We start from the raw sequence: 57,671 nt of genomic DNA, 5'->3' as shown, positions 1-57,671 counted from the left end.
ACCGATTACCGATTACCGATTACCGATTACCAATTACCAATTACCAATTACCAATTACCAATTACCAATTACCAATTACCAATTCCCAATTCCCGATTACCAATTACCAATTCCCAATTCCCCATCGCCTAATTGCTAGATTTGATAGAAAAATTACAAATTACCGATTACCAAGAATAATGGGTTTAAAGCCTCCTCGTTCGAGGAGGAAATAAAACAAAATTATTCACTGTTTCAATCCTGTTCCTTCTAGGTAGAGGTCGATCTCAAACTGTCAACTGTCAACTGTCAACTGTCAACTGTTGACCAATTCCCGATCGCCTAATTGCTAGATTTGAAGGCAAAAAGCAGATCGAGCTGAGCAGTTGTCGGTTCTGTGGAAGTTGTGGCTACGCTGACTCCTCGGAGAGAATTGAGCACTTCAGCAACGGGCGGCGAAACTAAATTGGGCTGTACAGCGAGCAAATAACGGTTCGCCCATGACATGGTTTTTTCCATATCTATATAAAAGTAACCTTGGTTCGCCTGCGGTACAGCAGTGGCGATCGCCTGAAAACTCGGACTGCTGCTTAATGGTTGCGGTGGCGCTGTGGTGATGACATCAACTAAAGGGCCGCCGAAGGCAACAAATACAGAATTTTCATTCAGCCAACCGTGCCCGAATAAGGTTCCTTGTTGCGGTATTTGCCACTCTGTAACCTCTTTTCCCTGGACTTGTCTGGGGGCGACGCTGACTGTAGGATTGCTTTTGGCGATCGCATCGAGTTTTTTGAGGGTTGCTTCGGCTGCGGGGCGATCGCTCGTTTCAAAAATCATCGCCGCCCCCATCCCCAACTGAGACAAAATACCTTGCTCCGAACCGATCGCCCCGATCGCAAATTCCCCATTCATCCAGCCAAAAACATCACGATCGGCATCCAAATCCAAGCGTTTAAAACTACTTCTCACCTGCTGAATGCCCCTGTCAACTTCCGGGCTATCTTTTGCCTCTGCCGTCGCCTGCAACCAAATGCGATCGAGTCCCTTACCCCCTACTAAAGCAATGGTTTCGCCGGGAAATCTGGGCAACAATTTCGATCCGACTGGCGGCTTTTGCTGTCCGAATTTAGGATCTAACCGAGCGATAGTTTTCACCCTCAATCCCGAACTGTCGGCCCCTATTCCCGCTACCAAAGACTTGACTTGTTTAAACTGTGAAAGCACTGTCGAAGGCAATTGAAAATCATCGGGCAAATTAGTTTTTAATTGCTCGATTGCAGCAGGATAATCAGCAATGTAAATAGTTGCGATCGGATTCGGTACGCCAGCACTCTCTGCAAAAAACTTAGTTGTACTCTTCTGGGTAGCGAGGGAGGGCTGTCCTTTAAAAGTATCGATCGCCATTTCCACAGGCTTTCTCAAAGGAGCCATCACTAATTGATCGTCCAACAAAGCCACACTGTAGCGCTTGCCCGTTGGCTCTGCAATCTCAGAAATTTTAACTCCTTTATACTCAGTTTCTTGAGTTGTGGCACCTTCCTGAGATTTTAATTTATTAGCAAAATTCCAAGCACTAATTTTATTTTTGACACTGACTACAACGAGCAGTTTAGGAGGCTCTGTTTTAGCGGTAGCATCTGGGGGTAACAAAGCCACCATCACGCCCCCCAGCCAGGGCTTTAAGTCTCTCTCAAAGTCGATTTGAGTGCCTGCCAAGCTTTGTTCTTGAAAGGCCTTCAAACCCGCACCGACCAACTTTTGAGCGCCCGGGGTGCCGAATTGCTGCAACTGTGACAGTGCTTGGGGATTGGGGGAGATGAAGGCGGCCATCATTGCTTCGTCGGGTACAACTTTGGCGCTGTCTTGGGGGTTGGAGACTTGTTGGCTCAAACCGTGGAAGTAAAGGTACACCGCGGCGCTACCTGCTGCAATGATGGCGGCAGCAATTAGAAGCTTTGGTTTTTTTGCAGGCATTGTTTTCGATCCTAGCGTCCTTTATCAGTTTAATGAAAATCCACTGGGCTTGTGGGGAGCCGATCGAACTAGCTATTTATTTTTATAGAATTTAAAACGGGTTTGGGCGATCGTGTAAACTGCTGTTGAGATGAAGTGCGGGAAGAAATATGAAAGTAGCGATCGCGGGAGCAACGGGATTTGTAGGTAGCCGGCTGGTGGAGAAGCTGCAAGCAGCCGGACATCAAGTGGTGGTTTTGAGTAGAGATGCGGCGAAAGCTGGGCGAGTTTTCCCGGCTTCGGCTTATCCAAATTTGGATGTTGTCGCCTACACTCCGGCGGAGTCTGGTGATTGGCAAAATTCGATCGCGGGCTGCGACGCTGTGGTTAATTTAGCTGGGGTGCCGATTGCGGAGGAAAGGTGGACGGAGGCGCGCCAGCAAGCGATTCTCGACAGTCGCAGATTGACGACGGCAAAATTGGTAGAGGCGATCGTCAATGCTAATCCTAAACCATCGGTGTTTGTGAGCGCATCGGCGATCGGCTATTACGGAACCAGCGAAACCGCTGAGTTTGACGAAAGCAGCCCTGCGGGAAACGATTTTTTAGCAGCAGTTTGCAAAGACTGGGAAGCTGCGGCCCAACCTGCCAAAAATGCAGGCACAAGGCTAGCAATTTTGCGGCTGGGAATAGTTTTGGGAATGGGAGGCGCGCTAGCAAAAATGCTGCCACCTTTTAAACTATTTGCAGGCGGCCCAATTGGCACAGGAAAACAGTGGTTTTCTTGGATTCACCGCGAGGATGTGGTTGATTTAATTTTGTATTCTTTGCAAAATTCGCAAGTTCAAGGCGTTTTGAATGCGACAGCACCGAATCCAGTGCGGATGAATGAATTGTGCCAAACTTTAGGGGAAGTTTTAAGTCGGCCTTCTTGGTTGCCGGTGCCAGGTTTTGCTTTAGAAATGCTGTTGGGAGACGGCGCTAAAGTTGTTTTGGAAGGGCAGAAAGTTTTGCCGAAACAAACTTTGGCTAGCGGTTTTCAATATCAGTATCCGATGCTGAAGTTGGCTCTAGAAGAGATTTTGGCTGGTAATTAAATCCTGCATTTTTAGATATCCCTCGTTCCCCGGCTCTTCTGCCTGGGAACGCATATCCAAAGGCTATGCCTCGTTCCTTCAAATAAATCATCCCACTCAACAATCAATCACATCAACTACCAACAATCGATTAATTCCAGTCGGTTTTAACCGACTTAAGCTATGAGGCAGGGGTTTAAACCCCTGCCGGACTGCGGAACTGACGGACAGGCCGACTGAAATTTTACCAAAATAGAATCGGAATTTACTATGCCAGAACCACAAGCAAACCAACCAATTATTTGCACTAGCTTTGGCGAATGGTGCTTTCACAAAAATAGTCTTTCAAAAGAAGCGAAACATACAGTTGAAGTGCTGTTAAAAAGAGCAGGAACTTCTTACTGTTATAAAGCTGAGCGAATCCTGTCAAATAGAACTTCTCTGAGTTTTGTAAGCGATCGGATATCAGACCTCACAGCCCTGCTATTTCTGACCGATTTGATCGATCTGAATCTGGAAAACAATCAAATATCAGACTTAACCCTGCAATCTTTAACCAATTTGACAACGCTGTGTCTCAACACAAATCAAATATCAGACTTAACACCCCTGCAATCTTTAACCAATTTGACAACGCTGTATCTCAACACAAATCAAATATCAGACTTAACACCCCTGCAATCTCTGAGGAATTTGACTCATCTGGGCCTGAGCAACAATCAAATATCAGACTTAACACCCCTTCAATCTCTGAGGAATTTGACTTATCTGGGGCTGGGCAACAATCAAATATCAGACTTAACACCCCTGCAATCTCTGACCAATTTGACTTATCTGAATCTGGACAACAATCAAATATCAGACTTAATACCACTGCAATATCTGACAAAATTAAATTATTTGAAGCTGGAAAAAAATCAGCTTCCAGACTCAACACCCCTGCAATCTCTGTGGAAAGTTACCGTCAATTCTACAGAGCGAGTCGATCGCACTCGTGCCGCAGCAGCGATCGAATTTGCTTACGCCACTCTCGGCAAGACTTGCCCAAAAATTATTTTTTGTGCGAGTCCTCACTCCGCCATAGCACAATTGAAAAGTTTGGAATTTCTAACTAATAAAACTGATTTATTTGTGTGTTTTTATCAACAGATAAAATCAGCCTGTCGGCTTTTTTACTGCATGAAAAGTCTTGTGAGTATTTCAGGAATTAGATGGGAGGGGCAGCTCGAACAAGAATTGCGACGAGATATTTCGGACTATTTGAACTATTCAACGTCGATATTTACTTGGAATTCTGTTATGAATTCTCTGTTGAAGACCATCTACATAGCTGACTTTTGTGTGTCTGTAATTAAAATTTTTATCAACCCCGATGCACAAAAAGCTTTTGAATGCTTGAAGCAGCTTTTAGTTGAATGCGGGTGGATTTTTGCATTTGAGGATGTCTGCTGCGTGTGCGATCGCCCCTCAAAACTATCCCTCGACAGTGAAGATCGACTGCACGCAGAAGGAGAAAGTGCGATCGAATTTACCGACGGTTACAAACTCTACTCGTATCACGGAGTAAATTTGCCGGAAAAATACGGACAAATACACCCGAATCAGTGGGAAGCACGATGGATTTTAGAGGAAGAAAATGCCGAACTTCGGCGAGCGTTAATTCAGGGAATTGGTTACGCTAGAATTTGCTCAGAGTTGCAAGCCACAGAATTAGATAGTTGGCAAGAATACACTCTGTTAAAAATAGATTTTGAGGACGATTTCGACGAATCTGGGCAGCCGTTACCAGTTTTTTTGTTAAAAATGACCTGTCCGAGCACCGGACACATTCATTCGTTGCGAGTGCCTCCTGATGTAGTATCAGCAAAAGAGGCAATTCGCTGGGTAAATTGGGACATTGACTCAGAAGAGTTTTCCGTGCAAACTTGAATGCAAGCAGCAGAAATACAAGAACCTTAGATTATTTGTTCATTAGGATGATTTCAGGAAATACGATATATGGTAGTTGCAGCAAAATCAACGATTTCTCTTGCAGAGTTTTTGCAGTTGCCCGAAACTAAACCAGCAAGCGAGTACATCGACGGTCAAATTTATCAAAAACCTATGCCGCAAGGAAAACATAGCCGATTGCAAAAACGATTGCTGGAGGCAATTTCTGAGGTTGGGGAACCTCAAAAGTTAGCCTGTGCATTTCCCGAATTGCGCTGTACGTTTGGGGGGCGATCGATCGTTCCCGATATTGCTGTTTTTGAGTGGTCTCGCATTCCCGTTGATGAAGATGGAGAAATTGCCAACCGCTTTGAAATTCCACCGGATTGGATAATTGAAATTTTGTCACCTGACCAATCTCCAAATCAGGTGATAAAAAAAATAATTTTTTCGATCAATCACGGTACTAAATTGGGTTGGTTTGCCGATCCGAGCGATAAATCAGTAATAGTTTTTCAACCGAATCAATTGCCTGAGGTTAAATCAGATACGGATATTTTACCTGTTCTTAGCGTGTTGGGCGATTGGCAGTTATCCGCAGCCGAGTTGTTTAATTGGTTGAAAATTAATTGATTTAATACGAATTTAAAAAAGTCTTGCTAGAATCATCAATCTTAGACCAATTCTTAACAGTGGCAGATCCCCGCGCAGGACACGGCAGTGCCGTTTCCCTACAGAAAACTGATATCTTTGCCAAAAACTTAATCCATAAAACACTAATCAACATTGGCCCTGTGCCACTTAAAATGGTGGAATGCACAAACCATCAATTTAGGAAAAACTGTTAATAAGATAAGAAAGAAGCCCGCCTTCAGTCAAAGGTGGGCTAAATTCATGCCAGCTTACAGACAGCTAGGCAATCGGGTCTCTTAGCCGATTGACGTAAAAGTTGAGAAAAAGATCCAAATCTTCCGGAAAAACTTATCCTCAACAATTAAGCTCCAGTTTACCCAAGCAGATCGGGAAAATTTCGCACACAGCGATGTTTCCCTGCAAGTGGGGAAATGCTGGAGCTTTATTTTGCCAGCAATCCCCAATCTCCAAGGGTTTAAGCGTCGTGATCGTGAGCGAAGCGGCGGAAGAGGAAGTCTAGGGCGTAGTTCCGCAGGTTGTAGTATTCGGGATCTTCCATCATTTGTACCCGATCGCGCGGACGTGGGAAAGGAATCTCCAAAACCTCGCCAATCGTTGCTGATGGGCCGTTAGTCATCATCACGAGTCGATCGGCCAAAAACAGCGCTTCGTCAATATCGTGAGTAATCATCAACACGGTACAGCGGTGATCGTTCCAGATTTTCAGCAACTCTTCCTGCAATTCTTCCTTAGTAATTGCGTCGAGAGCACCAAAGGGTTCGTCTAAAATCAGCACCTTGGGACGAATTGCTAAGGCGCGGGCGATGGAAACCCGCTGTTTCATACCACCGGAAATTTGCGGAGGTCTTTTCTCAGCAGCTTCTGTCAGTCCCACCATTGCCAAATGATCTTTGACGATCGCATTTTTTTCGGCTTTCGACTTCTCTGGAAATACAGCATTAACGGCAATGTAAACATTTTCAAACACTGTCCGCCAAGGCAGCAAAGCGTAACCTTGAAACACTACCATGCGATCGGGGCCTGGCTTTTCGATCCGCTGCCCGTTAATCGACACGGTGCCTTCGCTGGGATGGCTAAAACCGGACACCATATTTAACAGTGTTGATTTGCCGCAGCCGGAGTGTCCGATCAGAGTAATAAACTCTCCCTCAGCTACGGTCAAGTTAACGTTTTCTAATGCTCTGTAACCGTTTGGATATACTTTATAAACATTGTCCATCACCAAAAAAGGCTGGCGGCGATCGTTTGGTTGCTGGCTCTGGGTTTTGGTGTTTGTCTGGTTGACAGCAGTATTAATCATGGGTTTGAGAAGCCGTTAGTAGGTGATTAGCGATAGCAAATAATGGAGTTTTGAATGGTGAGCTGCGAGTCGAGACTGTAGATTTGCGAGTTCCCTGTATATTTTCAGTATTGAGTTTAAATTGCAAGACTTTTGCATCAATTATATAATTGTGCCGCTTCGCTCTCAACAATGCAATCAATCGCTGTGATTTCTGATTCCTCTTGTCTGACTTGTGAGTTGATAAGTCTTTGACAGGGGCGATCGAGAACCAAGCAATTTTTTCACCTTTTGATATCTCAAAACTCACAGAGCACCATTAGACATTGAGCCGGTGGAAAGAAGTCCACCGGCTGGACAAAAACAGATCCTAAGCAGCTCTGCGGCCCGAATCCAGAATCACTTCAGCCATCGTGTAATCGCGTTTAATCGCTAGATTGTTGAGATAGCCGATCGGATCTTCAGCATTAAACACCGAGCCATCAAACAAGCGGAGAGAACCCCGAGTGTAAGTAATATCAGACATTCCCAGCTCGCGCGCTGCTGTACTGAAGGGGCCGACTCGCACCACCCGTTCCAGAATTTCTACCCAGTTGCGGGGGAAGACTGTATCGCCCCAACGCGCCATCTGTACCATGTGCCACAACTGTTCGGTACGGCTTGGGCGGTTCACCCCGTCGCCGGCGAACAAGTGGTGAGCGTATTCCCGCATCGGAGTATCAAGATCGCAAGCAGTAGATTTGGAATCGCCAATTTGGATGTAACTCTTGTCAGTAGCGACGTACTCCCGTCCCGCCACAATTTCGGAAACTTCTTGAGCGTGGGCCGGATCGCTGCAATAGTGACAAGCTTCTAGCAAAGCTTTCACTAGAGCAATGTGAGTGTTGGGGTAAGCATTCGCCCAGTCTTCCCGAACTCCCAGAATTTTTGCCGGGTGTCCAGGCCACAGTTCCAAATCCGTAGCCACGGTAAAGCCGACTCCTTCCATCGCCGCGCGCAAGTTCCAAGGTTCGCCGACGCAGAAACCGTCAATCGTCCCACCTTGCAAGTCCACAATCATCTGGGCTGGAGGGATGTTTTTCAGTGAAACATCATGATCTGGGTCAATTCCGCCGGAAGCCAGCCAGTAGCGCAGCAGCAGGTTGTGCATCGATGAAGGGTGAACGATGCCCATGCGGTGAGTTTGGGCGGGGGTTCTGTGCAGCATTTCTTTGAAATCTGCCAGAGTGTAGATTCCTTGGTCGTAGAAGCGACGGGCCAGGGTAATTCCGTTGCCGTTGCGGCTCATGGTGAGGGCTGTAACGGTTGCTATGGGCTTCTCTTGGTGGCCTCCTAAGCTCAACCACGCTGCCATCCCAGAGGGCATTTGGGCTGCGTCTAGGTATCCGGCGGCGATGCCGTCTACGATGCCGCGCCAGCTTGTTTCGCGCACGAGATGCACTTCATCGAGGCCGTGTTTGGCAAATAAGCCTTTTTCTTTGGCGATCGCGAGGGGAGCGCAGGCTGCCAGGGGGATAAAGCCGAGTTCGAGGTTGACTTTTTCTAGGCCGTGGCGGGCGATCGCCGGTACTTTCCGCGCGCGCAGTTTTTTCACCCGTTTCTGCTGGTTGAGGAAGTAAATCATTTCGCTCCGCAGCGCGTAGTAGCTGGGGTGCGAGACTACTTCCATACGTACCCGGGGGCGGGGGATGTCTACTTCGAGGATGCCGCCAATTTTCGATTCTGGGCCGTTGGTGAGCATGACGATGCGATCGCTCAGCAGCACCGCTTCATCTACGTCGTGCGTTACCATCAAGGCGCTAATTTCGTACTCTTGGCAGATTTCCATCAACTTTTCTTGCAAGTTGCCGCGAGTCAAAGCGTCTAGGGCGCCGAATGGTTCGTCTAAGAGTAACAGTTTGGGACGCAGGGCTAGGGCACGGGCGATCGCCACGCGCTGTTTTTGTCCGCCTGATAGTAGTGCCGGTTGCTTCTCGGCGTGGGGGCCCAAGCCCACCATGTCAATGTGTTTTTGGATGATGTCGAGGCGCTCGGCTTTAGCTAAGCCGCTCATTACTGAGTCTACGGCCAGGGTGATGTTTTCTCTGACTGTCCGCCAAGGTAGCAGCGAATAGTTTTGGAACACCACCATGCGATCGGGGCCCGGCTGAGTGATTCTTTGTCCGTCGATCGTCACCAATCCTTCTGTGGGCAGATCCAAACCTGCCACCATATTTAGCAGAGTGGATTTGCCACAACCCGAGTGTCCGACTAAGGAGATAAATTCTCCTTTTTTAATTTCTAAGTCGATCCCTTTGAGGGCTACGTATGTACCGCCGTCTGTTAAATTAAATGTTTTTCCGACTTGTTCTACCGCAATCAAAACTGACATGGTTTTCTTGCCTTTTTTGTAGGTTTGTCCTTGATTTTTCGATTATTTTTGACTGTTGACCGTTAGCTTTTATATTATGCCGATCGCCCAACTGCAATAATAATATTGGTTCGTAGTGAGGACTTCAGTTCTATTCTTTTAAAAAGCTGAGGACTGAAGTTCTGCTACTCCTTTAACTCGTTATCAGGCACAGCCTGGTAACACATAATCAGGAGGCTCTGCCTCGATTTTCCAGCCGAGGCAGATCCTCTTGGATATGGGTTCCCAGTTATTTTACCGGACTTGATATTAGCTTTTAGCTAACAACTGTCAACTGTCAACTGTCAACCGTCAACTGTCAACTGTCAACTGTCAACTATCAACTGTTTTTATTTGCCTTGAGAGGGAGCAATTTTTTGCTGCAACCATGCCATCAGGCGATCGAGCATCAAACCAACAGCCCCAATGTAGAACACCGCCAAGAGAATTTCACTGATGTAGTTTTGCTGGTAAGCATTCCAAATAAAGAAGCCAATACCTGTAATCCCGGACATCACGATTTCCGCTGCAATAATCGCCAGCCAAGCCAAACCGATCGCAATTCTCAATCCGGTGAAGATATAAGGAAGCGCCGACGGAAACAAGATATTGATGTAATATTCCTTCTGAGTAAGTTGCAGCACTTTCGCCACGTTGTTGTAATCGTCAGGAATTTGACGAACACCTTCAGCCGTGTTGATTAAAATCGGCCAAACAGAGGTAATGAAAATCACGAACAAAGCAGCCGGTTCGTTTTGTTGAAGTGCAGCCAGGGCGATCGGTACCCAAGCCAAAGGTGCTACCATCCGCAAAAACTGGAAAATCGGGTCTAAAGCCTTGTTCAGGAAGGGATTCGTACCTACCACAACTCCCATGCTAATGCCCACAGCGGCCGCGAGAGTGTAGCCTTTTGCTACCCGTTCCAAACTAGCCATAGTCTGCCAAAATAAGCCGACTCCGTAGGTTTTGGAGTTCATGAAAGGATACATCAACAAAATCCGCGTCCGTTCGTCAGTCCAAACGCTAGTTGGGGGTGGCAACTTGATGATTCCTGTACCCGACAGGAATTGCCAAATTAGCAGGAACCCTAAAAGTCCTAAAATTGGCGGCAATATATTTGACGAATTCTTTTTCCAAAACTCGCCAAGAACTCCTTGGACATCGACTCCGCCTCTCCGATTTGTGCTGACAGCCATCTTGCTAATCTCCTGTGTTTCTGCTGTTTTTTTTCGAGACTTAAGTTATGCGAAGCTTTTACCAACTAACAATGGTCTCGCATCCCCACGGAAGCGGATTGTTTTTAGAACGAGGTTTAAATCGCACGCTTCTAAAAACTGTGTTGTCAACTGTCAACTGTCAACTGTCAACTGTCAACTGTTTAACCCATCACGCTTTTTTAATTGCCAGACTCTTGATGTAATCTTCGGGCTTGTCCGGGTTAAATTCTTTGCCGTCGAAGAACTTCTCAACACCACGAGTCGATTTTGCCGGAATGTCAGCTTCAGCAACTCCGGCTAATTTAGCCGCAGCTTTCCACAAATCTCCTCGGTTGACTTTATCGATGATTGTCTTAGAATCTGCCAAGGTTTTTGTTGGCAAGAAACCCCAGCGGACGCTTTCGGTTAAGAACCACAAATCGTGGCTCTTGTAGGGATAGGAAACGTTGCCGACTCCATCATTCCAGTACAGCGTACTCATTTTGAAGTCGTTGATTTCGGGCTTGCCGTCGCCCATGATATACTTGCCTTCATAAGGAGGAAGCAACACTCCAGGAGCTACGTCAAAGAAGTTTTTGCCAGAAACAATCGACACCAATTCCGCACGATTTTCTGGTTTGTCGCACCACTGCTGCGCTTCAATTATTCCTGCTAACAGCGCTTCGGTAGCTTTGGGGTGTTTGTCTACCCAGTCGCCGCGAATTGCGAGGTATTCTTCTGGATGTCCTTTCCAGATTTCCGCAGTTAAAGCGGACAAGAAGCCAATTTTTTCTTTGACAATCCGTAGGGGCCAGGGGTCACCTGTACTGAAACCGTCCATGCTGCCGGTTTTCATGTTGGCCACGGTTTGGGCCGCCGGTACTGTTAGCAACTCGACATCTACGTCGGGATTGATGCCGTTAGCGGCTAGCCAGTAGCGAATCCATAAATCTTGGTTGGCTTTGGGAAAAGTGTAGGCTGCTTTGAAGGGCGTACCTGCTTTCTTGAGTCCGAGGATGTAGTCTTGGGCGGATTTTTCTAGTTTGAGTCCGAGGCCTTTACCTTCGTGTTTGGCAGCGATCGCAATTCCATTTCCCTGAGTGTTTAGCTGTAACAGCACGTACATTGGGATGCCGGCTTTATTCTTGGTGATCAGGCCTTTGCTAATCAAGTATGGCATCGGCATTTGCCACTGCCCGCCATCTATACCACCGCCTGCTGAGCCGATTTCTACGTTGTCTCGGGCCGAACCCCAGTTGGCTTGTTTGGCGACTTTGACATCTACCATGCCGTATTTGGCAAAGAAGCCTTTTTCTTGGGCAATAATTAAAGGCGCTGATTCGACGATCGGGATATATCCCAATGTAATCTTCGTGCTTTCGATGCCTTCTACTCTTTTCTCGTTGGCCACAGCAACTGCTGATGTGGCAGCAGGGGCTCCTCCAGCCCCACCAGCACCACCATCAGCAGTTCCACCGGGTTCGGGGGGATTTCCCAAACAGCCTTTGAGCAGTATGGAACTGACGGCAGATGCACCTGCTGTAACTATAAATTTGCGCCGAGAAAAATTTTCTGAAAATTTGGTCATAGCCTAGCCTCGCTCCAATACATAATCTTCTGTAACGACATCACTGAAGTTTATCAAAGCACTTTATTGCTGTTCGCTAAATTAGGCTTAGAGAACTGTTTTAAGCGCAGGTTGGCAGTAAGGATGAAAAAACTTATGGTAACAATAAGTTTTTATGATATCCCTGCTGATTTGACTCTTTTGATTAACTCAATATTGCGATCGGCCAAGTTGTGTTAACTCGCCAAAAGCGAGTTCTACATTTAATTGGCTTGTTTATTCAGTTTACCGTACTCTTGCTGTGATTATAAAACAAATATTAAATTTAAATTATAAGTAAATGTTTTAGGCAGTTGTTCTCAATAAGTAGCCGTTTTTTTTGCAGGTCGGGTTTTAATTCGCGCAATATTTGCATAAAATTCCTTTGCTTATAAGAGTTTTAGCGTAATACCCTCTGAGGGGGTTCCCACCTCATTGTCAATAAGCCGGAAATTAGGCTGCCACCACTCATTAATATTACTTAATAATTCTCTAATTTTTGGCAAAACCAGAAAAAAGTATTCTGCGATACAGAATTATGGTACAATAATGTTATGCAGAAAATTTATCATCAAAAACAGTCGATCGCCCTTAGGGATTGAAATGGCGATCGGGAATTCAAATCGTGCGATCGTAAAAACCTGTACAAAGCCACCCAACAGCAGTATTGGTCGAGTCTGGTTTGTCGCCACCAAGAACCCAGGCAGGCCCTCTTGGCGCAGCCCCTTGAATCTACATTACTGACAGCGTTGCAGATACATCCTCGCAACCATATCCCCAGGATTAGCTTGCAAACATTTATCAAACAGTTGAAAGGCAGTCTCTTTATCCGAGGAATGATAGAAAACGATCGCCTGTTCAAAAGTGCTTTTCATGGCTAACTTCCCCTCTCGCAATTCGGGTAAATCTGCATCGAAAACCTCATACACAGCTACCTGTTCGGACTTCCCCTTGACTCGAACGCGATCGATCAAACGAATGTGATATTTTCCCGGATTTTTCAATACCATAAATGTGCGATTGCTAATCAACAAAGGCACACCGTACTGTTTGGTTAATCCCTCCAAACGAGATGCTAAATTCACCGCATCCCCGATCGCAGTACCATCCATCCGAGATGCACCACCCACCGTTCCTAGAATTAATGTCCCAGTATTAATACCAATCCCAATTTTAATTGGCGGACGTTCCGGTATCGTGCGCGTGGTATTATAGTCAGCTAGTCTTTGTAGCATCGAAATTCCACCCCTAACTGCCCCATCTGCATCTCCACTAAATAAAGCCATAATTGCATCACCAATATATTTATCAATAAACCCATGATTTTCAATAATTGCTGGTTCCATCCGAGAGAGATAACCATTAATAAACTTAAAATTATCATCCGGCGTCATCATTTCTGATAGACTTGTAAAATCTCGAATATCAGAAAACAACACCGAAATTTCTTGCTGAATATGTTCGCCTAATTGAATATCAAGAAAACTCGTTTTTTCCAATAACTGAAGGAACTGACGGGGAACAAACCGTAAAAAAGATTCATTGAGTGCTTGCAAATAACTTTCTTTTTCTTGAAGTTCCGCAATTAGTTTAGCTTGCTGGCGAGTCAGCGCTTCTAACTCTTGATTCATTTCTAGAAGTGTAGCATTTTTTTCTGCCAGTTTCTTATCTTGAATGTAACTGTGAACTGCTTCTGCTACCGTTAGTCTTAAATCTTCATTATGCCAAGGTTTACCGATGTATCGATAGAGTTTAGCGTATTTGACCGCATTAGTAACCGCTTCAATAGTAGCTTGACCCGTCAGCATTACTTTCAGCGTTTTTGGGGAAAGTTCGTGAACGCGGCGCAAAAGTTCGTCTCCCTTCATATCCGGCATAATGTAATCGGAAATAATTAAGGGAATTTCATCTCCATCTTCAAGTAATTCTCCAAGCAATTCTAACGCATCCTCTCCCCCTTCAGCGATCTCGACTCGATACTCTTCTCCAAATGATTTTCTCAATTCCGCTTTCAAACTCGTCAAAATGGTAATTTCATCATCTACACAAACAATGACAGGTTTTTTTGCAACTTTTGTCATAGTTTTTATAATCCATACTTGACGATATCGATCGACTGATTGGGCGACCAGGGTTTAAAGAAACATTTATCTACCTTAGCTGCTGCATAAGCCCGCTCGATAGCTTTTTTATCTGCTTGTCCTGTCAATAAAATTTTGACAATTTTAGTAATTTTCTCATTAACTGAAATTAGAAATTTGTCGCCTTTCATTCCGGGCATTAGCCAATTAGAGACAACCAATAAAATGCTAATATGATGTTTATTTAATTCATCAATATTTAGCGCTTCTTCAGCATCTTGGGCAAATTCATAAGCATAGGAACTGCCTAGTGCTTTTCTCAATTTGGCTTTCAAACTTTCCAAAATTACAGTTTTATCATCAACACACAAAATAACGGGTTTAGACATGGTAGTTAATCAGTTGACGGTTGACGGTTGACGGTTGACGGTTGACGGTTGACGGTTGACGGTTGATAGCACTTGACAAAGGAAGGAAGAGAATTGGAGGAATGAATAGTCTGATTTTAATTTCTCTCGATCGGGCTTGGGGCTTTAAACCAATTCTTTGCGGTAACTGTTGGCGGAGCAACCCGCGACGCAAATCAATTGCTGAACCATTGTTTAAATTGATGTTAATCGGTTTAAATATATGCTTGATTTGTTGAATTTTAAATTGTAGACTAATATAGTTCGGGGCTTTTTTGTGGTTAGAGGCGGGTTTGTTTAACCTGTTTGCGCGCTTTGGGATATTGATTAATCTGCCCCTACAGATTGTTGAAAATGATGCACGATTTCAACCAGCACGAATCGACTGGACATGATATTAGTTGCTAACTTTGTCAGACCTGATGGATCTGAATGTAGAGATACCTAATGGAGTAGAGACAAGAAAATGATTCCTGAAGCAGAAACTTCATTATCTTTACAACTGCTTTGCAGTATATCAGAATTTTTTTAATTTGGTTGATATTTATAATTTATTTTGAGTATTAATTCTTGATTCTGAGCTTGACTTTGGCTTCGGTGTATGTATATAACAATAATTGTTTTTTTATCGGAATAATTTACCGCAGAGGATGCAGAGGGAGTGAAGAGAGAGATGAATAATAGCGATGCTAACGGAATTGATATTACGCGATCGCACTTTTGATAATAAACCATCATTGGTTTGTAGTGAGGAATGCGAGTCAAGCGTCATGGATGCGGACTCGCATTCCTCACTACGAACCTTTAGCGAAGGCTGAATCCTATTAGTTTGGCGGATCGAAGCGGTTGACAGATAGCGCAACACCGATCATTGGTAGGGCGACGCCGAAGCAAATCAGCCACTGATCTAGGTTCATTGGAGCTGTCTCGAAGATGCGATTGATAAACGGAGAATTAGCAAAGATAATCTGCAAAATTACAGCTACGACAATGCCGACACCGAGGGCGGGAGCTCCGCTAACTTTTTCCTGAGAACCGCTAAATTTAGCCATCAAAGAAGGTAACAATTGGCTGAGACTCAGTAGGTAAAAAATTCTGCCCATTACTAAAGCTTGAATCGCCATTGTTCGGGCTAGTGGCAAAGTTCCCCAATCGGCTTGACGCACCCATTCAAACATTCCGAAAATTATTGTCCAATTGTACAGAGAAATAGCTAAGATGCGTTTGATCCGATTTTCAGTCAGGAAAGGTTCGTTGACTGGGCGCGGCTGCTGTTTCATCACTCCGGGAGACTTGGGCTCGAAAGCAAGGGGCACAGTCATGGTGATCGAGTTGAGCATATTCAGCCAGAGGATTTGTAGCGACAAAATCGGCAATTCTCGGCCGAGTAGAGTGCTGAGCAAAATTGTCATTGATTCTCCGCCGTTGACTGGGAGAATGAAGCTGATGGATTTAAGTAGGTTTTTGTAGACCGATCGCCCTTCTTCTACCGCAGATTCGATCGACGCAAAGTTATCATCGGTCAAAATCATGTCGGCGGCTTCCTTAGAAACCTCCGTACCGCTACCCATTGCGATGCCGATATCGGCTTGTTTGAGGGCGGGGGCGTCGTTAACGCCGTCTCCTGTCATCGCCACAATTTCGCCTTTTTGCTGCAAAGCTTCTACGAGGCGCAGTTTTTGTTCTGGGGCGACGCGCGCAAAAACTGAGCCGGCTTCTACGGCTTCGGCGAGGGCATTTTTGTCCATGGCGGCGAGTTGGGCGCCGGTGTAGGCTACAAGTTCTCTATTGTGTTTGGTTTTGCGGAATCCCATGCGGCGGGCGATCGCCTTAGCTGTAGCAATGTGGTCGCCGGTAATCATTTTAACTTGAATGCCGGCGGTTTGGCAGGCTTGGACGGCGGCGATCGCAGAGGCCCGCGGCGGGTCGATCATGCCTTGGAGTCCGAGGAAAACTAGCCCTGATTCTACGTCTGAGTGAGCAACGGATCCCTGTTCGTGGGGAACGATTTTTTTAGCAAAAGCTAGGACGCGCAAGCCTTGATCGGCCATTGCATCGACTTGGTGGTGGATTTGCTGGCGATCGACTTCTGTCGAATTTCCTTCAGTGTCGAGACTCTCAGCGCAGCGGGTGAGAATTGATTCGACGGAACCTTTGACATACAAAATTTTGTCGCTTGTCGGAGTTCGATGCAGTGTCGCCATGTATTGAAACTGAGATTCAAAGGGAATTGAATCGAGGCGCGGCATGGATTTTTCCAAGACTTGCTGGCTGAGTTCTGCTTTTTTACCTGCTGCAATTAAAGCTCCTTCTGTCGGATCGCCGACGACAATCCAATCATTATCTTTGAATTCTAAATGAGAGTCGTTGCAGATCATTCCGGCTTGCAAACATTCTTGCAAAGCTGGAGATTGATTGACACTAATTGGTAGTTGGTTGAGTTCAATGTCGCCTTCTGGACTGTAACCTGTACCTGTAACGGAGTAGGATTTGCCACCAGAATAGATTTCTTGCACTGTCATCTGATTTTCTGTCAAAGTTCCGGTTTTGTCAGAACAAATGACTGTGGCGCCGCCGAGGGTTTCTACTGCGGGGAGTTTGCGGACGATCGCGTGTTTGGCGGCCATCCGGGAAACACCGACGGCGAGGGTGACGGTAATGACGGCGGGGAGGCCTTCGGGGATGGCGCCGACGATGAGGGCGACTGCTGGTTCGACTGCTTCTTTAAAGGCTGAAACTCCGGCTGGGACTGGTCGCCCTAAACGCACTGCAAAGGTCAAGGTTGCCATTGCGAGGACAAATAGCAGCCAGTTTTGACTGAATTGATTAAATTTGCGGGTGAGGGGCGTGGTGAGGTCGATGTGGCGATCGAGCAATTGGGAGATTTTGCCGGTTTCGGTTTTATTGGCGATCGCAATTACGATACCGCTACCTTGGCCGAAGGTAACGAAACTGCCAGCATAGGCCATGTTATCGCGTTCTGCGAGCGGCGTTTCTTCTGGCAAAACCAAGTTTCCCGCCTGTCCGAGTTGTTTTTCAACAGCAACGGATTCGCCTGTAAGTCCAGATTCATCTATTTGCAAGTCGCGGACTTTCACTAAGCGCAAATCGGCGGGTACTTTGTCACCGGAAGTCAGGGTTACTAAGTCGCCCACAACAAGTTCTTTTGAGGGAACTCTTAATTTCTTGCCACCTCGAATGACTGTGGCTTCTGTGGTAACAGCTTTAGCTAGGGCATCGATTTTTTTCTCAGCCCCAGCTTCTTGGATGAAACTGATAATAGCGTTGGTAGTTGTTACGCCCCAAATTACGCTGGCATTCAGCCATTCTCCAATCAGTGCTTTGATTAAACCGGCACTCAGTAAGATTATCAGGAGGGGTTGGTTAAATTGCAGTATAAATTTTAACCAGGCTGGTTTCCCTGCTTTAACTGTTAGTTCGTTTGGCCCGAATTTTTGTTGGCGACTGGCTGCTTCTGCTGGATCGATACCGTTTTCCAGATTGGTTTCTAATTGAGTTGCAACTTTGGATCTTTCTAAGTAGTGCCAATATTGCTCTGCTACGTCTACATCGTTGGCGGCTTTTGCTGGCATAATTTTTCCTGGATTTTTGTTGTTTGGCGAGCTTTCTTTTATCGATATTGAATGAGCGCGCTCAATACAACTCCTCGCTCGTTGGAGCGTGAATATATTGAGCGACAAGAGGGTTGATTAATTGTTTGAAGGCGTTTTGACTTCAATCTATCTTACAGCAGATGTGTCTGTCTTTGCCAATTGGTTTGGGAAATTCTTTTCGGTGCTAAATCTTTTTTGGGAGTTTTCCGAACAGGTAAAAAAAGCTACTCAACTTCTTGACAGATGGCAAGTTTTAGGTTGTATAGATTCCTGAACAATTTAGCATAAACAGTTTGATTTCCGTACTCTGTAACTGTCAACTATCCACTGGTATATGTCTTCCTTGTCTTGTTTATTTGGCAGTTTTCTGCTGTGAGATTTTCCGACTGTCGCCCTGCGCCCACGGGCGATCGCGAGTGCGCGCGTGTTACAACCTAGGCTAAGGAACAAAATTGTGATCTCATGGAAATAGTGGTAACGCTGCTGCTGGGTTCGGCGCTGTTTGTCTGGGGAATGCGCGCAGGAAAGGCGTTAGTGCGATCGGGAGTGACGGCTAACGATCTGTTTAAGGGCCGAAACTCGATCGCCCTGCTGTTTTTGGGTTTTTACTTTGGCTTGCTGCTGCTGGCGTTAAATCTGCCTCAAATGCCTGTTTTGCCGATCGAGTGGCGATTCCACGGGATGCGAGTAACTTGGACTCTGCTGCGGGTGATGTTGATGGGAGTCTGCGGTATTGCGTTTACTGTAAGTTGGCTGACGGCGCGATCGCAAGTAATCGCAGTAATTTTAATTGGCTTGTTGGGATTGGGAGGATTTACCGGTGCTGAATCGTATTTTATGGCACCAATTTATGCTGATTTAATCGATAATTTGCAGCCAAACGGTGTATTTCGGCAAACATCTAGCAGCAGTTGTGCACCGGCGGCGCTAGCAACCGTGTTGAGGCGTTGGGGAATCGAGGCGACGGAATCGAGTGTAGCGCGTTTGGCCGGCACGAGTCGCTTGGGAACTTCGATGCCGCAGTTAATTGTAGCAGCAAGAGCTTTGGGTGTAAGTGCAGTGGAACTGCGGCCGACTTGGGAGCAAATGCAGCAAATTAATCGCCCTGGAGTGCTGGCGGTTTGGCTGTTTGACGGCCCTCGGAAGTTACCGCACGCCGTGGCTTTGCTGGGAATGAATGACAGTGTAGCAGCGATTGGAGATCCGGCGCGGGGCAGGATTTTCTATTTAGACAGGGCGACTTTTGCCATGATTTGGCGGGAGGAGTACGTGCCGATTTTTCGTGCTACGGATATGTTGTTAAGTGACAAACAGGCTGTTAATTATTTGACTAAGTTAGGATATAATTCTGGGAATTTAGCAGCAGATATCGAGCGCTTTCAAACAGACAAAAAAATGAAAGTCAGCGGCAAATTAGATAGAATGACTGAGTTAATGTTGAGCGGCCCTTTCTTGGAAGGAGTGCCGAGATTGGATGGAAAATAGTTATAAAAAATACCGCGCTCAAGTTTGTAGTGAGGACTTCAGTCCTCTTAAGTTTCTGAGGACTGAAATCCTCACTACAAACCCGGGCTTTTAGCGATATTTCCTAATATTATAAAGAGCGCTGAAGCGCAACTACGTACCTAATTTGTCTAACGACAATAAAACCACCCTGTTTTTTAAGGGGGGGGTTAGGGGAATCGGTTTTCAGTTAAGCGTATTATATCATAGCATTCATCAAATATCTCACAAACAAATACCAGACCAACTATCAATTGACTGAGTAGATTTAACCACATTCATCCCCGCCTGCGCGAATCTTAAAAAAGCCGCATCTGCTTGTTCAGTAAAATCAACAACACCAGGAACAACCACCGGCGAAGTACAATCTTCCAACAAATAAACCTTCCTAGCCAACATAGAATCCCGCGCCACAATTTCAGTCAACAAATCATCAATCGTCCAAGCAACACAATGACTCTTCGCTTGTCCCGCAATAATTACCGCATCAAACTCTAACAACTTATCAATAAACCCAGCATTTTTATGAGCAATCGGATTTCCGTCGGCCCCATCTAAGACTTCCGGCTGCAAAACCGAATAGTTTTCAGTTAAGGGATTCCCACCTTTAATCTCAAAAAGTGCTTGACTGTGGCGCGCCATACTGTGAAAAAATATCGCTTCTTCCACCGCAGAAACCAGGGCGTGTCCAATCCCACCCAGCATCGAGTGATACGGCCAAATTGTCAAGGGAAATTTGCCATTGTCGCTGAGTTTCTGTACGTAGTGAAGGCAGTGTTTTTGTAGTTCCGCATAATTCCCACCCGCGATGCTATCGGCGACGGCTGGGTTGACTTTCCAAATTCCTTGCTGCACATCTTCCAGAGTAATTAATGTGGCGGCGGGAATGGGGTTTTCGCCTGCATCATCGATCCAAAATATGGGATGAAAAATTTGCATGGCGGTGTGCGTATCCATTGTCGGCGCAATCGTGGTAATTGCGTTTAAGTTGCGGTAGATGAATTCGCATAGGCGCAGGTTGTCATCAACAGCACCGCTACCGGAACGCCCGCCGACAAATAGTTCAAATTCCGGTACGCAAAATGTATTTTGGGCATCAATTATTAGCAAACAAATTCGCTTTTCGTCGCTAGCTGCTGGCTGAATACTATGTTTTAAAGCCCAATTATTAGCTTCAGTCGCTCTTTCTTGATAGGGAACTCGCCAGATTTGACTGATTTTATGGGCATCGAAATATTCTGGAATTGGGAGTTGTGTTTTTGTGGTCATGGTTGATATGTTCAACAGTTGACAGTTGACAGTTGACAGTTGACAGTTTGAGAGCTACCTCTACCTAGAAGGAAGAGGATTGGAGTAATGAATATTCTGATTTTAATTTCTCCCTCAAGGGGAGAGGCTTTCAACCAATTCTTTCTGGTAAGTTAACAACTGCTATATAATGCTGGTATCTATTTATTTATCGGTCAATTATGGAGCCAGAAGCAAGTCAGATTTCTAGCAGCTATACTTTTAAAAGCAGATTGTTGTTTTTGTCGATCGCCCTTGCAGTCCCTCTGTTAATTGTAGCAACTAGATCCGCCTACGTTCAAGGACTGTTAAGAGCTGTTTTAATCCAAATCGAGCATTTAGGCGTCTGGGGCCCGATCGCCTTTATCGCTACCTACAACTTCGCTACGATACTATTTATACCTGGTTCCGTGCTGACCTTGGGAGGCGGAGTGCTGTTTGGGCTGTGGTGGGGTTCCATATACGTATTAATCGCCGCCACCTTAGGGGCGACCTTTGCTTTTCTGATCGGGCGATACCTGTCGCGCGATCGCGTGGTAAAATATATGGAAGCTCACCCAAAGTTTCAAGCCCTCGATCGCGCCGTTGCTAAAGAAGGATTAAAAATAGTCTTTTTAACTCGTCTTTGTCCTTTATTTCCGTTCAATTTATTGAATTACGCTTTGGGGATTACTCAGGTTTCTTTGAAAGATTATGTATTAGGTTCCTCCGGCATGATTCCGGGAACCGTGATGTACGTTTACTCAGGTTCTTTGGTAGGAAATATTGCTGCTATATGTACGGTAAATCAGCCTGCAAATCCTCAAGCCGAACTTGTAAAATGGTTGATTAATATCATCAGTTTTACGGCTGCTGTCGCCGTCACCGTCTATATAACTAGGATTGCTCGCAAAGCTTTAGATGAAACTATTTAATTAGGAAGATTTGCTCATGTCGCAGTCAAAAGTCGATCGCGTAACAGTCCCCCCGATGGACGAATACAACCAAAAATTAGTCTCCTACTTGCATCCGCCGGATTGGGTAAACCCGCAGCCCGCTAGCAGCTACAACTTAGTAGTAATTGGCGCGGGCCCCGCCGGATTAATTGTGGCTGCGGGCGCGGCTGGCTTGGGTGCAAAAGTGGCTTTGATTGAAAAACATTTGATGGGCGGCGACTGTTTGAATGTCGGTTGCGTGCCTTCAAAATTACTGATTCGATCGTCTCGTACTGTCGCCGATATTGGGGAAGCAAGTAAATTTGGGGTTAGCGTTCCTAACGGTACAGAAATTGATTTTTCAGCCGTAATGGCAAGATTGCGGCGGATTAGGGCGGGAATTAGCGATGTTGATTCTGTGGAACGCTACCAGCACACTTTAGGAGTGGATGTTTTCCTAGGTTCCGGTCGCTTTACTAGCAATTCTACCATAGAAGTTGCAGGTCAAACTCTTAAATTCAAAAAAGCAGTAATTACCACAGGCGCAAGGGCGCTAGAACCGCAAATTCCCGGTTTGAAGGAAGCTGGATATTTGACAAATGAAACTGTATTTAACCTCACAGAAAAACCTCAGCGTTTGGCGGTAATTGGCGGTGGGCCGATCGGCTGCGAATTAGCCCAATCTTTTCGGCGCCTGGGTTGCAAAGTCGTGTTGCTGCACAAAAATGCTCAGATTTTGGACAAGGAAGATGTCGATGCTGCTACCATTGTGCAGGAAGCTTTTGTCAGGGAAGATATTCAATTAATTTTAGACTCAAAAATAGAGCGCGTTGAACAAACAAATGCAGGCAAAGTAGTTTATTATCAATCTCAAGGTAAGGAAGCGTCGGTAACGGTAGATGAGATTATTGTCAGCGTAGGGCGATCGCCAAACGTGGAAGGATTGAACCTAGAAACTGTCGGCGTGGAGTACGATACAGAAAAAGGCGTCTTTGTCAACGACAATTTGCAAACAACCAATCCCCGCATTTACGCCGCCGGTGACATTTGTATGAAGGATAAATTTACCCATGCTGCTGATTTTGCCGCCAGAATGGTCATCCAAAACACCCTGTTTTTCGGACGCAAAAAGCTCAGCACTTTGACGATACCTTGGTGTACTTATACTAGCCCAGAGGTGGCGCGCGTCGGAATGGGCGATCGAGAATTGCAAGCCGCGGGGATTGATGTCGATACGTTTTTGATTCCTTTCGATACAGTCGATAGAGCAATTATAGATGGTGAAGATGAAGGTTTTGTGAAAATTCACGTCAAGAAAGGCAGCGATAAAATATTAGGTGCAACTATTGTGGCGCGACACGCGGGAGATATGATTAGCGAGATTACTTTAGCAATGGTAAACAATATTGGTTTAGGAAAAATTGCCAGCGTCATTCATCCGTATCCAACGCAAGCCGATGCGATTCGCAAAGCCGGGGATGCCTACAATCGTACTCGCTTGACTCCCTTTGTGAAAAATTTGTTCAATAAATGGCTGGCTTGGACGCGGTAAAAAATGCCATTATAATTTACGCACAAATTGTATCTAATCTTGTGGGATGGGCTTCTAGCCCGTCCGAAACATAAAAGTTAAAGGTGAAACAAATTATGTATGTTGATGTTTCTTGTGGGATGGGCTTCTAGCCCGTCCCGAATATGCAATTTAAATGTGAAATAGCCTATTTTTCAGTTTCTGTTTCCGTTTCTATTTCAAAGGTAACACCTTCATACAAAAGTGCGATCGCCAACTCAAATTCAATACTTGACAAAGTTACAATCTCTCCAGCACTATAAGAATAGTAAAGCCACATTTTACCCTCACCCCGACAGTAACGTTCAACGGAGATTTTTTCAGAATCAATCAAGATATACTCTTGTAAAGTCGGAATTTTCAGGTAAGCCGTGAATTTTTCATCCCGATCCTTACCACTTGTACCGGGCGAGAGAACTTCCACAATTAGTTTCGGATGTTGAATAAACTTGCGCGCATTCATATCTTCAGGATCGCAACTAACTATCACATCCGGGTAATAGTAACGGCTGCGAGGACTGACTTGCAATTTAACATCTGACACGTTCGCGCGACAACCTCTAGAACGCAGATGAGGGCGCACAGCCGTGTAAAAATTAAGTGCAAGATCGTTATGGGGAATTGTACCGCCAGTCATCGCAAAGACTTCGCCGTTGACATATTCGTAGCGAATGTCTTGTTGCGCTTCCCATTCGAGATATTCCTCGAAGGTCATCCTTGGGGGTTGTTGGGGAATAGCTATCATATTGACAGTTGACAGTTGACAGTTGACAGTTGACAGGTAAAATTTGGATTCAATCTTACTTCGATTGTAGCATCACGGCCAGGGCGATTTATCGCCCGAATCCATCCTTCGTTAAAAATCCCCTTCATCTACTTGAAATACAGTCAATCCCAACGATCGCCACATATCAACCACCTGCTGGCGATCGTCCAATACAAACTTAACATTATATTGCCCTGCAATCTGCTGCCGATAGATTTCCTCCTTCATAATCGCATCCTTCCTCATATCCCCAGTTTTCCGCATATAGAGACCTGCATAATTCACCTCGTATTGCCGCAACCATTGTTCAGTCTGAGGTTGACAGTCATCGGTTCTGCCCGATACTACGATAATATTAACGCTAGACTGCCACTTGCGGATGGTATCTAGGACAGGCTGATTCGGTAAATCGCGATCGCACTTTGAAGCATCAAAAGGATTTCTACCATTGAGAAGCGCTAATGTACCGTCCATATCCACAAGAATTGCATCCGGCAAATCCGGGTTATATTCCGGCGGCGCAACCGGAACCCGCACGTACTTATTGTACATCTTCATTATCACATCTTTACCCACCGAATTAAGTCTTTTCAAATCCCGTTTAATACACTCCTCCACCGGAACTTGCAGGAAAGAATCATTAACTTCAACGATGGCTTTACCCTTAACCAACTCTTTGATATGTTCGATATGCGGCCCGAAATTAGTATCGTCCACAATCACGTGCTTGCCACTTTCCAAAGCCATCAGAATAATCGTATCTCTCAACTGCACAATAAACTTTTCATTCGCCGGAGACCAATGAGAAGCGTGAGCCATTTCTCGAAGTAAATCTTTATTGCTACGCACCCATCTTGCAGGTTCAGACAGCAGCAATTCTCTCGCAAATAGAGATTTTCCAGAAGCAGGTAAGCCGACAAGTACAATAACTCTTTTCATAGTAATGGGTAATGGATAATTGGTAATTTGCAACTTAATTCTTTAGTCCGCGGAGGCGGACTTTGTTTGTGTAGTAGCGGTTTCAACCGCCGATTCTCTGCGAACCTCACAAACCTAAATTGATATAATCTAAACCCAATAACTCCTCTATCTTATGAATCGTAACATCGCGGAGAGCTTCTTTCACTCCCGCAACCCTGCGAGCCCGCAAAGAAAACAAAATCCCAGAATATGGCAAATGCTTCACAGCCAAGGCAAAATCTTTCTGAACTTCGATAGATTCGTGCTGTCTGTAAACCTCCTCGATTTCTTGAACTAACAATTCATATTTACTCTTAACTTTTTGATACAAGTCAATCCACTCGGGAAAATAAGCTAAAAACTCTTCTCCTTCATTAGTCAAAACAATTTCGATCATCCGCCGCGTCGAAAACCCTTCGCGAAGGTGGGAAATCGCCACATATTGCGGAGACTTAACCTTAACTCGGTTGAAGTTAGCATCGCAGATAATATACCCTTCTAAATCCATTGGATCTAAATGTTGAGCTGCTTCGATAACTTCTTTCCAGCTAGTTAAAGGATACGAATTGACTACTTTCCAGACATATCTGTTTGCCCAGAAAAGGGGATCTGTTTCTCGCAAGGTTTCAGTATTGCGAACCCCGTGCAGCACGATATCATTGTTTTTTTGCTGAACAACTATTCTATTATAAGGTGTCATCAACTCAAAGATAAAACACTCATCGGTTGCTTCCGGTAATTCATAGCCCAATTCTTTCCAGACTTTCCAAAACAGTTCGGCAAAGCTAAATCCAAAACCATTAACTTCACCCGCTGCATCGGGAGTGCCGCTAGATTGCACTCTCCATTCTCCCTGATAAAAATACAGTACAGTCAGAGAACCGTCTAACTTTTCATAAACTTTGGCGTGACTCCAATCAATCGCTGTGGCGTGGCCTTCCCCGTAATTAAAAAATTTGTCGTAGGGATAAGAAACTATTTCCCAGTTTTGAGATGAATCTAAAATAATACCTCGACACTGCTGGACTATTTTTTCGCCCAGCGGGGATTCTATCTGCGAGTATTTCAGGCAGACTAGATGAGGATATTGGCGGTGGCGGGTAACTTTGATATGATAAGTTTCGCACAAAGTTTCTAATCCGTGCTGGCGTAAATACTCTTGCAGTTCCACGTTTGACTCCTAAATTACTCGCCTTCTCTATTTTATCGGAAATTGCATATTTCCGTGCATTTGTAAAGAAAATTTAAACTTGCTTTTTTCCTGAATGCCTGTTGTGGCTTTTGTATTTGGGAGTTGTGTTGTAAATTAAGTGAACACGCTTGGGTGCCAAACTGGACTGTTTCGACATTGAGGACGAAAATAGTGAACAATAAATTATTACTTTTGGCGACTTCTGCGTGCGTATTGACTGCTTTAGTACCTGTATCGCAAGTTTTCGGTGCGGGCAAGTTGCCGCAGATGCTGGCGGAAACAAAGCCTGTTGCTAAAGCTGATGCTGCCGTGCCTGTAAGTGAAATTTTGCCAAAGTTAAAAGGCAAAACGCAAGTACCTATTTTTATCCCCAGCTTGGTTCCTGTTTCGCAGAAACTTTACTATCGAACCCAAAGTAAACCCGACAGCTATATTGTTTCTATGGAGTTTACAGCAGATTGCAAAGGTACGGGCGCTTGCACTTTTGGGGAAATTAGAGGTCAAAAAGGTGGTGAGTTTTCTACTAAAATGGAAGGGGTAACTAAGACATTAAAAACTGTTCAACTTGCGGGCGGAGTGAAAGGAAATTTTCACGACGGTTGCGGGGCTTACTGTACGGCTAATCTTGAGTGGAAAACTCAGGGTTTTATGTATACTCTAGCCATTAGAAATGGAGGTGAAGCAGATTTAATTAAGATTGCAAATTCTGCTATTCAAGCTGGTAAACGCTAAGATAATTTGCGATTTTGTAGAGAAACGAAGCAATTTTAGTCCTGGCGATTGCTTCGTTCCTCGCAATGACAGAGAATATTATATATTTTGGGAGCCTTGAAACCAGTTAAGCTGGGGAAGCAAGAGAGAATGGTTGTGATGTCTACAGGGAAATCAGGATGAGGGGAAAAGGACTATTTTGGGCGATTTTTGCTGGTGTGGTGACTGCTTTGCCGATCGCACTTTTGACGCCCAACTCCGCGTTAGCACGTCCAGAAGTGTCTGTGACAGAAATTCGCTGGTTTAATTATACTTCCAAAGATGGCTGGCAATCCATCCAATTTATTGTGCCCGATCGCAATACTGCACAATCTACCAGCAGCCGCAAGCTGCGCCCCTACGACGTTCATCTTGCCAAGATGTTCGAGATTTCGCGTTTTTTGTGCGATCGCGATCGCACTTCTGAAGGTTACAATTGGTCTTACCAAGCCGAAAATGGCAACATTGACATGGGAATCTTCAAAATTAGCTGCGAGAAAGCCCGTTCCACCGCCATAACTTACGGATTAGGCAAACTCGAAAATACAGTCATTCGCCGCAACTTCGATCAAAAAGACGGCCGCCCTTCTCTTGCAGTTGTAAAATATTCAATTCCCACTCTGAACGTTGCTAAAAATAGAGTTTTACAGTGGAGAGATTATGTCCAAAAGTTTCCCCCAATCCCCAATAAGTCAGGTACAAATCAAGCTAAAACTCGTTTTCCTGTAAGTAACATTTTTGGGCAAATCAAAGGCAAAACACGAGTACCAGTTTTTCTGCCGAGTATGCTTCCTCTATCGGATACTCAGCAACTTGATTTTGATATCAAAGCTGGCTCCCACGGCTACATTGTTGGAATGTATTTCGGCAAAGGATGTCGCGGGGGAGCCTGTACTTTCGGCACAATTGAAGCGAAAAGAGATGAACCGATTTCGCCTCCTTCGCAATTGCCGAGAGATACTTACAGAAGTATTGAATTAGCAGGCGGAATGAAGGGAACTTATTTCAATAGTTGCGGTAATTACTGCATTGCTTCTGTTGAGTGGCAAAGGCTGGGGGTGTTGTATCGAGTAAGTCTCAAAAACGGACGGCAGTCAGATGTTGTTGCGATGGTAAATTCTGCACTTCAAGCAGGACAACGTTAATACTATTTTCGATTTTGTATTAGGTACGTTGTTGCGCTTTAGCGCTCGGAACGAAGCATAAGCCCTAGCCCTTTCAGGGCGGCTTCGCCAACGGGCAGGCTTCGCCAACGCAGTATCTATTTTTCATAGGGTTTTACCCCCAGGGCAGTCTTAAGTAAACCGTATTGTCTTATAGACAAGAGAAGAGCGCTAAAGCGCAACAACGTACCTTAATAACCTACATTTGTTTCGCGATCGACACGACATAAAAAGTAACGGGCTACATCAAGAGCATTTTTCATGGTTTTATGACTTTAGTAATTTGATAAATTAACTTTTGATGGTACTCTATTAGCCCGGTTCAGAAGTTCGATCGCAATTACATCGCCCTTTTCCCCTCCTGTCTATATTTCTCTCTCCAAATCCCGCCACCTTTGAGCTAACTCTGCCGCCGGCTTCTACCGCGTTCATCCGCATTAACTCTAGGAAAATCATACATCCTCGGCTGCCTTTGGCTCGAAATGCCGATCGACTCAAGCCACCCAAGCCAACGCAAAATTGGAAACACCCTTAAAGCTCGCTGCTGCCGATCAATATCTGGTATTACTATTTTATCGCCCGAATTGTCCCAACCAGCAATTAAAGTCCCCACCTGCGGTACGCTAGATCAGGTGAATATACTGGCTCATTTCAAGCTATCCTGCGATCGATCTTATGTCCCCAACCACATCTGCCCCTTCCCGAACCGTCCGCATCGGTTCCCGCAAAAGCCAACTCGCCCTCGTTCAAACCCACTGGGTGCAAGCAGAATTACAGAAACGCTTCCCGCAACACACTTTTGAAGTCCACACCATGTCCACCCAAGGGGACATAATTCTTGATGTCGCCCTCGCTAAAATCGGCGACAAAGGACTTTTCACCAAAGAATTAGAAACGGGAATGCTGAACCGTGAAACGGACTTTGCCGTGCATTCCCTCAAAGATTTACCGACCAACTTACCCGAAGGTTTAATATTAGGATGTGTCACCGAACGGGAAAATCCCGCTGACGCCCTGGTAGTTCACTCCAAGCACAAAGACAAGCAACTTGACACCCTCCCCGAAGGTGCAGTAATCGGCACTTCTTCCCTCCGTAGGCTGGCTCAACTGCGGCACCATTTCCCTCATTTTGTATTCAAAGATATTCGCGGCAATCTCAATACTCGACTCGCTAAATTAGATGATGGCGGTTACGACGCGATTATTTTAGCAGTTGCCGGACTCGAAAGATTGGGAATGGGCGATCGCATCCACCAAGTTATCGATCCTGAAATCTCCCTCCACGCCGTCGGACAAGGTGCTTTGGGCATCGAATGCCGCGCCGGAGATCCAGAAATCCTGGAAGTTATTAAAGCTCTCGAACACTCCGAAACCGCCCAAAGATGTCATGCTGAACGCGCATTTCTGCGGGAATTAGAAGGCGGCTGTCAAGTACCCATTGGCGTCAATACCAATATAGAAAACGGTCAATTAACATTAACTGGAATGGTATCCAGTCTCGACGGCCAGCGATTCGTCAAAGATACTGTTTCCGGCGCAGCCGAGACTGCTGAAATGCTGGGAATAGACCTCGCTCACCGCCTGCGCGCCCAGGGAGCGAGTGTTATTTTAGAGGAAATCTTTGTCGAAGTTCAACGCGGTTCATAAATGCGATCGACATCTGTTTTTCACGGCTTTGAGACGCGATTTATCGCATTTGGTAAAATAAAAATAACTGGCGGTTCGCTTTTGTTTTGACAGGTACAATAGCAGTCTGATTGTAGATTTTAGATGGTGATTTTAAATAAAATTGCCAAATTCACAAATATCTGACTAATTTAGGATGCTCCGCAGGATGTTGAGAAGCCCGGTTTATGGATAGATACCTTGCTGTAAAGCCCAGGATTTTTCGTAGCAACTGGGTTTCTTTGCATCAGCCCTATCATTGTCAATATACAATCCAAAATCTCCAATCAAACATCGACAATAAATCAACAACCTATTTCAGGGAAATGCAAAATATGAGCGCTCAGGAAACTCAATTAAAGCTAGAATTGGCAAAAGTTCAGCAACTTTATCGCAAAATGCAGGCAGATCGGAAAGCTTTGCAGCAGCAATTGAAAGAGTTTAAAACTCAGACAGGAAACTTTTCCGATGTCGTCGAGCAAGTCTTGCCTTCCGTAGTTTCAGTTTACGTGATGGATTGGGATACAGGAGAAGAAATTTCTTCCGGGAGCGGCTTTTTTGTATCTCCTGACGTAATTGTCACTAACTATCACGTTATCGAAGATATTGCCGATGAAGATTACTTCTACGAGGAAGATGAAGTCGAACAGGTTTTAGTGGAAACTTACGACGGAAAGTTGAGAATGGCAGAGGTGGTATTTACAGGTAATGCGGAAGAGGATTTAGCATTGCTGTTGATTACTGGTTTTATCATCGATCCGGCAACAGGGGAACAAGTGGAGTCTCCCGAAGAATATCCTCCCCTAGAATTGTCTTTTGATGTCAAAGTGGGCGATCGGGTAATTGCTGTGGGCAATCCTATGGGACAGTTTGCTGCAACTGTAACTCAAGGTATTATTAGTGCAATTCGCGAACCGGAAGAGTATGAGGTGGGCGAGGATGATGAGGATGAGATTGCCGAGGTGAAGGTGTTGCAAACGGATGCGGCGATTAATCCGGCAAATTCGGGCGGGCCCTTGATTAATATGGCCGGTCAAGTGGTTGGGGTGAATACGTGGGGGTTGGAAGATGCTGATACTATTAATTTGGCGATCGCCTCCGTTGCATTGGATGACTTCTTGGCTGGATTTGAAGAAACTTTTGAGGGTGAACCTGATGAGGAATAGTCGCTAGTTGTCGGTAATCTGTGATTCGGGCGATCGCACTTTTTGTGAAAAGATGTGAAAAGGGCGATCGGCTCAAACGACGGTTCAAGCAAATAGTAGGTTTTTTGCGATCGTCTTAGGTTTTGGGAGAGATGTACCGTCTCCCTGATATTCTTCAACTAAAAGCTCTAATACTTTAATCATACATAGCGATCGCCCTTCTCCCAAAAAAGCGATCGCCCTCCCTCCCATACATTCACAGCGATCGCCCTTACACACAAAAAAGCCGTCCTTCTAGCGATGAGTATTGGATATTTATTATGCGGCCTCGGTCAAAGTTCTGACACGCAAAACTTCATTAGACATTAACGGTTCAATTTCCGACTCAGCTAAAGTAATTACAGCTATAGTTTCACCTAAAGCATTAAAAACTTCAAGACTGTAGCCATCCTCATCGGGGTGGGGATGATGCTCAACAATAGTGGCAATATCTCCTCGACAGAGTTTGTACTTGGGTACATCGGTTCGTAATGCTACTCTTTTAAACAAGGGAAATTTCATTTTCATAGCTCCTTATACATCACATTGCCAATTTTTATGCTATATTTGATTGGGGTTCATCTGTTTAATAAAAATAATTAATGTATGAATTTGCGCTTTTATATCGATCCTGAAACTGATTTACCTCATATCTATGAGCATGGAGTTAATGAGGTAGAAGTTGAGGATATACTGAGAAAGCCAGGTGAGGATCGTTTGGGGCGCGAAGGTACGCGGGTAGCTATTGGTCAAACTATAGATGGTCGTTATCTTAAGATAGTTTACGTTCCTGAACCTGAGTCATATAGCGCTTTTGTTATAACAGCGTATGAGTTAACAGGTAAACCTTTGAGTGCTTATAAACGCCGACAACGTGGTAGGTAAATATGGCAACACAAAATCAATTTCCCTTGAGTTGGGATGAAAAACGAGTGCGCCAAACGATCGAACATTACGATCGACAGTCAGAAGATGAAGCAGTAGCAGAAGATGAAGCAGCGTTTGACAATAAAGATCAAGCGTTTGTCCAAATTCCTTTGGAGTTATTACCGTTAGTTAGAGAGTTAATCGCTAAACATTATGCCAGTGTTTAAGACCAGATAAATAAAGGCGATCGCACTTCGCATCCAGAAAGGCGATCGCTCTTTTTTTACCGCAAATTAACGACGAGGAAAGAAGGGCGATCGCCCTTCTTTCCAGAAAGGCGATCGCACTTCCCCAAAAAAGCGATGAGCTTGACAAAAGCGTAAAACAGGTGGTAATCTGAATAAGATGAATATAAATGGAAATTTTAATTATGCCAATTGCACAATTATTTCCTCTGCTTGGTCATTTATCCCGTGTGGATAAATTAAGAGTAATAGAATTTTTGGTTTCTGAGTTAGCAAAAGAAGAAGATTTGGCTAACTTAGAGTCTAAAGATAATTATTTTGAGATGTTGCATAATTCCGATGAAGGAGCACGTCAATTGGCACAGTTTTTAGAGGAACAAAAGCAACTGCAAAATGCTTAATGGTGAAAAATACTCTTTTGCCTCTAAATTCGATCGCTTTGGCGAGGTATCTTATGCGCCTTATTTACCGATAATATTAAGCTATCGAAACCAGTCAATTGAAATGATGGGGTTGCTGGATACTGGGGCAAGCATGAATGTTTTGCCTTATGAAATTGGTTTACAATTAGGGGCTGTTTGGGACGAACAAACCTTTGTTATTTCTTTATCTGGAAATCTGGCAAATATCGAGGCTAGGGCTTTGTTGTTGTCAGGGACAGTCAGCAGGTTTGCACCAGTTAACTTGGCTTTTGCTTGGACTAGACAAAGAAATATGCCCATCATTTTAGGAAGGTTAAATTTTTTGGCAGAGTTTGATGTTTGTTTTTATGTATCTGAACTAGGATTTGAAATTGCGCCTAAGCAATCTCACTAATAGGTGGTTATAAGGGGTCGGCCTTCCACACAAAAGAGCGATCGCCCTTCCCATCCAGAAAGGCGATCGCTCTTTTTTGAAAGGGGATAAAAAGAGCGATCGCACTTGAAAAGACAAGGACAATTGCACTCAGCTACACCAGCAGATGAATTTAAACTGTCTAATCTTCAGTAGGACAATATCAGTCTATCATTTTGATAATGCGTGGGATGAGTTGGGTGGGGGCGGGTTTATCAAGATTATTGGTGGGTGGCAAAATTGATCGGCAAACCCGCCCCTACAGATTTTATTCAATATTTTACCATCAATTGTATCCCACATTTTACCATCCATGTAGGGGCGGTTTTATCAAGATATTTGACAGCCACCGCTCAATATCCACTATCCCAGTTAGGTGGACAAAGAATAGGCTTGTTTAAACCCAAGAAAGCAATTCTAGGATCGGTTTCCACCCCTTCCTGGCAAGATCCTGCGCGTGGGGCTAATCCACCAATAAACGTATTACAAATACCACATTGAGTTTTTCCATCTACAGGTCCGTCTTCTGTCATTACTGGTCCCTGGATAGCACATCCTCCCCGATTCATTGTCATATTATTGTACTTTTCAACACCTGTTACTCGACAGGCTCTCAACTGCTGTTGTGGAGGTTGTTGAGGTTGCTGTGCAGTTTGCTGTCCTTGAGGTTTTTCACGTTTTTTGCATAGATTTTTCCAAGGTCCATCAAAACCTGGAAGTTTAGCACCAGCTATTCCAGCAGCACCCAGAGGAGTTCTAACGCTTATGCGATTAGTAACATTAAGAGCTGTGAGTGTGTCTTGTCCAAACTTTCCTAGTTTTAGTCCTCTTCCAATAACTGAATTTAAGGGTAAAGGAGGAATACCGCCGAATACCATATAGCAGCCAACAGATCCTAAATAATGTAGCAAAAATATAAGGGGTGAAACAGAACTACCTATACCTGTGGCTACTGCAATAAGTGCGGCTGCTTGCATAAATGGAACAACATCGCATAAACCTCTTAATGTACCACATGCAATTTTATCTTCATATTGCGTATATCTATCAGTCCAACCCGCTACAATATTTGTCTTGTTACCCTTTTGTGATGGAGGCAACAAAATTATATTACTGGAGAGTAAAACCTCATTATTTGTTTTGCTTTGGAATGAATTGCTGTCAAGGGGAAAATCTTTTTGAATGTTTTTCCCTTCTTCCTGATAAATTAATCTTCCTGTTTTTGAGCTTAATTTTTCCAAGATCACGATTTCATTAGAACTACTTGTAGCAACAATTTTCTGGCCCCGCTCTTGAAAATCAAAGGAGTATGTCTTAGATCCACAAGCATCAGGAGTTGAAGGTACATATCTTGCAGTTTCAAAGAATGACTCACTATCAACAGTTTTAAAGGTAGCTGTAAGAATACAATCTTCAGGGCTTCTGAGAGTAAATTCAAAAGTGTCAGAGCTTAAAGCCCTAGCATCTGTCATTGTCACCCCGTCAGGTTCAATGGCTCTATCTGCTGAAGAACCCGAACCCGGATTATCAAAATCAGGACGCACCGGCTGATTCGGCCCCGGATCTTGAGGAAACGGCGGCGCTTGCGGATTACTCCCAGGCGGTACACTCGGTGCATCATCAAATTCCCCCGGAGCTCGCTGCACCAACCAATCCGAAATATTCCTTTCCACAGCAGGCGGAGTCGCCGCCACCACCCGATCGGACGAATTAACTAAATTCACCGTGCAAATAGTAGAATTAAAACTAAAAACCGTACAAAGTGCAGCCGATAAAGCCCGATTGACAAACGTACCAGGAGCCAGCAAAGCACTCATTAAAACAGCAATAAAACTGACAATACCCAGAGCAAAAAGACGAATACGACGCATAATTTACCTCACGTAAACAATTAACTAAACATCCGCATTCCGATCAATCTTGTAGGGGCGGGTTCGCCAAGATATTTGACACCCATCGACAAATTCGTCAACCCGCCCCCACCCCACGCAAAAATTAAAGAATTAATTGAATTTAACGGTGTGGGGGATGTTATTCGGGTTTATTCGTTGGGTGGGGGCGGGTTTATCAAGATTATCTGTGGGTGACAAAATTCATCGGCGAACCCACCCCTACGAATTTTATTCATGTTTTATTATCAATTTCATCCCTCATTTTGCCACCTCAATAAAAGCGATCGCCCTCACGCCCTAAAACGGCAAAATCCTCCGAATACCCCGTTGAATCACATCTTTAACAATATTTTTACCAAAATCTCCAAACCAACCCTGAGCCTCCCCAGGCTTTACCTCTTCCGCATCCACATTAGCTGGCGGTTTATTATCAATTTTAAAAGCAGATTTATCTATCCCCACCTGCGACATCATCCCCACAAAAGTATTAATCGGAATCGCTGAATTAAACCCCGTTTTCGCCTCTCCCGTATTTTGTCCACTCTCATTTTGAACTGCTATAAGACCGTCAGTATCTCCCTGTCCGTGAATACCAATCACTCGACCACTAACATCAAAAACAGGCCCGCCACTCATTCCCCGCCGCGTCACCGCAGCATAACGCATCGTATATCCTTGATCGTTACTTGACCGGACATTAGTAACTTGCCCATTGGTAAACTGATATTCTCGTTCTTGACTCCCCACACCCGCAGGTAAAGGATATCCCGAAATATAAACCCCCGATCCAATCGTTGCTTCATCGGAATTGCTAATCGGTGCAACGGAATATTCTTCGTCACTTTCAAATACCACAACTGCTAAATCCGGCCCGCTCTCATTATTCCGCAAACCCTTGACATCCGTCACCTTATGCTCTTTCCCCTTAGAAGTCCGAATCATAAATTCAGTATTAGGATTTTTCACGACATGATTTGCCGTTAGCACCGTGTATGTTTTACCTTTCTTAGTAATAATTACTCCAGAACCACTATCTCCTGGACTCAGGATATTGTTGATCTGTACTGTAGTGGGAACTGCTATTTGAGCGACTTCTTTAGCAGTTTTTGCCATGACAGGCTGGCTAATCATAATTGCTGCAACTGTTGCGGTTCCTGCTACGATCGCCGGAACATAATTAAAACGAGAAACTCCGAAATTCATAAATAACTCCCTTGATAATCTGAAACAAAATGTCAAATAATGGCGTACAAGTTCTAAATTTTGTAGGGCAATCCCTCCGTGGTTGCCCCAAATTTCGGGGATTTTGTAGGGGCAATCCCCCCGTGGTTGCCCCTAATTTAAGGGCGCGCACGGGGGCACCGCCCCTACAAAGAAACTCGCGCATAACGCAAATAGGTACTAATCGGAATTCCCCAACTAGAATTAACCATGAGTTCCAACATTGCTCCCGATGGCTCAGTTCCATCCTCAAAGGCATAAATTCCAAAATCTGGATCGCCGTTCTTCATCCGACCATTAATCCCAATTAAAAGCCCCCGATCGTTAAAAATTGGCCCGCCGCTCATCCCTACAGCAATATCATTTGTGTATCCCAAACGATATCCTTGAGCGAGGGATTTTGGTGGCAGCACCGATACAGCACCTTGGGTAAATCTAAATGCCCGAATTCCTTGCTCGAAAGTAGTTGTTAAACTGCGGCCCCGATACATCGGAAATCCGGCGGCAAATACGGGTTCTCCTACTCTTAATAAATCAGTGCTAATTTGGGCGACTTGATAGGTGTTGGAACTGCGAAATTGGACGATCGCCAAATCCGCATTTCCCAACTGTCTCGGAGCACCCAGCAGCCGATAACGCTCACCGTCCGGGGCGATCGCGGTATGCTGCTGGCTGAAACCGACAACGTGCCAATTTGTCAGCACCGTGTAAACTTGACCCTGCCGCTGGACGATCGCCCCGGAACCTGAAGCATCAGGCGTTAAAATACGTACCGTCGTTAGCTTTGCCAACCTTTCAACATCGGCATTTTGAGCATCAGTAACGGGAGAATTTGCGCTAACTGGTTGGGCAATAACGCTGCAACTAGCTGGAAAAATACTCAGCACAACCGCACAAACTCCCGTCAGTCCCAGTCTTCGCAAATTCATCACCTTAAAGCTCCCGCGATCCGGCACCAGTGCTCGGTTGGGTGGGGGCTACTCGCGGTTGCCCTGATGCGGGTTTTGGCGCAGCTACGGGCGCGATCGTACTTCCCTCGTCCCCCAACCTGCCGCTGACATCAATGAACGGAATACTGTCTTTGCTTTCAGACAGAGAAGGCGCACCCGCTTGTCCCTCCCGCCAAGCCAAGAGATTATTCAGTGTTTTCACTGCATCTTGATTCGGTTTCAGTGTAAATATCAATCCTTGGCAGCGGCCATTTACTTGGCTGGCAGTGCAAACCACTCGCTGTCCGTTCATTAGCCCTACAGTGATGAACTTAAGCTCTTTGTTACTGCGGAAAGTTTCCAGGCGACTGCTCACCTCGCGACAACGAGTCGCAGGATCGTACCCAGCACCGGAGAAATCATTAGAAACCCACCGAATCCAAGGTTCTCGATTTCCCTGTACGTTTTGATACATCGTAATCGGCACACCGCTTGAATTGTCGCACCAAAAACCGCGCTGTCCCGGTGCCGGTTGACTTTGAGCGGGTTTAGCGCTTAAAGATACGCTGCTAAGGGCGATCGCGATCGCCCCTACTGTCAAAGCAGTCATTGATTGCCATTTGCTCATGATTATTAACTTCTCTCAAAAAACTAATTATTTGCCAATAAACAACAAGCCGGAAAAGTGACAAATGCGATCGCACGGATCGCCTGCTGCCATTTCCCCAGCCCCGCGAAACTCACATCCGTCACAGACTAGGTTTTATGTCACCTATATTCAGTTGATTCAAACTTTAATGCTGTCAGCCCTCACAGCCGTACAGCCTAGATGCACTTTAGGGTTGAAAAACCCTAAAATGATATTTTACATCATTCTCTTCTATTTATCAATACCCCAATGCAAAAATTTTATTAGCGATCGCCCTCGGTTGAAAAACCCCATTTATTTAGCAGATCCCGGTAAGGAAACAGCAATGCCACGTCCCTACAGATATCGCGTAAAATCTAGCTGTTAGCGTGTTTAACCTGACGGATTAGCGTAATAGCCCGATCGCACTTTACCTTCTCGACTTCCACTCCTCAACATCTTCATCAGTAATAAAATACCGATAATGAGTCGAACCCTTAACAGTAGTTACCCGAATCAAATTTTTCTTCTCCCTCTCACTCTCAATAGTCACCTCTCCAAACCCAGTTTTTTCCCAAGTTTCCGACAGAATGTCCTCGATTTTATCAAAAACCAGATTAATCGGATTATCCCTACTTTCTCGCCCCGATCGCATATCTGTTTCCACCTTCTGACTGGACTTAGATTTACTATTACTGTCTCCCGCTTTCTCAGCCCGATCGCCCGCAGCATCATTTGACACAAACCCCATAGCTTTTTCCTCCCCAAACTTCAGCTTCTATAGGTGTTTAGGAAAAAGCCTTCTGTTTTTACCAGAAAGAATTGGTTGAAAGCCCGCCCGTCGGAGCGGGAGAAATTAAAATCAGACTATTCATTACCCCAATCCTCTTCCTTCTAGGTAGAGGTCGCTCTCAAACTGTCAACTGTCAACTGTTGAAGCATATTGGCAAGTTTTGCAACAATAATTTACACCATCGCCCCCAGCGCCATTCATACATAGTCAGGTACAATACGTGCGATCGCAATCAGTACGTCCGCCATTAGCAATTCCCAGTATTTGTATCGGAATTATCAAAACATATCTTATCTACCAGAAACTCCATACTTCCTACCTCTAAGGTCGATTTGAGACTAGAGATTTGAGACAAGAAATTTGAGATTTCCTTCACAGCCTCTACTAAATGCTTGAACCGAGCACTAAAAAAATTGCTTAACCATCGACAATAGAGATTTATACTTGTTTTTTGGACGGCACGTTAACATTGTGTCCCTCGCCATTTAAACTTGATCTAGCCTAACTATCCCAAGGAACACAAAAAAATAATGCGAATTTTATTTGTATCCGCCGAAGCAGCACCCCTAGCCAAAGTGGGCGGTATGGGCGATGTCGTCGGCGCTTTGCCTAAATTTCTGCGCCGCATGGGTCACGATGTCCGCATCTTCATGCCCTACTACGGCTTCGTCCCCGACAAAATGGACGTTCCCAAAAAACCTGTTTGGAATGGGGCGGCCATGTTCCAAAGCTTCTCCGTCTTTGAAACTCTTTTGCCGGGAACCGATGTACCTTTATACTTATTGCAACATCCATCTTTCTTACCACGCCGGGTTTACGGCGGCGTAGATGAAGATTGGCGGTTCACTTTCTTTGCCAATGCTGCCGCTGAATTTGCCTGGAATCACTGGAAACCACAAATTATGCACTGTCACGACTGGCATACGGGGATGATACCTGTTTGGATGAAGCAAGACCCCGATATCAGCACAGTTTTTACTATTCACAATTTAGCTTATCAAGGGCCGTGGCGCTGGCGTTTGGATCAGATGACTTGGTGCCCTTGGTATATGCAAGGTCACAATACAATGGCTGCGGCTGTACAGTTTGCCGATCGCGTAAATACAGTTTCGCCCACCTACGCCGAACAAATCAAAACCCCAGCCTATGGGGAAACTTTGGAAGGTTTGCTATCTTTCCTCGGCGGCAAAGTATCAGGTATTTTGAACGGAATTGATACAGAATCTTACAACCCAGAAACTGACAAGTACCTCCACCAACAATTCAGTGTTGATACTATTGACAAGCGCCCAGTTAACAAAATTGCGCTGCAAGAAGAAGTCGGTTTGGAAGTGAATAAAAATGCCCTGTTAATCGGCATGGTGACGCGGCTAGTAGAACAGAAGGGGCTGGATTTGATCATTCAAATGCTCGATCGCTTCATGGCCTATACCGACGCTCAGTTTATTGTACTCGGAACTGGCGATCGCTACTACGAAACCCAACTCTGGCAAATGACCGCCCGCTATCCCGGCCGAATGTCCACCCAATTACTCTACAACGACGCCCTCTCCCGCCGCATTTACGCAGGCTGCGACACCTTCCTGATGCCCAGCCGTTTCGAGCCCTGCGGCATCAGCCAAATGCTCGCCCTCCGCTACGGTTGCGTCCCAATGGTGCGCCGCACCGGCGGTTTAGTCGATACTGTATCTCACAACGACCCGATTAATGATACCGGCACAGGTTACTGTTTCGATCGCTACGAACCCCTCGACTTATTCACCTGCATGATCCGAACATGGGAAGGTTTCCGCTACAAAGATAAGTGGAAAGAACTGCAAAAGCGCGGCATGAAAGAAGATTTTGGCTGGGACATTTCTGCCAGAAAATATGTCAACTTGTACAGCGAAATTCTCGGCATCTCACCAGACGAAATCGCACCGGAACCGGAAACCGAATTAATCATTGGTAAAGGTTAATCTCTTTCTTTGTAGGGTGCGTCAGGCGTTATTGTCGCTTTAATGAGTAGGATATTTGCTGACGCACCCTACAGTAACTGTAATAGTGAAGTTGATTCACGTCCGCATCATCACCAATTACCAATTACCAATTACCAATGCCCAATGCCCAATGCCCAATGCCCAATTCCCAATTAATCAACAAATACATCCAAAGGTAAATGACCGTAAGTCCCGCTAACTCCACCTTCTTCAGAAGATTGGCACGATACTAACACGCCCCGATAAGTTCCAGGATAGCCATCAACATAATACGAACCCTTCAAAGTATTGAACTTAATATAAACCGAACCAGTAAATGCAGCAAAAGCGCTTGGATCTAAAACAGGATCATATCCCAAAGCCTTCAAATAAGTTGCTAAAGCTGCAAAACCCTCATCCGTCGAAGTCGCGCAAACTCCCAGCATTTGGTAATCCGACAAACTTGCTACCAGCAAAATCGCTTCACGCAGCGCCTGTTTTTCCAGCGGCGATGCTACAGATTGCATATCCAGACAAGTGAAATCTTTGAGGATTTGCTGTGCTGCTTCTACAGTTAGGGTAGTCGGGTTTTGAGTAGACATCAATTGCTCTGATATTTCCAAAAAGTACGATCGACACTCGGGTACTCGTCAGTCGATTTTAGATTTTAGATTTTAGATTTTAGATTGACTCCATAGATGAATCTGGGAGATCCAACCAAAGTCTAAATTTGGGGAATCTTTACGACTCCTGTCAAGGGCTTGCATCCCTATCCAGGTGAGGTCAACGGATTTCTGCCATTGCAACCCTCGATCGACAGCCGTAACACTCGCGCCAGCCCCGATTATAACGCATTTTGGGTTCTCGGAAGCATTTTGGGCGATCGGCTTACGGCATCCACACTCTACCTAGATTCCAAAGAAATACCAAAAAAAATGTCAAGTTAGCTGAATTTGCCTCTATTAATGGTAGAGGTAAAAAGCACACAACTTGGTAAAGAAAGTATGAGCTTCGAGCAATTGTTAGAAAACATAAAATTCCTGGAAAATTTTCTTTTTAGACTGCTACACAAAGTCAAACTGATTTACTTATTGGTGATATTTGCCATCAGTATAGGTATTTCTGGCTGGACAGTAGAATCTAACTTCACCAGAATCCCTATAATCGGTTTTCACAACATTGTAGACACTCGCAATCCCGCCGACTTACCACCTCGGAGGCTCGCTTTTCCCACTAACTACACCAAACAAGACTTGTCAGTATTTTTAGAATATCTAATTAAAGAAAACTATTGGTTTTTATCATCTCAAGACTTGTACGTATACTTTATTGACAAGTCGCAGCCAATACCCGCTAAAAATCTCGGTCAAAAACCAATCATGATAACCTTTGACGACGGCTACAAAGGCGTTCATGAAAATGCACTTCCAATATTAGAAAAGTTGTCTGTAACCAACAAAGAAAAGGGTAAATTTGTGTTATTTGTCAACCCTCACTTTTTAGGTATTGATATGGGCAAAGATTTTTTAGCACACACTACTTGCAACGATTTAAGAGATGGATATCAAAAAGGTTTTTATGACATTCAGTCACACGGTTTTACTCACAAAGACTTAACTAAGGTGAGCGGAAAAGAATTAGAATTTGAAATTGCAAAATCTAAGTTAGAGTTGAGAAAATGTCTGGGGGATTTAGACAAAAATAAAGTTATCGGCGCTCACATCGCCTATCCCTACGGCGCATCAGACTCGGAAGTGGAAGATATTTTGCCTAAATATCATTTAAGTGGCTTTTTGTACAATGACCATTTATTTAGAGTAAACCGACTGGAAAATAACTACCGCATCTCTCGCATCACTGTCGATAAAAATACGTCGCCTACAGATTTAATTAGGATAGCCAAAAGAGCTTCTACTTTGAGAAAGAAAGAGTGGCTTTAGGCAGCATTTCGGGTTTTTATATCTCTTTGATTGGGCGAGTTGATGTATCCCCAGAGCCACTGAGGCGCGCGTCTATTGTGTCATCTGGAAAACAAACTATAGCGGTTCTTAATCGTGGTTAGGTATCCCCGATGCCCTGTTTGGCCGATGCCCCATGCCCATGAGTACCTCATCTTTCTGAGAAAGGCTATAGTAGTTTTTATCGGTGTTTTCACGTTTAGATCAGTCCGCGTTTTTTCAGCTTTGCTAGCGCATCTTCAGCCGCATTTTTCTCAGCATCTTTCTTGCTTTTACCTTTACCTTCTCCATAGGATTTGTCTCCAACATAAACTTTAGCGAGAAATTCGGGCTGATGGGGCGTTCCTCCTGCTTGGACTGTCACGTATTTGGGCGGAGTCGTGTCACCGTTGGCTTGTACCCATTCTTGAAAGCGGTTTTTCGAGTCTACAGTCGATCGCGTTTCCACCACATTGTCGGGAACAGAATCAAACATTTGCCACACAAACTCGCGAACTTTGTCCATATCTTCCGTGTCGAGATAGTAAGCGCCAATGAATGCTTCAAAGGTGCTGCTGAGCAAATTTGGATTAGTAATTCCACCTTCTCGATAAGCTCCTTTGCCGAGCCGCATTTTTAAGTCTAAACTGATTTCAGTAGCAAATCTGGCTAATTGTTTTTCATCTACCAATGCAGAACGGCGGCGAGTCATTTGATCTTCTCCCATTTCTGGGTGACGCTGATAGAGATATTCGCCGCTGAGAAATGTCAGCAAAGCATCGCCAAGAAATTCTAAGCGTTCGTTGTCTGCTTCGCGGAATGTGGGGTTTTCGTTGACGTAGGAACGGTGGGTTAGTGCTTGGCGCAGCAGTTTTTCATTCTTGAATTGGGGAATCGTTATTTGGAGTTCTTGTGTTTGATTAGTTGATGGCATGGGAGTTTGATAATTGTTATTGATTTTGGAGTTTCTTGTTGTTATGTTGGCGGACATGAAAGAGCCGCAGATGGCGGTTGGTTTGGAGAATCTAGTTTATCAAATAAACTAGATTTTTGCTATCTGCGGCGGGGTAAATGTCGAGGTTGTTTATGCTGTGACTTTGTAAGTCTCGATCGACTTTGGCAATTCATCGATCAAGTAAAATCTATCTGCAAGCTTTTTGAGATTGTGACTATCATTACCTTTGCGGGCAACAATTATTACCTTCTTCCCCTTTTCATGCAGCTTCTGAATCAAAATCTCACCGTAGCCGTCTCCAGAGACAATAATAAATGTGTGTGGGTATAGGCTACTTGAAGCCTCACTAAAGCAGTCTGCTGACAAATGAAAGTCTACAGCATTTTTAATGTTTTGGGATACATGAAAACATTCAAAATTTTGAGAGCGCAAATTTACTTGTGCTGCCTTATTTTGTTGTTGCCAATTATCGTAAACTTTGCGGTTAACTACATATCCAAATTTATTAGCCAAGAGCAATAAATCTGGGGATAGTTTTAAGGTTGGGATGTTTTGATAATCCCAATAAATGGAAACTAAAGCTTGCTGTTGGTAGATTAATCCATTTGAGGTTCGATGAGTGTCCATTTGAGTAATTCCTAAAATTTGGTGGGCTGGACAGCCTCGACATATCACGCATCTAGCATTAATGGAGTGTTGTCTGTGGATTTGCTCAAAAATGAACATCTCGGCACAAGACAATCTGTTACCATAAAACACTTTGATTTTGTAGGGATTTGATTAGCGTCTTAGCTACAGGGTTGATAGAACTGTAACGAGCTTAGTAGCAGCCCGTTGAAGGGAAATCTAACTCTATAATGTTTCGATTTATGTCAAGCTTGTATTAACTTGTTAAAACGACATTAGACTTAATTTCCGCTCAACGGGATTCTAGAAACTTGCTACAGTTCTATCAACCGTGCAGCTAAGACGACTCAATCAACATTCCTTAATTTTGAATGCGATATTTAGTTTTAGCTCTGCCTTTAATCTAGCTTTTTGAATTTTTGATGTCAAGTATTTAGTAAAAATTATTTTTCTGACATTCTTAGACCTCTGAGCAATATTTTCGTGAACCTGACACCGATCGCAAGTTACGCGCTTGCGACAAGAGTGAAACCCCGTTTCTACGAGATTTGGCGACTACTCACAGAACATATCGGGAGAAACCCGGTTTCTCACCCCCGTGCGATCGCCCACAAGCCCCTCTACACGTCGATTCATCCTGCTGACAAGCAGCATTTGAAAAATAAATGTAAAAATATGTTGCAATGTTTCTTTCGCTATGTTAAGTTTAGTTACATAAGGTTGAAATACAACGAGGTTTATGGTCATGGAAAACAAAGACGCAAAAGTAGGCTTCACCGAGTTCGCTGAAACCTGGAACGGTCGTTTGGCAATGCTAGGCTTTGCGATCGGCTTAGCTACCGAATTCCTCACCGGTCAAGGCATTCTCTCTCAAATCGGTTTGATGTAATCAGCTTAACTCCATACAAGAGCTGTAATTTGTGGGGGCGATCGACCCCCTTACAAGTGCGATCGCCCGCACGCAAATAAGTCCCTTCACTCACAGTGAAGGGACTTTTGCATTTTTTATTAAAAAGTCAAACCGATGGCACAATCAAAAAACTTTTTCGTCTCAATATTTATCGTCAGTCAAACTCGATCTTTCCTAAGCAATTCCTACTGAATCCAAAATTCTCGCTTTAGGAGTCAAACCAGTAAGCTTCACCAAGCCTTCTTGTTTGTGAGTCCGCAGGCTGTTACCTAAAATCATCTCCGACAGATCCGGCATTTCCTGCCAGCAGCGCGAGCAGAACCAATAAACGCGATTGTGGCGAGCGTGGCGTAGCAATTGAGAGGAGCAACAAGGGCAACTATTCATGATATTTTAAACCTTCTTTAAGATATGGATCGATAAACCAATTGATTACAGAGATTGAGGAATGCCGCTGTATCTCTACTCCAGGCACAACAATAAAAAAGCTCTTTTCACTCCAAACTTTGAGCGTCTGACAAGTAGCACTTTTGGATGCCCAACAGCAACACCACAATTAGAACCTGAACGCCCCAAGGAGCCCAAGAGAAACCCCAAATAAAACAACCCAGTCCGGCCAAAGCCACAAGAACAAAAATATCTTGAGAGGTTTGCCAGTAAATCCAGACGGCTGCCAGAGAAACTATCAGTAGCAAAATGTAAGCTGATGGCATAGTCGTCTTCTCCCAAGGTTTTGGCAAACAGTCAGGATAGATTCCTGACGATGTGCTTAAATTAAAACTTAAACCTGAAGAACTTATGAAGATAAGTAAGTTGTTACAAAAAAAAATATAATTCTGCCCGATTATATTCAGCATAAAAACCGAGCAGAAATAATTTGTTTTTTTGGTTAGAGATTTCACAGATTTTAAGGCGCACAATCGACCTATGCTTCCTGCCAGCCCAGAGCTTCAGCCACCTGAGCAGCCAAAGCCATCGGTTCAAAAGGCTTAGCAATCACACTCACTACCCCCAAATCTGCGAACATCCGCCTGTCGCTAGCGAGAGCCTTAGCCGTCAATAAAATTACCGGAATGTGCTGGGTAGCATGATTAGCTTGTAACTGTTTAAAAGTAGTAGGCCCGTCTTGGTCGGGCATCATCACGTCGAGGAGAATAGCATCAGGCTGTTCGGCAAGAGCCTTAGCCATACCCTCGCGACCAGAACTTGCGGTCAGGACTTCCCAGCCCCCCACCACCTCAAGACTGACTTGAGCCACTTCCCGAATATCTTCCGCATCGTCAATAACCAAGATGCGTTTGGCAGTCAAAATTAACATCTTTTTTAAGAATCAGAACTGATCACAGACTAGAGGCGAAATGTGAATGTTTTGTAAAGCAAACTTTTTTACCGATCGGACTTTACAGTAAAGCTGCAAAACTGTACAGAAGAATGAAGTTCGGCAACGAGCAATGTACGGGATGTAACGGATGGAAGGAAGAAGGAAATCTTTCCTTCTTCCTCGCGATAGAAGCTATCTAGCGCAAGGGTTTCAGCAATTAAGAACGTCCTAACCGCCTTGGCCGTTGCTATACAACGGAGTCCCCAAAAATCCGCTGTTCGATCGACAATCGCGATTTTGCCCGTCCCTGCCTGTATAATCCGTCTTTGCCAAAAATGACTGGCCCGGACGCACTTCAGACGCCTCGAAAGCTGGTTTTTTAGCGTTTCTGCTGCCTGCAACCCAGTCTTTTGGTAAAAAAGCCTGGTTTCTGCATCCAGGATGGTATGAAAATTTTTGCATTAATATTTTTTCATTAGTCATGGCTAATGCAATTTACCTAATGGGGAATATCATCTCCCTCCCCCATAACTGGCAGACGTAAGAAAAAAGTGCTGCCCTCCCCCAAAATGCTCTCCACCCAAATCCGGCCCCCGTGCTGCTGCACGATACTGCGACAAATAGCCAGCCCCAAACCAGTACCTCCTTTTTGGCGACAATCAGAAGCATCAACCTGTTGAAAGCGCTCAAAGACCATCTCTAGCTTGTCCGCCGGAATGCCGCGTCCTTGGTCTTTAACCGCAATCAGGATTTCCGAACTCACGGGTAAGTGCGGATTGGTGGCAGTCTCGGGAGACAACAAACAAGGAGACGACACTGACTTCAACTCAGCTTTTTCTGCCAAATCCGGATGCTCGATCGACTCACCGCTCAGCCAAATCGTAGCACCTGCGGGCGAAAATTTTATAGCATTGCTGAGCAAATTTGTCAATGCCTGAATTAGCCGATCGGGAACAGCGAGCAATTGCGCCCTCACAGGTCTCACAGACAGAGTAACTCCTGCCTGCTGGGCCATTCCCTGCATCTCGTCAGCCGCCTGCAACATCAGATCCGCGACATTGCAAGTTTGTTTGATGGCAGTGCTGTAATTAGAATCCATGCGCTCTAAATCCAGGATGTCGTTGATCAAGCGCACTAACCGGTCAGTATTAGCTATCGCAATCTCCAGCATCCGCTTGGCTTTCTGGGGGTGAGCCTCAAGCAGGCCGCTGTTGAGGAGACCGAGTGCCCCGTGAATCGAAGTCATGGGCGTCCGCAGTTCGTGGCTGATAACAGATATGAATTCATCTTTCATGTGCTCGACCGCAAGCTGATCGGTGATATCTTTAAAAGTCACCACAGCGCCAATAATTTCGCCTTGTTCTCGCATCGGAGCGACAACGTACTCAACTGGAAAACTGCTGCCGTCTTGCCGACAAAAAACCTCATCCGTGACACGCCGAACCTCTCCGTCTCTCAAGGTGTCTAAAATTTGAGAACATACTGGGTTCGAGAGTTTTCCCGTGGTTGGTGTGGCGCCCTCGGGGGCAAGTTGAGAGCCGGAATTGATATCTGTTGCAGGTGACATTTGCTCGTTAGCGCAGCCCTCGAAGAGGATCGCCTTCGAGCATTCTGCCTGCGAACGGTGTAAGCTTTCAGACAAAGGTCGATCGATCCATTGCTTCGATTCGCAACCAGCCATTCTCACCGCCGCCGGATTGACAAAAGTTACTTTTCCCTGTTTGTCCAACCCGCAAATTCCTTCTGCTGCGGAGAACAAAATCATTTCTGTTTGGTGGCGGAGTTGTTCGAGAGCTTTTTGAACTCGCTTGCTATCGGTGATGTCGCGAGCGATAGTTGAAATGCCCGTTACTGCTCCTGTGGCGTCTTTAATCGGAGAAATCGTCAGAGACACATCTATCTGTTCGCCGTCTTTACGCAAGTGTACGGTTTCGTAATGGTCGATCGTAGTTCCAGCCCGAATATTTTCCAGAATTTGGGGGATTTCCTTGGGGCGTTCGGGAATTGCTAAAATCTCGATCGACTGTCCCTTGACTTCCTGCGCGCAGTAGCCGTAAATCTTCTCGGCTCCTGCATTCCAGCTCTGAATTGTCCCGGCGAGGGTTTTGCCCACGATGCCGTCGTCGGAAGACTCGACAATCGACGCCAAGCGCACGAGTTCATCTCTAGCTTGCTTGTATTCAGTAATGTCGCGGCCCAGTATCACGATACTTTTACGTCTGCCGTCGGCATGAAATACGGGTACTTTAATTACATCGTAGATTTTTACAGTACCGTTCGATCGGGGAACCACTTCTTCTCCCCTACAAAGAGTACCTTTTTCCCACGCTGCTCGATCGCTCACCTCGCAAGCCTGTAGAGCCTCCCCGTAAAAACTGCTGAGTTTTCCTAACTGAGTATCTGTGAGGCTCCGGTAGTTATCTGCTGATAGCTCAAACAATTCCAATATTGCTTGATTTGCCTCCTGCCACCTGCCCTCGCCATCTTTAAAGCAGACAATATCTGGCATGGCATTCATCAGCGATTCGAGATAGGAGTTTTCTTGGAGTGCAGCTTCTACCTCTCCCCGCTTGGCGATTTCCCGTTGCAAATTTTCGTTTGCCGTTTGCAGCGAGTCGATCAACAAACTTTCTGTAAAAGTGCGTTCTTTAATTACTTGTTGAAGTCTGTGGAGTTCTAACGATAGCTGCCTGCGAGCTAACAAATTTTCTACGCGCAAGTGCAGTTGGCTGGCATCTATGGGACTTACTATCAAATCATCAATTCTGCCTTCGAGTTGTTTGGAACTCAGCAAAAACTGCTGCTCGGAAAGAGTCGGCGTTTGGGAATTTATCAATAGCAAAAACGGTAAAAAACTAGGCTCCACCGCAGTTTTTAATGTTTCAACCATGTGCCCGATACGATCGAAGTTTGCCTCGTCGAGAATGCACAAGTCAAAAGCTATTTTTGGAAGAATAAATTCTGAGTTTGGTTCGGAAGTCCAATCGAGTAGCATCACCTCATGCTCAGTGTTGAGGTGTGCGATCTGCAAGGGTTGTTGGTAGCGATCGAGCGAGAGCAAAATGCGGCTCATTAGTTTGATGATTTCCCAATGACTAATGATTAGATGTCCAGTAAATTCACCCATTATTAGGTTTGTAGTGAGGACTTCAGTCCTCAAAAAACAGAGGACTGAATTCCTTACTACGAACCAATTTTCTAGCGCAGGTTTGTAATGAGGACTTTAGTCCTCAAAAAACAGAGGACTGAAGTCCTGACTACAAACCTATTTTATAGCAGGTTTGTAGTTAAGACTTCAGTCCTCAAAAAACAGAGGACTGAAGTCCTGACTACAAACCTATTTTATAGCGCTCGATCGACCGGACGCGATCGGACTAATGACTGATGACTAATGACGCCAGGACTCATGACTCATGACTCTTTAAGGCATTCCAATTCCAATCAAAGCATCTTCCGGCAGACAGCTAGAGTAGCGCTCCCCGGACGATAAAACCGCAATCAGCCTCATTTGCCAGTCTGGCATAATGTGCAAATCCGCCCAGGGCACTGCTATCTCCAAACATTTATCCAATCCCACTTGGGCCCGGCTGAGGCGGGGCTGCCACTCATCGCCCTCTCCTGCTTCGTGAAACCCAATCGATTTCGTCAGCAAATTAATCTCTAACTGATGGTGGAAGCGATAGTTGATGGGTGCTTCATCGGGCAAACCTGACAGCGGAATCAAGCTGTTGTGCATCGTGCGATCGGGATAAAACCAGAACAAGTTTAACTCCGGCGGGCAATCAATGCCCGGCCGCACCCCAGCATTGAAGTCGGCGCGAAGGTAAAAATTCAAGTGATCTACGCCGTACCAAAGCCGCTGAATTGCCGCACTCCGGTGCATCGTACCCCTTGCTCCCCCAACTTCAATCCGGCCGGCTTTGTCCCAATCCTGTTCGTTGCCGATACCGTCGATAATCGGGTGAATAAAGCTCAGCGGTTGGTGGTCGCCTTGAACCTCGTGTGCCTCTACTTGTCGCAGCACTTCCGGGGGTACAGGCTCGCCGAGAGCTTCGTAGATTGCTGCTACGTGTTCGCGGAATAGCCGATCGAACATAGCATCTTGATTCGACGTGTGGCCTTCGCCAAACCACCAGAACCAGTCGGAACCTTCCGCCGCATAAAGCGCTTCCCAAGCTTCGGGATTGCTTTCTTCCGTGGCCTCTGGATGGTTTGCCAATACTTGTCTCGCCGCCCCTAACAAATCCCAAGCGCGATTTTTGGCAGGATCTCCGATCCAAGTTGTCAGGGAACCGTCTACCCAGGAACCGGTATGCAGTTGGGCGGCGGGTATTGTTTCGGTGGCGGGGAATTTGTCGAGAAATTCCGACACTGTGACTAATTGGATATCGGGATTGTCGCTGAGAGTTTGATAGAGTGATTCTAAGAACGGTTTGCCATCTTGAGGATAGAATTCCCAGCAATTTTCGCCGTCTAGGGCGATCGTCACCAACCACGGATTTTCTAAAGATGTGTGGCCGTCGGGTTGTCGGTGTTTGAGAGTTCTGCCGATCGCCTCCAAGTGTCCCACCAAATCCGACGCTGCCTTCTTCGGTTCCATCGAACCGTAGGTAAAACCAATCAAATCAGACAACCTGTGGTCTCTAAATACGATCGCCAAATCGCCATCAGGAGTTTCTAAACGATAAGGGCGATATAACAATTCTGGTTCGCAAACATTCCCCGCCCCATCGCGGTGAAAAAAGTGTTTAATTGTCCACCCCAATACCGCCTCATCCGAGACAATCCATTTAAACCCTTGTTTAGCAATGTAGGGCAAAATTTCCGGGCTAACTGCCTGTTCCGACGGCCACAAACCCCGCGGTTTACAATCAAATCTGTCTTGATACATATCCCAAGATTTTCTCAAATGTCTCGGAATATCTTCAGCCCACTGGAACCTATGTTCTGGCAGAGTCATGTTAGGAATCGCTATGCGGCCGCCATTTGTGTCAGCAAGCAGCGGCAAAATCGGGTGAGTGTAGGGGGTTGTGGACACTTCCAACTGTCCCTCAGCTTGCATTTTACGGTGCTGGGGAATGATTCTGGCGAGAATTTCTTTTTGTTTTGAATAGATCTTTTTGCGATCGGCCAGATTGAAATTTTGTCCTTGTTTCAGCCACCCTGCAATCTCGGGGTCATCCCAAAACAGCGGATCGATCCAAGCTAAATTGTGCCACGCCAGCAAGTCACCAAAATCCTGCACTTTCCAGTTTGCCAAGCACCATTGAATCCCTTTTTCCTGCCGCTGAGTGTAGAGTTGAGCGTACCGGGGATGCGGCTGAATCAGGGTATGGTAGTTGGCATCAAAGAAGTGTTCTAAAATGAACTCTTGTTCAGCGATGTTTAAAGTTTCTGCTGGCTTGAGAGTTACCGCCAAGTAAGGGTCTAATGCTTTGTCGGCGATGCAGTCTTCTATCTGCAAAATTAAGGACGGAACCAGGTTTACAGTTTGATGCAGCTTGGGATATTTTGCCAGAATTAGGACTAAATCCAAGTAATCTTTGACTCCGTGCAAGCGCACCCAAGGCAGTCGATACTCGGATGCTCCGGCGCTAGTGAACGATCTTGATTTGTAGAGGGGTTGGTGTTGGTGCCAAATGAAGGCTACGTAAAGTGGATGAGACATTGATTTTGGTAATGGGTAATGGGTAATGGGTAATTATAATTTGTAATTGGTATTTTGTAATTGGTATTTTGTAATTGGTATTTTGTAATTTTGTCAGGAATGCTTAACTTCTATCTTTAGGGTGATGAACAGCGCAGATTGTCCCTATTAAGTAGCGCTTCCAACTTCTCAATTGCAGGTTGATGCTGCACACATTACTACCATCGAGTAGCACATAAAACTACTTTTTGTATCTAGGGCTTTTATTCAATTGATATTTGACCGCTTGAGGGCGACCTTTAACTCGAAGGAAGAGGATTGGATTCAGTTGACAGTTGACAGCAGCCTCTATCTAGAAGGAAGATGATTGGAGTAATGAATCGTCTTGTTTTAATTTCTCCTTAAAATGGACAGGCTTTCAACCAATTCTTTCTGGTAATAGCGGTAAAAGCTTTAATAGCCAGTCAACTAGAATTATCTTCATTTCCGTACAGTCATGAATTAACACTCAGGCTGGTAAATTCTGGATTAAAATCACCTGTCGCTATATAAGGAATTGAAAAAAGGTAACAGTCAACCGTTAACAGTCAACTGTCAACTGTCAACTGTCAACTGTCAACTGACTAATTACATTACCTGTTCGACTTCAGAAATTTCAGGGATTGCTTCGCGCAGGCGGCGTTCAATGCCCATTCTCAGAGTCATTGTGGAACTCGGACAAGAGCCGCAAGCTCCTTGCAGTCTCAGGTGTACTACTGGGCCGTCGATTTCTACCAGTTCGACGTTGCCACCATCTGATATCAGGTAGGGGCGCATTTCATCGAGAACTGTTTCGACGTTATCTCTGGTTAGTGCTAGTGTTGTCATATTTTGCCTCAAAAATTATTCGTACAATTGACTTAGTTCGATCGTACCGTTACTTGCCGTTAAATGAAGTTGAGTCCGAGACACTAATCGCAAAACCCGCTTGCTCCAACAAAACGGATTTTGCAATTAATCCTTCCCAGAATGACTGCAACTGTAGGAGAGATTCCCCCACCTGGGTTGTCATCCATCGTTGCCAAGTCTTTAATCTTCAACGCGCAACTCGAAAAGGGTATAACCCTAGACTACTGCTGGTTCTAGCAGTTTGACGTTGGAGTAGTTAAACTCGGTTGTTGTCAGTTGACCTTTTTCTTTCGATCGCACTACTTGCTTGGTCATGACATAATAGTCGCCTATCTTGTCAAAGGTATCTTCAAATTCCAGTTCTCTGGTGATTTCGTTGGTTTCGGGGTTGCGAAAAACGGCATCGTAATGACTAGCCAAAGAACCTTCGGGTGTCTCTAAGCTTTTGTGCGTGTCAATGACGAAAGCCATGCGACCCATCACCCGGCTGACTTGACAAATTGACAGACCTCGGATTTTATAATTCGAGCCCATTGAGTCGCCTTGCACTAAAATATCCACAGCGTCGGTACTGTCCTTCTCGCCGAGGGTGAAGCTGTTTTTGCCGTGGGATTTTTCAAATGTCGATCGCTTCCGGTGAGTCACAATATCGCGCATTTGAGTGTAAACGCTCTGCTTTACTTCCTCATCGGCAATGCCACTGACTTCCACTGTCATGTCTGGTTTAATGGAAACATGACCCGTATATACTTCGTCGCCTTGCTTGAGTTCAATATCGGCGCTGTAACCGGGAAAGTTGGCATCCCAGGTGTAACGGTGTTCGTAAGCAGCGCGAAACAAATCGCGAGCGTTGGCTGGCTCTGTCATAAATCTCTCTTTCTATTTACACCCATCTAGTTTAGCGTAACCGCTCCTGTGCCCTGCATTGACGGCAGGGGCGGGTTGCCGACTCTCGCAGGTTCCCGAATGGGGTGCTGTCGCTAGGCTATTAACTTTACCGCCACAAAAAATTACTTTCAGTCTCAGTTGCTATGATGTCAAAATAAAGTCACGCAATGACTGGTGATTAAGATCGCGATCGATCGCCATACATCACTCTTAGTTATGGGTTATCTTAAAAAAAACTTCTGTCCGCTTTTTAGAGTTTTCACCTGTGGCAACTATTAGATTCCCTAATTAATAAAATGCTAGAAACAATTTACAAATACCTAGAAACGTTGCAGGAACAAGTTAAGCATTTACCACCTCCCCAACAGGCAATTTTAATAAAAACTGTGGAAACTCTGTCAACTTCTTTGCAAGAAATGGCAACCAGCCGCCAGTTTGAAAGTGCGACAAATAACGCGGCAAAGTTAGTTGAGGCGGAAAATTTAAATCGTCTTTTGGAACGCACTGTCGCCCAGCAAGCGGCGCAACTCAGAAAGCTACAGGAGCAGTTGAACGAAGAAATCAACCAGCACCGCCGGGATAATAAAGCATTAACTAAAAGCGAAGCCAAACTTCAGGCTGCGCTCCGTAATTCTCCAGATATAATTACTATTGTTGGCTCCGACGGGCGAGTCCGATATCACAGCGCAGCGCTAGAGAGAGTTTTGGGTTACAAGCCAGAAGAGAGAATTGGCAAGTTTCATGGCGAGTTGATCCATCCAGACGATTTGCTGAGTTGGAAGGCATATTTTGGCAAGTTGCTAGAATTTCCTGGAGTTGGGAAGCCGATCGAATATCGGAAACGCCACGCGGACGGTTCTTGGATCTACTTGGAGTCGATCGGCAATAGTTTGCTTCACGATTCTAGCGTACAGGGAATTCTGATTGCTTCCCGGGAAATTGAGGGACGCAAGCAAGCAGAAAGCGCACTCCTGGAGTCGCAACGGCACTACAAAATTATGTCACAAATTACTTCGGATTTTGCCTATTCTTTCAAGGCACTTCCCAACGGTAACTTTGTTTGTGAGTGGGTAACGGAAGCTTTGGCGCGCGTGAGCGGTCATCTTCCTGAAGAATTAACTGCCTCGGGCTGGTGGAGTTCAGATATCGTTCACCCTGATGATAGGGAAATGTTAATTAAACAATTAGAAGGCTGTACTTCTAGAGGTATGGGAGTCAATGAGTATCGAATTGTTAACAAAAATGGTGGTGTGCGCTGGGTGCGGGACTGCTGGCAAGCGGTGTGGGACAAAACTGAAGGGCGGGTTGTTCGTTTGTGGGGCGCTTGTCAGGAAATTACCGATCGCAAGCAAGTAGAATTGAAACTGCAACTCGTTAACAGAGTTTGGCAAGCCCAGATTGCATCGGCGCCGCTGGCGATTAACTGTACCGACAATGACGGCCGCACCCTTGTCTGGAACCGCGCCGCCGAAGAACTTTTTGGCTGGACTGCTGCTGAGGTTTTGGGTCAACCATTGCCGAATATTCCTGAAGGACAAAAGCAAGATTTTTACGCGCTGCTGAAATCTGCGGGTAATGGCAAACCGGAAAACGGTTTGGAAGTGTCTTTGCCCAAAAAAGACGGTAGTTCGATCGACCTTTGGCTGTTTGCCGCACCCGTACAAGATGTAGGCGGCGAGACAGTCGGCAGTATCAACATATTTTCTGACCTTTCAGAACGCAAGCGCATAGAAGATGAGCGCCAAAAACTAGCATCCCTGAAAAATATGGAAGAACCTTTTTGGGCCCGCTATGTCAGCCGCCCGCCAACCAAGAAAAAAGATGGGGATAACTAATTCCCTCAAGCATATAGCGGTTCTCAGAAAGATTCGCGGATGTTGTTGGGCTTGGGCCCTCTTGGTTTAAGCGGTTATATAAGCTGTCAGTCATACCTCATCTTTTTGAGAAAGGCTATAAGTTAAAAACACTAAAAGTCCGAAGCAGCAATCTTCTGCTGGCGATATCATCTCCGGTAAAATAGCCGTTGCAGATTTGTAGTAAGGAAGTCGGTATTCTGAGTTTTATTAGTACGGACTTCCTCACTACAAAGCTATTCGATCGATCCCACATAATATCATAATAAATACACCCTGATTCTACCTTTATTATTTGCTATGCTGTGTTAGACACAACCCTAATGACCTAAAAATAATTTAGTAACCAGCTATCGAAGTTCTTGAAAAAATCTATAGCAATCAGAGCGGATTGGCACAAGATAAAAACTTTTTTGTCTGGCTAGACTCCTTGTTGAACAAGGATTTAAATTTTTCTAGAACTAGCAAATAAATTAGTATTGCTATATTGCTATATAGATGCAAGTGTCACATTTTCCAGGCAGAAGACTTGTGTGCCCGATCAATATTCGAGTTTTTGAATGCGGGAATTGCATCTTTACTTGTTTAGAGATTTTTGCTGACTCCTCAAAGCATCTAACTCTACGTGAGCCTGACAAGCTTTACTTGACTGAATGGAATCTAAGACATTACCAATTACCTTGGAAAGATGGAGAGCCGAACGGTGAGCTTCTTGGATAAAAGCTCTTTCCTCTATTGGATCGTCGGCCATATCATCTACAGTTAGTTGTAGATAGCCGATGATGTGATTTAGTGGAGTTCGCAGCTCGTGGGATGCGGTTGACAAAAACTCTTTTTTAAACTGGGATAGTTCTTTTGTTCGCTGGCTGCGCTCTTGGTAGAGGGTGGCTAGGGCGATCGCACTTCCGACTTGATCCGCAACTTCTTCTGCGAATTCGATCTGGTCTTGAGTCCAAGGTCGATCGGCATTACCATCATTCCCTGACAATCCGCCCTCGCACCGGTGCAAGCTAATTATGCCATTAGGTTTATCTTGATAAGCGGTAGCGACCACTAGCAGCGAATGCCGTTCAAAAGGATCGTCGGCTCCTAACGATTCTACTACCACCGGTTTTAGGGTCTCTAGAGCTTGAGTAATATGAGGTGCTGACGTGAGCGAGATTTTCACTCCCAGCATTGGTAGAAATGGTTCTTGGCAGTATTCAGCAGCCACTGTGACTTGCTGGCTAGAACTTTGATAGGGACAAATGATGCAACGGCTGACACCTAATGTTTGTCCGAGAGAGTTAACTGTTTGTTGCCAAATGGTATCGAGATCCAAAGTTCGACGAATCTTTCTGCCAATTTGGAGCAAAAGTTTTTGCGATTGAGCTGATACTTGCTGATTCATAGCAACCCTCTTTCTACTAGACTGGCAAAAGTCTACCACTCCACCAACACAGCAGAAATTTACTTAATTTGCCAGACGCAAACTGTTCAAATAGAGGTTTGCGTAATTACACTTAAATGTTCCCACACTTAGTCAAAAAATACTATCTATTGCAAGGATCTTTACAATATCTTTACAATTCTCACATAAAACTAAGAACGTCAAGTTTTCTTAATATAACTTTACAATAGGGCTGTGGAAGTTAAATCAGTCCTATGGGTGGGCATTCAGTTTTGGTAAGGTTAGGGATTTTTGGGGGGGTTTATTCGCAGGTGTGAGCCGCGAAGAGACAGAGCGAGATGATCTGTTGTCCTACCCCCCCCAATGCCATTGATGCGAATTCTGCGTGGGTTCGGCAGCGGTGGGGCGATCGGTCTGAGTGGAAAACACCGAAGGAGGGAGATTGGTGGCGGACAAGGTAAAATTTGATACTGCGACGGGCAATATAACTGTGTTATTATGAAAACCACCAATTATCAATGATTTTTATGCGCGAATTTGTAATCAGGGATACACCGATCCCGACATAATCAACTGAGTGATATACAAATTTGTAAGTGGTAAGTGGTAATTGGTAAGTGGTAAGACAACTGGCGAGACACCCAAGTTGAGAACAGCTATAGCTATTTTTTAGGCTCTCCTGACTTTATGGTGTATAATGTAACAAACAATACATTTACTGTCATGGACTTTTATTTAGACTATATATTAGACTTGCCTGGAGTCAAGATT

At 45.0% G+C, this 57,671-nt stretch carries 51 protein-coding genes; 19 read left to right on the top strand and 32 right to left on the bottom strand.

The window, feature by feature from the left end; translation table 11 throughout:
* Positions 1–321: 321 nt before the first annotated feature.
* A complete protein-coding gene (locus tag JGK07_RS20775) occupies positions 322–1,953 on the bottom strand; it encodes a DUF3352 domain-containing protein (RefSeq protein WP_293242797.1) in 1,632 nt (543 codons plus the stop codon).
* 149 nt (positions 1,954–2,102) lie between these two features.
* Between JGK07_RS20775 and JGK07_RS20770 the strand changes: the two genes are divergently transcribed.
* From JGK07_RS20770 to JGK07_RS20760, 3 genes are all read left to right on the top strand, one after another.
* Complete coding sequence (locus JGK07_RS20770; RefSeq protein ID WP_293210928.1) at positions 2,103–3,029, top strand: TIGR01777 family oxidoreductase; 927 nt, start codon at positions 2,103–2,105, stop codon at positions 3,027–3,029.
* Between the two features lie 249 nt (positions 3,030–3,278).
* Complete coding sequence (locus tag JGK07_RS20765) at positions 3,279–4,937, top strand: leucine-rich repeat domain-containing protein (RefSeq protein ID WP_293291027.1); 1,659 nt, start codon at positions 3,279–3,281, stop codon at positions 4,935–4,937.
* A 69-nt stretch (positions 4,938–5,006) separates the two neighbouring features.
* Positions 5,007–5,570 (top strand): Uma2 family endonuclease, encoded by a 564-nt coding sequence (locus JGK07_RS20760; protein WP_293197198.1) that lies wholly within the window; start codon positions 5,007–5,009, stop codon positions 5,568–5,570.
* A 475-nt stretch (positions 5,571–6,045) separates the two neighbouring features.
* Here JGK07_RS20760 and JGK07_RS20755 read toward each other — a convergent pair whose 3' ends face one another.
* From JGK07_RS20755 to JGK07_RS20720, 7 genes are all read right to left on the bottom strand, one after another.
* On the bottom strand, positions 6,046–6,891 hold the full coding sequence (locus JGK07_RS20755) for a nitrate ABC transporter ATP-binding protein (protein WP_293176947.1): 846 nt from the start codon (positions 6,889–6,891) through the stop codon (positions 6,046–6,048).
* Between the two features lie 349 nt (positions 6,892–7,240).
* Positions 7,241–9,241 carry a nitrate ABC transporter ATP-binding protein gene (locus JGK07_RS20750; RefSeq protein WP_293192331.1) on the bottom strand — a complete coding sequence of 667 codons (2,001 nt, stop codon included), beginning with the start codon at positions 9,239–9,241 and terminating at the stop codon, positions 7,241–7,243.
* A gap of 368 nt (positions 9,242–9,609) precedes the next feature.
* On the bottom strand, positions 9,610–10,455 hold the full coding sequence (gene ntrB, locus JGK07_RS20745; protein ID WP_293176951.1) for a nitrate ABC transporter permease: 846 nt from the start codon (positions 10,453–10,455) through the stop codon (positions 9,610–9,612).
* A 190-nt stretch (positions 10,456–10,645) separates the two neighbouring features.
* Entirely contained in the window at positions 10,646–12,043 is a 1,398-nt protein-coding gene (locus JGK07_RS20740) for a CmpA/NrtA family ABC transporter substrate-binding protein (RefSeq protein WP_293210926.1), read from the bottom strand.
* 755 nt (positions 12,044–12,798) lie between these two features.
* Positions 12,799–14,142: an adenylate/guanylate cyclase domain-containing protein gene (locus JGK07_RS33235; protein WP_366934318.1), complete on the bottom strand. Its 1,344-nt coding sequence runs from the start codon at positions 14,140–14,142 to the stop codon at positions 12,799–12,801.
* A gap of 5 nt (positions 14,143–14,147) precedes the next feature.
* Positions 14,148–14,531, bottom strand: a complete 384-nt coding sequence (locus JGK07_RS20725) for a response regulator (protein WP_293176957.1) — start codon at positions 14,529–14,531, stop codon at positions 14,148–14,150.
* 842 nt (positions 14,532–15,373) lie between these two features.
* The gene (locus tag JGK07_RS20720) at positions 15,374–18,142 is read right to left on the bottom strand and encodes an HAD-IC family P-type ATPase (RefSeq protein WP_293242791.1); all 2,769 of its coding nucleotides are present in this window, start codon (positions 18,140–18,142) and stop codon (positions 15,374–15,376) included.
* 483 nt (positions 18,143–18,625) lie between these two features.
* Between JGK07_RS20720 and JGK07_RS20715 the strand changes: the two genes are divergently transcribed.
* A complete protein-coding gene (locus tag JGK07_RS20715) occupies positions 18,626–19,648 on the top strand; it encodes a cysteine peptidase family C39 domain-containing protein (RefSeq protein WP_293242788.1) in 1,023 nt (340 codons plus the stop codon).
* A gap of 243 nt (positions 19,649–19,891) precedes the next feature.
* On the opposite strand, the gene JGK07_RS20710 is transcribed toward JGK07_RS20715, so the two are convergent.
* Complete coding sequence (locus tag JGK07_RS20710) at positions 19,892–20,935, bottom strand: isochorismatase (protein WP_293242785.1); 1,044 nt, start codon at positions 20,933–20,935, stop codon at positions 19,892–19,894.
* A 200-nt stretch (positions 20,936–21,135) separates the two neighbouring features.
* Here JGK07_RS20710 and JGK07_RS20705 point away from each other — a divergent pair, with 200 nt between their 5' ends.
* Both JGK07_RS20705 and JGK07_RS20700 read left to right on the top strand, forming a co-directional pair.
* A complete protein-coding gene (locus JGK07_RS20705; RefSeq protein WP_293191436.1) occupies positions 21,136–21,867 on the top strand; it encodes a TVP38/TMEM64 family protein in 732 nt (243 codons plus the stop codon).
* Positions 21,868–21,883: 16 nt separating this feature from the next.
* Positions 21,884–23,419, top strand: coding sequence for a mercuric reductase (locus JGK07_RS20700; protein ID WP_293242782.1), 1,536 nt, complete (start codon positions 21,884–21,886; stop codon positions 23,417–23,419).
* A 166-nt stretch (positions 23,420–23,585) separates the two neighbouring features.
* On the opposite strand, the gene JGK07_RS20695 is transcribed toward JGK07_RS20700, so the two are convergent.
* The 3 genes from JGK07_RS20695 to JGK07_RS20685 all read right to left on the bottom strand — a co-directional run bounded on the left by JGK07_RS20695 (position 23,586) and on the right by JGK07_RS20685 (position 26,334).
* Entirely contained in the window at positions 23,586–24,182 is a 597-nt protein-coding gene (locus tag JGK07_RS20695; RefSeq protein ID WP_293176969.1) for a Uma2 family endonuclease, read from the bottom strand.
* Positions 24,183–24,293: 111 nt separating this feature from the next.
* Entirely contained in the window at positions 24,294–25,142 is an 849-nt protein-coding gene (locus tag JGK07_RS20690; RefSeq protein ID WP_293176971.1) for an AAA family ATPase, read from the bottom strand.
* Between the two features lie 106 nt (positions 25,143–25,248).
* On the bottom strand, positions 25,249–26,334 hold the full coding sequence (locus JGK07_RS20685) for a T4 RnlA family RNA ligase (RefSeq protein WP_293216983.1): 1,086 nt from the start codon (positions 26,332–26,334) through the stop codon (positions 25,249–25,251).
* Positions 26,335–26,526: 192 nt separating this feature from the next.
* Here JGK07_RS20685 and JGK07_RS20680 point away from each other — a divergent pair, with 192 nt between their 5' ends.
* The 4 genes from JGK07_RS20680 (at position 26,527) to JGK07_RS20665 (ending at position 31,099) form a co-directional block, all read left to right on the top strand.
* The gene (locus JGK07_RS20680) at positions 26,527–27,087 is read left to right on the top strand and encodes a hypothetical protein (RefSeq protein ID WP_293176975.1); all 561 of its coding nucleotides are present in this window, start codon (positions 26,527–26,529) and stop codon (positions 27,085–27,087) included.
* 158 nt (positions 27,088–27,245) lie between these two features.
* Positions 27,246–28,250, top strand: coding sequence for a hypothetical protein (locus JGK07_RS20675; RefSeq protein ID WP_293191440.1), 1,005 nt, complete (start codon positions 27,246–27,248; stop codon positions 28,248–28,250).
* Positions 28,251–28,943: 693 nt separating this feature from the next.
* Complete coding sequence (gene hemC / locus JGK07_RS20670; RefSeq protein WP_293176980.1) at positions 28,944–29,915, top strand: hydroxymethylbilane synthase; 972 nt, start codon at positions 28,944–28,946, stop codon at positions 29,913–29,915.
* A 353-nt stretch (positions 29,916–30,268) separates the two neighbouring features.
* Positions 30,269–31,099, top strand: coding sequence for a S1C family serine protease (locus JGK07_RS20665; protein WP_293176982.1), 831 nt, complete (start codon positions 30,269–30,271; stop codon positions 31,097–31,099).
* A gap of 84 nt (positions 31,100–31,183) precedes the next feature.
* Here the strand turns inward: JGK07_RS20665 and JGK07_RS20660 are convergent, their stop codons facing one another.
* Complete coding sequence (locus JGK07_RS20660; RefSeq protein WP_293176984.1) at positions 31,184–31,357, bottom strand: hypothetical protein; 174 nt, start codon at positions 31,355–31,357, stop codon at positions 31,184–31,186.
* A 39-nt stretch (positions 31,358–31,396) separates the two neighbouring features.
* Positions 31,397–31,639, bottom strand: a complete 243-nt coding sequence (locus tag JGK07_RS20655; protein WP_015176446.1) for a DUF4926 domain-containing protein — start codon at positions 31,637–31,639, stop codon at positions 31,397–31,399.
* An 84-nt stretch (positions 31,640–31,723) separates the two neighbouring features.
* Between JGK07_RS20655 and JGK07_RS20650 the strand changes: the two genes are divergently transcribed.
* Positions 31,724–32,002 carry a hypothetical protein gene (locus JGK07_RS20650; RefSeq protein ID WP_293176988.1) on the top strand — a complete coding sequence of 93 codons (279 nt, stop codon included), beginning with the start codon at positions 31,724–31,726 and terminating at the stop codon, positions 32,000–32,002.
* A gap of 2 nt (positions 32,003–32,004) precedes the next feature.
* A complete protein-coding gene (locus tag JGK07_RS20645) occupies positions 32,005–32,211 on the top strand; it encodes a hypothetical protein (protein ID WP_293191443.1) in 207 nt (68 codons plus the stop codon).
* On the opposite strand, the gene JGK07_RS20640 is transcribed toward JGK07_RS20645, so the two are convergent.
* Positions 32,189–32,359 carry a hypothetical protein gene (locus JGK07_RS20640; RefSeq protein WP_293176992.1) on the bottom strand — a complete coding sequence of 57 codons (171 nt, stop codon included), beginning with the start codon at positions 32,357–32,359 and terminating at the stop codon, positions 32,189–32,191. The two genes, JGK07_RS20645 and JGK07_RS20640, sit on opposite strands and share 23 nt — an antisense overlap.
* A 55-nt stretch (positions 32,360–32,414) precedes the next feature.
* Between JGK07_RS20640 and JGK07_RS20635 the strand changes: the two genes are divergently transcribed.
* On the top strand, positions 32,415–32,630 hold the full coding sequence (locus JGK07_RS20635) for a hypothetical protein (RefSeq protein WP_293197188.1): 216 nt from the start codon (positions 32,415–32,417) through the stop codon (positions 32,628–32,630).
* Positions 32,623–33,045 (top strand): retroviral-like aspartic protease, encoded by a 423-nt coding sequence (locus tag JGK07_RS20630; protein ID WP_293197186.1) that lies wholly within the window; start codon positions 32,623–32,625, stop codon positions 33,043–33,045. The genes JGK07_RS20635 and JGK07_RS20630 overlap by 8 nt, the downstream gene beginning before the upstream one ends.
* A 371-nt stretch (positions 33,046–33,416) precedes the next feature.
* Here the strand turns inward: JGK07_RS20630 and JGK07_RS20625 are convergent, their stop codons facing one another.
* From JGK07_RS20625 to JGK07_RS20610, 4 genes are all read right to left on the bottom strand, one after another.
* The gene (locus tag JGK07_RS20625; RefSeq protein WP_293197184.1) at positions 33,417–34,934 is read right to left on the bottom strand and encodes a hypothetical protein; all 1,518 of its coding nucleotides are present in this window, start codon (positions 34,932–34,934) and stop codon (positions 33,417–33,419) included.
* A 318-nt stretch (positions 34,935–35,252) separates the two neighbouring features.
* Positions 35,253–36,158: a serine protease gene (locus JGK07_RS20620; RefSeq protein WP_293177000.1), complete on the bottom strand. Its 906-nt coding sequence runs from the start codon at positions 36,156–36,158 to the stop codon at positions 35,253–35,255.
* Between the two features lie 164 nt (positions 36,159–36,322).
* Positions 36,323–37,105, bottom strand: a complete 783-nt coding sequence (locus JGK07_RS20615) for a serine protease (protein ID WP_293197182.1) — start codon at positions 37,103–37,105, stop codon at positions 36,323–36,325.
* 4 nt (positions 37,106–37,109) lie between these two features.
* Positions 37,110–37,733 carry a COP23 domain-containing protein gene (locus JGK07_RS20610; RefSeq protein ID WP_293197180.1) on the bottom strand — a complete coding sequence of 208 codons (624 nt, stop codon included), beginning with the start codon at positions 37,731–37,733 and terminating at the stop codon, positions 37,110–37,112.
* A 64-nt stretch (positions 37,734–37,797) separates the two neighbouring features.
* Between JGK07_RS20610 and JGK07_RS20605 the strand changes: the two genes are divergently transcribed.
* A complete protein-coding gene (locus tag JGK07_RS20605) occupies positions 37,798–38,121 on the top strand; it encodes a hypothetical protein (RefSeq protein ID WP_293177006.1) in 324 nt (107 codons plus the stop codon).
* Positions 38,122–38,163: 42 nt separating this feature from the next.
* Here the strand turns inward: JGK07_RS20605 and JGK07_RS20600 are convergent, their stop codons facing one another.
* Complete coding sequence (locus tag JGK07_RS20600) at positions 38,164–38,484, bottom strand: hypothetical protein (RefSeq protein ID WP_293177008.1); 321 nt, start codon at positions 38,482–38,484, stop codon at positions 38,164–38,166.
* Positions 38,485–39,056: 572 nt separating this feature from the next.
* Here JGK07_RS20600 and glgA point away from each other — a divergent pair.
* On the top strand, positions 39,057–40,484 hold the full coding sequence (gene glgA, locus JGK07_RS20595; protein WP_293177010.1) for a glycogen synthase GlgA: 1,428 nt from the start codon (positions 39,057–39,059) through the stop codon (positions 40,482–40,484).
* Positions 40,485–40,657: 173 nt separating this feature from the next.
* On the opposite strand, the gene JGK07_RS20590 is transcribed toward glgA, so the two are convergent.
* Positions 40,658–41,086 carry a DUF1824 family protein gene (locus tag JGK07_RS20590; protein ID WP_293197178.1) on the bottom strand — a complete coding sequence of 143 codons (429 nt, stop codon included), beginning with the start codon at positions 41,084–41,086 and terminating at the stop codon, positions 40,658–40,660.
* Positions 41,087–41,488: 402 nt separating this feature from the next.
* Here JGK07_RS20590 and JGK07_RS20585 point away from each other — a divergent pair, with 402 nt between their 5' ends.
* Positions 41,489–42,424 (top strand): polysaccharide deacetylase family protein, encoded by a 936-nt coding sequence (locus tag JGK07_RS20585; RefSeq protein ID WP_293146205.1) that lies wholly within the window; start codon positions 41,489–41,491, stop codon positions 42,422–42,424.
* 217 nt (positions 42,425–42,641) lie between these two features.
* On the opposite strand, the gene rnc is transcribed toward JGK07_RS20585, so the two are convergent.
* Together rnc and JGK07_RS20575 are read right to left on the bottom strand one after the other, a co-directional pair.
* Positions 42,642–43,355 carry a ribonuclease III gene (rnc, locus tag JGK07_RS20580; RefSeq protein ID WP_293197176.1) on the bottom strand — a complete coding sequence of 238 codons (714 nt, stop codon included), beginning with the start codon at positions 43,353–43,355 and terminating at the stop codon, positions 42,642–42,644.
* Between the two features lie 150 nt (positions 43,356–43,505).
* On the bottom strand, positions 43,506–44,003 hold the full coding sequence (locus JGK07_RS20575; RefSeq protein WP_293197174.1) for an NYN domain-containing protein: 498 nt from the start codon (positions 44,001–44,003) through the stop codon (positions 43,506–43,508).
* A gap of 745 nt (positions 44,004–44,748) precedes the next feature.
* On the opposite strand from JGK07_RS20575, the gene JGK07_RS20570 reads away from it, so the two are divergent.
* Positions 44,749–44,892, top strand: coding sequence for a chlorophyll a/b-binding protein (locus JGK07_RS20570; RefSeq protein ID WP_325314842.1), 144 nt, complete (start codon positions 44,749–44,751; stop codon positions 44,890–44,892).
* Positions 44,893–45,087: 195 nt separating this feature from the next.
* Here the strand turns inward: JGK07_RS20570 and JGK07_RS20565 are convergent, their stop codons facing one another.
* From JGK07_RS20565 to JGK07_RS20530, 8 genes are all read right to left on the bottom strand, one after another.
* Positions 45,088–45,300 carry a hypothetical protein gene (locus tag JGK07_RS20565; protein ID WP_293146201.1) on the bottom strand — a complete coding sequence of 71 codons (213 nt, stop codon included), beginning with the start codon at positions 45,298–45,300 and terminating at the stop codon, positions 45,088–45,090.
* A 107-nt stretch (positions 45,301–45,407) separates the two neighbouring features.
* Complete coding sequence (locus JGK07_RS20560) at positions 45,408–45,626, bottom strand: hypothetical protein (protein WP_293177020.1); 219 nt, start codon at positions 45,624–45,626, stop codon at positions 45,408–45,410.
* A 212-nt stretch (positions 45,627–45,838) separates the two neighbouring features.
* Positions 45,839–46,231, bottom strand: a complete 393-nt coding sequence (locus tag JGK07_RS20555; RefSeq protein ID WP_293177022.1) for a response regulator — start codon at positions 46,229–46,231, stop codon at positions 45,839–45,841.
* 231 nt (positions 46,232–46,462) lie between these two features.
* Complete coding sequence (locus JGK07_RS20550; RefSeq protein ID WP_293177024.1) at positions 46,463–46,696, bottom strand: hypothetical protein; 234 nt, start codon at positions 46,694–46,696, stop codon at positions 46,463–46,465.
* A 37-nt stretch (positions 46,697–46,733) separates the two neighbouring features.
* On the bottom strand, positions 46,734–49,361 hold the full coding sequence (locus tag JGK07_RS20545) for a PAS domain S-box protein (RefSeq protein ID WP_293197172.1): 2,628 nt from the start codon (positions 49,359–49,361) through the stop codon (positions 46,734–46,736).
* Positions 49,362–49,655: 294 nt separating this feature from the next.
* Positions 49,656–51,902, bottom strand: coding sequence for a glycoside hydrolase (locus JGK07_RS20540; RefSeq protein WP_293242779.1), 2,247 nt, complete (start codon positions 51,900–51,902; stop codon positions 49,656–49,658).
* Between the two features lie 606 nt (positions 51,903–52,508).
* A complete protein-coding gene (locus tag JGK07_RS20535) occupies positions 52,509–52,748 on the bottom strand; it encodes a NifU family protein (RefSeq protein WP_193975189.1) in 240 nt (79 codons plus the stop codon).
* Between the two features lie 237 nt (positions 52,749–52,985).
* Complete coding sequence (locus tag JGK07_RS20530) at positions 52,986–53,636, bottom strand: DUF3386 domain-containing protein (RefSeq protein WP_293177030.1); 651 nt, start codon at positions 53,634–53,636, stop codon at positions 52,986–52,988.
* Positions 53,637–53,953: 317 nt separating this feature from the next.
* Between JGK07_RS20530 and JGK07_RS20525 the strand changes: the two genes are divergently transcribed.
* Positions 53,954–55,492: a PAS domain S-box protein gene (locus JGK07_RS20525; protein WP_293210890.1), complete on the top strand. Its 1,539-nt coding sequence runs from the start codon at positions 53,954–53,956 to the stop codon at positions 55,490–55,492.
* 595 nt (positions 55,493–56,087) lie between these two features.
* On the opposite strand, the gene JGK07_RS20520 is transcribed toward JGK07_RS20525, so the two are convergent.
* Positions 56,088–56,900 (bottom strand): GAF domain-containing protein, encoded by an 813-nt coding sequence (locus JGK07_RS20520; protein ID WP_293177034.1) that lies wholly within the window; start codon positions 56,898–56,900, stop codon positions 56,088–56,090.
* Positions 56,901–57,671 lie beyond the last annotated feature (771 nt).

Origin of the sequence: Microcoleus sp. PH2017_24_DOB_U_A, assembly GCF_020738205.1 — a bacterium.
GTDB lineage: Bacteria > Cyanobacteriota > Cyanobacteriia > Cyanobacteriales > Microcoleaceae > Microcoleus.
The sequence above is the reverse complement of the archived record's forward strand: the minus strand, read 5'-3'. Positions and strand labels throughout refer to the sequence as shown.

Coding starts and splice junctions, on each gene's coding strand:
- JGK07_RS20775 (WP_293242797.1), bottom strand. CDS start 1,953: ATGCCTGCAAAAAAACCAAAGCTTCTAATTGCTGCCGCCATCATTGCA.
- JGK07_RS20770 (WP_293210928.1), top strand. CDS start 2,103: ATGAAAGTAGCGATCGCGGGAGCAACGGGATTTGTAGGTAGCCGGCTG.
- JGK07_RS20765 (WP_293291027.1), top strand. CDS start 3,279: ATGCCAGAACCACAAGCAAACCAACCAATTATTTGCACTAGCTTTGGC.
- JGK07_RS20760 (WP_293197198.1), top strand. CDS start 5,007: ATGGTAGTTGCAGCAAAATCAACGATTTCTCTTGCAGAGTTTTTGCAG.
- JGK07_RS20755 (WP_293176947.1), bottom strand. CDS start 6,891: ATGATTAATACTGCTGTCAACCAGACAAACACCAAAACCCAGAGCCAG.
- JGK07_RS20750 (WP_293192331.1), bottom strand. CDS start 9,241: ATGTCAGTTTTGATTGCGGTAGAACAAGTCGGAAAAACATTTAATTTA.
- ntrB (WP_293176951.1), bottom strand. CDS start 10,455: ATGGCTGTCAGCACAAATCGGAGAGGCGGAGTCGATGTCCAAGGAGTT.
- JGK07_RS20740 (WP_293210926.1), bottom strand. CDS start 12,043: ATGACCAAATTTTCAGAAAATTTTTCTCGGCGCAAATTTATAGTTACA.
- JGK07_RS33235 (WP_366934318.1), bottom strand. CDS start 14,142: ATGACAAAAGTTGCAAAAAAACCTGTCATTGTTTGTGTAGATGATGAA.
- JGK07_RS20725 (WP_293176957.1), bottom strand. CDS start 14,531: ATGTCTAAACCCGTTATTTTGTGTGTTGATGATAAAACTGTAATTTTG.
- JGK07_RS20720 (WP_293242791.1), bottom strand. CDS start 18,142: ATGCCAGCAAAAGCCGCCAACGATGTAGACGTAGCAGAGCAATATTGG.
- JGK07_RS20715 (WP_293242788.1), top strand. CDS start 18,626: ATGGAAATAGTGGTAACGCTGCTGCTGGGTTCGGCGCTGTTTGTCTGG.
- JGK07_RS20710 (WP_293242785.1), bottom strand. CDS start 20,935: ATGACCACAAAAACACAACTCCCAATTCCAGAATATTTCGATGCCCAT.
- JGK07_RS20705 (WP_293191436.1), top strand. CDS start 21,136: ATGGAGCCAGAAGCAAGTCAGATTTCTAGCAGCTATACTTTTAAAAGC.
- JGK07_RS20700 (WP_293242782.1), top strand. CDS start 21,884: ATGTCGCAGTCAAAAGTCGATCGCGTAACAGTCCCCCCGATGGACGAA.
- JGK07_RS20695 (WP_293176969.1), bottom strand. CDS start 24,182: ATGATAGCTATTCCCCAACAACCCCCAAGGATGACCTTCGAGGAATAT.
- JGK07_RS20690 (WP_293176971.1), bottom strand. CDS start 25,142: ATGAAAAGAGTTATTGTACTTGTCGGCTTACCTGCTTCTGGAAAATCT.
- JGK07_RS20675 (WP_293191440.1), top strand. CDS start 27,246: ATGAGGGGAAAAGGACTATTTTGGGCGATTTTTGCTGGTGTGGTGACT.
- hemC (WP_293176980.1), top strand. CDS start 28,944: ATGTCCCCAACCACATCTGCCCCTTCCCGAACCGTCCGCATCGGTTCC.
- JGK07_RS20665 (WP_293176982.1), top strand. CDS start 30,269: ATGAGCGCTCAGGAAACTCAATTAAAGCTAGAATTGGCAAAAGTTCAG.
- JGK07_RS20655 (WP_015176446.1), bottom strand. CDS start 31,639: ATGAAATTTCCCTTGTTTAAAAGAGTAGCATTACGAACCGATGTACCC.
- JGK07_RS20650 (WP_293176988.1), top strand. CDS start 31,724: ATGAATTTGCGCTTTTATATCGATCCTGAAACTGATTTACCTCATATC.
- JGK07_RS20645 (WP_293191443.1), top strand. CDS start 32,005: ATGGCAACACAAAATCAATTTCCCTTGAGTTGGGATGAAAAACGAGTG.
- JGK07_RS20635 (WP_293197188.1), top strand. CDS start 32,415: ATGCCAATTGCACAATTATTTCCTCTGCTTGGTCATTTATCCCGTGTG.
- JGK07_RS20630 (WP_293197186.1), top strand. CDS start 32,623: ATGCTTAATGGTGAAAAATACTCTTTTGCCTCTAAATTCGATCGCTTT.
- JGK07_RS20625 (WP_293197184.1), bottom strand. CDS start 34,934: ATGCGTCGTATTCGTCTTTTTGCTCTGGGTATTGTCAGTTTTATTGCT.
- JGK07_RS20620 (WP_293177000.1), bottom strand. CDS start 36,158: ATGAATTTCGGAGTTTCTCGTTTTAATTATGTTCCGGCGATCGTAGCA.
- JGK07_RS20615 (WP_293197182.1), bottom strand. CDS start 37,105: ATGAATTTGCGAAGACTGGGACTGACGGGAGTTTGTGCGGTTGTGCTG.
- JGK07_RS20610 (WP_293197180.1), bottom strand. CDS start 37,733: ATGAGCAAATGGCAATCAATGACTGCTTTGACAGTAGGGGCGATCGCG.
- JGK07_RS20605 (WP_293177006.1), top strand. CDS start 37,798: ATGCGATCGCACGGATCGCCTGCTGCCATTTCCCCAGCCCCGCGAAAC.
- JGK07_RS20600 (WP_293177008.1), bottom strand. CDS start 38,484: ATGGGGTTTGTGTCAAATGATGCTGCGGGCGATCGGGCTGAGAAAGCG.
- glgA (WP_293177010.1), top strand. CDS start 39,057: ATGCGAATTTTATTTGTATCCGCCGAAGCAGCACCCCTAGCCAAAGTG.
- JGK07_RS20590 (WP_293197178.1), bottom strand. CDS start 41,086: ATGTCTACTCAAAACCCGACTACCCTAACTGTAGAAGCAGCACAGCAA.
- JGK07_RS20585 (WP_293146205.1), top strand. CDS start 41,489: ATGAGCTTCGAGCAATTGTTAGAAAACATAAAATTCCTGGAAAATTTT.
- rnc (WP_293197176.1), bottom strand. CDS start 43,355: ATGCCATCAACTAATCAAACACAAGAACTCCAAATAACGATTCCCCAA.
- JGK07_RS20575 (WP_293197174.1), bottom strand. CDS start 44,003: ATGGACACTCATCGAACCTCAAATGGATTAATCTACCAACAGCAAGCT.
- JGK07_RS20570 (WP_325314842.1), top strand. CDS start 44,749: ATGGAAAACAAAGACGCAAAAGTAGGCTTCACCGAGTTCGCTGAAACC.
- JGK07_RS20565 (WP_293146201.1), bottom strand. CDS start 45,300: ATGAATAGTTGCCCTTGTTGCTCCTCTCAATTGCTACGCCACGCTCGC.
- JGK07_RS20560 (WP_293177020.1), bottom strand. CDS start 45,626: ATGCCATCAGCTTACATTTTGCTACTGATAGTTTCTCTGGCAGCCGTC.
- JGK07_RS20555 (WP_293177022.1), bottom strand. CDS start 46,231: ATGTTAATTTTGACTGCCAAACGCATCTTGGTTATTGACGATGCGGAA.
- JGK07_RS20550 (WP_293177024.1), bottom strand. CDS start 46,696: ATGCAAAAATTTTCATACCATCCTGGATGCAGAAACCAGGCTTTTTTA.
- JGK07_RS20545 (WP_293197172.1), bottom strand. CDS start 49,361: ATGGGTGAATTTACTGGACATCTAATCATTAGTCATTGGGAAATCATC.
- JGK07_RS20540 (WP_293242779.1), bottom strand. CDS start 51,902: ATGTCTCATCCACTTTACGTAGCCTTCATTTGGCACCAACACCAACCC.
- JGK07_RS20535 (WP_193975189.1), bottom strand. CDS start 52,748: ATGACAACACTAGCACTAACCAGAGATAACGTCGAAACAGTTCTCGAT.
- JGK07_RS20530 (WP_293177030.1), bottom strand. CDS start 53,636: ATGACAGAGCCAGCCAACGCTCGCGATTTGTTTCGCGCTGCTTACGAA.
- JGK07_RS20525 (WP_293210890.1), top strand. CDS start 53,954: ATGCTAGAAACAATTTACAAATACCTAGAAACGTTGCAGGAACAAGTT.
- JGK07_RS20520 (WP_293177034.1), bottom strand. CDS start 56,900: ATGAATCAGCAAGTATCAGCTCAATCGCAAAAACTTTTGCTCCAAATT.